Origin of the sequence: Corynebacterium sp. MSK039, from assembly GCF_030232315.1 — a bacterium.
Classification (GTDB): Bacteria; Actinomycetota; Actinomycetes; order Mycobacteriales; family Mycobacteriaceae; genus Corynebacterium.
Genome location: NZ_JASPJL010000005.1, coordinates 1 through 57,671 on the forward strand (window position 1 = coordinate 1; position 57,671 = coordinate 57,671).

Below are 57,671 nucleotides of genomic sequence, written 5' to 3' on the forward strand. Positions count from 1 at the left end.
ATCCGGAAAGGGCCCATGAGATAAAAAGGGCCCACCCGGCGACACGCCGAGCAGACACACTTTTTGCTACTTAACCCACGTCAGAAGGGCCGCCACGGTTCATCCCGTGGTGGCCCTTCTTGAATTTCCGCGCCAGCCTGGCGTCGGGGTGCGGCGCTTAGACGTCCTCGCGGAGCATGTCCTCCAGGGACTTCTCGCTCAGCAGGTATGGTGCGATCTCCAGCACGGTGAAGGCGCCGGTCTGGCCGGACTCCTTCAGGCGGTGGGCGGCGCGGCCGTATGCGACCTGCACGGCTGCGGTGAAGTCTGGGTTGCGGTCCAGCTCCAGGGTGTACTCCACGGTGTGGTGGGTGCGGGTCGCGCCCAGCTCACCGGTGGTGATCACGTGGCCGCCGTGTGGCATGCCGGTGTGGTTCTTGTCGAACTCCTCCTGGCCGATGAAGTTCACCTCGACCTCGTAGCCCACGAAGTAGTCCGGCATGGTGCGGATGTCGTTCTCGATCCGCTCCTTCAGTGCGGCGTCGTCGCTTTCTGGGACGACGAAGCACTGGCGCTTGTGGGCGTTCTTGCCGGTGATGCCTTCGGCCTCACCGCGGCGAGCCTTGTCCAGAGCCTCCTCGGCCGGGAGGGTGTACTGGACGGCGGAGGCAACGCCCTCGATGCGGCGCAGGGCGTCGGAGTGGCCCTGGGAGAGGCCCGGGCCCCAGAAGGTGTTCTGCTGCGCGCCCGGCAGCACGGCGGCTGCGTACACGCGGTTGAGGCTGAACATGCCCGGGTCCCAGCCGGTGGAGACGACGGCGACGTTGCCAGCCTTCTCGGCGATGTCCTGCATCGCGGAGTAGTGGCGGGCGATGTCGCGGTGGTTGTCGTAGGTGTCCACGGTGCAGGCGTACTTCGCGAACTCCGGTGCCTGCTCCGGGATATCGGTGGCGGAGCCGAGGCAGAGGTAGAGAACGTCGATCTTGTCTGCGTACTCAGCCACGTCTGCAACAGGGATGACCGGCGCGTCGGTGTCGAGGCTGTCGCGGCGCGAGAAGACGCCCACCAGTTCAATGTCGCTGGTCTGCTTGATGACGGCTTCGACGGACTTTCCGAGGTTGCCGTACCCCACGATGCCGGCCTTGATTGTCGCCATGCGTGTTCCTTTCGTTGGAGTGGCTTGTTGTCGGCCTTCAACGTTACGCCGATTATTCGGGCCACCACTAGGTTTAGGCACGCAAAAATTCCATTTTTTGGTGCGTGGAGCTGCGATTTGTTGCTTCTGTGGGGTGGCATGTATAGTTATGCTCTGTTGCGCCCGTAGCTCAACGGATAGAGCATCTGACTACGGATCAGAAGGTTAGGGGTTCGAATCCCTTCGGGCGCACGAGTTCAAACCCCTGGTTGGTGGCTTCGGCCCCACCAGGGGTTTCTTGCTGTGCGCGCCGGCCTGCCCGGTCCACCGCCCGCCAAGCCGGATTAGTACGCGATTTCCCAGCTACTCGTAGATCGAGATATCAACGCCTTCGGCCTCCATCTGGGAAAGCATCTGGGAGTAGCAAGTCTGCGTCCATCCGGAGGTCCCGTCAGTAAAGAAGCTTGTGCCCACCTGGTGGAGGTGGATGTCCCCGCAGTGGGACAGCGTCTTATTCATTGGCGTCGCGGGCACCTGGCCTGGTGCCTCGGTGTGACCGATGAGCGGTGCCGTGCCCTGACCTGCGGCCGGTGCTGGATTGCTCTGCGGAGTTTGCTGTGGTGCAGGCGCCGTCGAGGTCTGACGACGCGTCGGAGCGGGTTTCTTTTTGCCCTTTTCCTGGGACGTCTTCTTCTCCGTGGAGGTTGATTTGGTCGACGTCACCGGTGAGGACGTCGCCTCCGGGTCGCCGTCCGCTGCATCATTCCCGCAGGCTGCGAGCCCGAGGGCGAGGGCGGCTGCGAAGACAACGCTTCCAGCCCGCTTGGACCTGCGACTTTGCAGTGTGGTCATGTTAAAACTTCACTTTCTGGTGAACCCGGCGGGGCTAGAAAATCTCGATGCGCGCGCCGATGGACTCCGCGCTGAGTAGCTGGTCCACCCAGCCCTTCGCCCCGGGGCTCACGCGGATCACCGGGCGCGGATCCGTGGCATCCCCGTGCTTTGTCGTAGCCTCGTAGCGCTTCCGGGCGGCATAGCCGGCCTCCGTCAGCGCGCTGAGGTCCTTGTGCTCCAGCTCCTCGCGAGCCTGGTTGAGGATCTCCAGGGCCTCATCGAAGCACTCGATCAGCGCATCCCGGTTGCCCTCGCACATCGCCCGGACCAGCGACGGGGCGGTACCAGCCACCCGGGTGGTGTCCCGGAAGGACCCTGCGGCCAGGGCGAGGCTGAGCGGCCCGCCCTGGTCGCCCACCATCGCCAAGGTCTCGGCGAAAACATGCGGCAGGTGGGAAATCCGGGCCACCGCGCGGTCGTGCGCACCCGAGCGGCTCGGGATTGTGATCGCACCAGTAGTCTCTGCCATGCGCACCACCCGCTCGAAGGTGGTGAACCACGCGCGCGGTGGCTCGTTCTCAGCGACGGCCCGGTCGTAGGCGACCACCCACACGGCGCCGTCGAAGAGCCCGTTGAGGGTCGCGCGCCAGCCCGAATGCGCAGTTCCTGCCATCGGGTGCCCGCCGACGAAGCGATCAGCCATCCCGCGATCCTCGATGAGCGCCTGGACCTCGCCCTTCACGCTGGTCACATCGGTCAGGCCCACGCTCGGGGCGTGTTGGCCGACGGCGTCCAAAATCTCCGGTAGCGCAGGAGCAGGCACACCAAGAACGACGAGGGCGTCCTCCCGTTCCGCGCGCTGCAAGGTCGCGGTGAGGTCCCCGGAGACGTCGTAACCATCCTCGGTGGCCTGAGAAACCGTCTTCGCGGAACGATTCCAGCCAAACGCGGACCAACCGCCGTCCGCAAGATCGCGCAGCAGGGAGCCGCCGATTAGCCCCAGCCCGAGGACGCACACCGGGAAGCGCTCGAACGCGGTCGGGGTGCCCGGCGACGGGTGCAGAGGGTGACGGGTGGGCTGGGATTCATGCTGCGTACTCACGCTTTAATTCTCTCATAAGCCCCGGACGCGCGCCGGGGACTGCGAGAGCCCACGAGGCAGCCGGAGTGCCGGCCACAGCGGGTGCCCCAGCGGTGCAGACTCGCGCCCCGCGACCGGCTAAAATCCGAAACATGAGTAACACTGACTCCTTCGACACGATCGCTGTTGTCGCGACCAGCACCGAGCACGGCTGGGCGCTCCGCGAGCTGGCTGATGATGCGACCGATTCCCTCGAGAGCCTCGTCGAGCACCTCCGCAGCGAACGCGCCGAAGGTGCCGTTCTTGGTCTGGTCTGCATCGAGGATTCCTGGTGCGCGATCGTGCGCCCCGTCCCTGGTGGAGTGGGGATTTTGATGTCGGACGCCACCGCGGCGATCGACGATTACCTGGCGACTGACATGCTCGACGAGCTGGACGTCGACACTCCCACCGAGGAGGAGGCCGACGAGGCCGACGAGAACGATACCGCCTGGCCAGAGGGTGAATTCGACATGCTGGAGGACCTCGGCGTCTCCGAGCAGCTGCTCACGGTCGTGTTCGACGACCCGGAGTACTACCCAGCGGAGCAGCTGATCTGCGTGGCCGAAGAGCTGGGCTTCGACGAGGAGCTTTCCGACCTGCTGGACGCGAACCTGCCTGATGACGAGGACGATGACGACTGAGCCAGGCAACCCCGCCCAGCGCAGCCGTCTCATCGGGGGCGGTCTGCCCCGGCAGGGTGGGCACGTCGTTGACGAGGAGCTGATGCGGCAGGCCATCGACGTCGCTCGTGCCACGCCGCCGGGGGACGTTCCGGTCGGTGCGCTGGTCGTCGACGCCGACGGCACCGTCCTGGCCACCGCGACGAACCGCCGCGAGCAGGACGCCGACCCGCTGGCGCACGCGGAGGTCCTCGCGCTGCGGCAGGCGACAAGCCAGTTGGGGGATTCCTGGCGGCTGGAGCGCTGCACGTTGGTCGTGACCCTGGAGCCCTGCGCGATGTGCGCGGGAGCTGCGCTGGGGGCGCGGGTGGGCCGCATCGTATTCGGCGCCTACGAACCCCGCACCGGGGCGTGCGGCAGCGTGTGGGATCTGCCGCGGGAGGCGCCGCTGCATAAGGCCGAGGTGCGCGGGGGAGTGCTGCAGCCGGAGTGCGAGCAGCTCTTGCGGGATTTCTTCGAAAAGCTCCGCTAACCCTGCGGGGAGCCGGGCACTACTGCACGGGCCGCCGGGGCACTACCGGCACCGATCGTCGCTGAACTGCTGGCGTGGCTTTTGGGGCGCGGGTGCGGTTTTGCTACTCTTATCGAAGGTTTTCATGGCTTCGCGCCGTGATCCTGGTGGTGTGTCCGAGCGGCCGAAGGTACTCGCCTCGAAAGCGAGTGAGGGTAAAACCTCCGAGGGTTCAAATCCCTCCACCACCGCAACACGATCCCCGTCCCTCCCGGACGGGGATTTTTCTTTGCCACCCGGCTGCCCGTACACGCTTAGGGCACCTAGCCATCAGCCACTAGGCTGGGAGTGATACCCCTTTTCCCGGCATGGAAGGCTGCCTTAGCTCGTGGCGAAGTTCCTGTTTCACCTCGGACGCTGGTCGTTTACTCGTAAGTGGCTCGCCATCGGCATCTGGTTGGTCGCCCTCGTCGGCATCGGCGCGGCCGCTCTCACGGGCCAGAAGGGCTTCAACGACGTCTTCGAAATCGAGGACATGCCCTCCACGCACGCCACCGAGCTGCTCCAGGAGAAGTTCCCTGAGATGGGTGACCCTGGCGAGGAGTCGATCGTCAACGTCGTCTTCCAGGCCCCGGAGGGCAAGCAGCTGAAGGACCCCGAGTACATGGCGGCGATGGACCGCACCGTCGAAGCCATCAAGCAGGACGTCCAGAACCTCGGCGACACCCTCCAGCTGCACAACCCCGTGACGATGAACGACGGGCTGCAGAAGGAGCTCGTCCAACAGGAAATGGAGATGGGGCTGCCGCGCGAGACCGCGCTGCTGGACGCGCACACCCTGCGTTCTGTTTCCGACGACGGCCGCACCGGCGTGCTGAGCTTCAGCTTCGACGTCCCCGTCCCCGCGGACGTCACCGACGAAGACCGGCAGGCCGTCACCGACGCGATGAACATCTCCCGCGACGCAGGGCTCACCGTCGAGGCCGGTGGCCTGGGCTTCGCGGACCCCGTCGCCGTCGAACCGATCAGTGAGATCGCCGGTCTGGCGGTGGCGATGATCATCCTGTGGGTGACCTTCGCCAGCCTGCTCGCCGCCGGGTTGCCCCTGCTCACCGCGGTGGTCGGCATCGGCATCGGCACGCTGTTGACGGTCGGCGCGACCTTCTTCGTGCCGTTGAATTCTATGACGCCAACGCTGGGCCTCATGCTGGGCCTCGCGGTCGGCATCGACTACGCGCTGTTCATCATGGCCCGCTACCGCGACGAGCTGCGGCACGGGCGCAGCCGACTGGATGCGATTGGCCTGGCGACCGGCACCGCGGGCTCGGCGGTGGTCTTCGCGGGCCTGACGGTGATCATCGCGCTGGTTTCGCTGCGCCTGGCGAACATCACCTTCCTGACGTATATGGGCTACGCGGCCGCGGCGAATGTTTTCATTGCTGTGCTGGTGGCCCTGACCCTGCTGCCCGCGCTGCTCGGCGTGCTCGGGGATCGGGTGTTCAAGAAGGAGGCCGCCGGCCCGCACGACACGGAGGCCCGCGCCGTGCCACCGGAAAAGCAGAAGAACACTTTCAGCGTGCGCTGGGTGAAGCTCGTGCACCGCGTGCCTGGGCTGATGCTTGCCCTGGTGATGGTGGTGCTGGCTGGGCTGTCGATCCCGGTGCTGAACCTCGAGCTGGCGCTGCCCTCGGATAAGACGGCCAACGTGACCTCCACACAGCGCAAATCCGCGGAGATGCTGGAGGAGGGCTTCGGAGGCGGTAAGAATGCCCCGATGCTCGTCGTGGTGGACGGGTCTGAGGCCCGCGCGGATGCGGAGGCGCTGAAGCCTTACCGTGGCGGCACGGAACCGACGTCGGAAAACCAACCGAGCCCGGCGCAGGCGACGTTCATGTACGCGGCGGACCAGATGCGCCAGAACTCGGACGTGGTGAACGCGCAGATCGTCGGCATGAGTGAGGACGAGACCGCCGCGCAGCTGCTGGTCACGCCGAAGGAGGGCCCGACGGATGACCGGACCGTGCAGCTGATCCACACGCTGCGGGCACAGCAGGCGGAGATCGAGGCGGCGACCGGCGCGACGATCGGCATTACCGGCCTGACAGCGATCCAGCAGGACGTCACCGACAAGCTGGCCGACGCGATGCCGATTTACCTGGGCCTCGTGGTGGGGCTGGCGCTGATCCTGCTGCTGATGGTTTTCCGCTCCATCGTGGTCACGCTCATCGCGGCGCTCGGGTTCCTGCTCTCCGTGGGCGCGGCCTTCGGCGTGACTGTGCTGTTTTGGCAGGAGGGGCTGTGGGATCTGTGGCACTCGCCGGGCCCGCTGGTCAGCTTCGTGCCGATCTTCCTCATCGGCGTGACCTTCGGCCTGGCCATGGACTATCAGGTGTTCATCGTCTCCCGCATGCGCGAACGCTTCCTGCACGATTCGCAGGCCGCGGCGCGTGGTTCTCGTTACACCGCGGTGGAGGATTCCGTCATCGGTGGCTTCTCGCTGGGTGCCCAGGTAGTGACGGCGGCGGCGCTGATCATGATCGGCGTGTTCGCCTCCTTCGTTTTCCAGCCGTTGCCGTTCATTCAGATCTTCGGCTTCGCGCTCGGCGCGGGTGTGCTCTTCGACGCCTTCTTCATCCGTATGACGTTCGTCCCGGCGCTGATGTTCCTCTTCGGTAAGGGGACGTGGTGGATGCCGAAGTGGCTGGACAAGGTGCTGCCCACCGTGGATGTGGAGGGCTCGGCGCTGGAGAAGGCCTTCGCGAGCGGGGAGATCGGCGAGGCTGCCAAGCGCTAGGCGTGTGGTTGGGGGAGCTGGTCACCGTGCAGCGGTGTAGGTGGTACCGCGTCGCCCTTGACCGCCATGCATGTGGACGAGCTCCTGCTCGATCAGTGGTTTGAGCGCGTACCTTACCTGGCTTTCGCTGAGGTTGGTTGCGTCGATGATGCTTTTTAGCGTTACCGTGGCCCCTCCAACCCCCGCGGTGTGGACTGCCTTGTACACAGCCGGGGCATTTTTGCCGAGCTTTTCCAGGTCGGGGCGTGGCTGCGCTGCGGGAGATGACTGCGGGGATGGCTGTGCCTTTGAGGTGGGGGTCGGCGAGGTAGGCGTAGGCGCCGGAGAGGCCTGGGAATCGGTCGGCTCCGGGGCAGTAGTCTCGGGGGCAGCCGTCTCGCCACCCATGTCGGGGCGCAGCTGGGGTTCAGTATCGCGCCAGAAGAACGCGGTGAACTTCACACCCGTGTCGACGAATGTGGGCGGCTTGAGCCCCTGTTCGCGAAGGGATTTCAGGATGGTCTGGACGCCACCACCTTCACCCTCGATGATTCTGTGCCCAGCGTCATCCCGCAGCGACCTCGCGAGCCGGTAGAGCCGCTGATTCACTTCTTGGCGCCAGAGCTCGTCGCTTTTCAGTTGGCTGACCGACAGGGATTTCAACCCACCGGGACTCGTAATCATGAGTGCCTTGTGGGTAATGCGGACATCGATACTGCGGCCCTCTTCGAGGGTGTCGGGGCCTAAGTCGCGGTGGATGAGTGCATTGGCCACGGCCTCTCGGATGGCGTTGAGCGGTAGCTCTGGACGGTCGACCATGTGCCCGTTGGCGAGGTAGGCCTGATACGTGCTGAGGTTAGCGGTGATCCACTCCATCGTTTGGTCGAGGAGGGTGGGCAGTGGACCAGAGAAACGCTCGAGGTTCCGGGTTCTTGCGGACGACTGGCTGTGTGAAGGGGACGTGTCGGGGAGCCGGACCGCACAGGTCACGCTGAGAGCTGGGTAGACCCCTTGGGGGAAAGTACTGAGGGCGTAGTACCCGGCCACGCTGAGCTCCCCGGTGGGTAGCACGGCCGTAATTTTCCTGAGGATTTCGTGGTCATCGTCGATATCCCGGAAGGGGCGCACCGCTTGGCGCAGGTCGTTGGCGACTTGCTGGACGAGTTTTTCGTCCAGGTCTTTGGCCGACGTGTTGGGCACGGGCCGCATGTCGTAGTCCGCCGTGGGGTTTTCCGGAGACTTCGCGGCCTCGATCATCCGCAGGTCGGATGCGTGCATTTCGTAGTCGCCATCAGCCTGTCGGAGATAGGCGCGATGCTTATACCGAGCGGGTCTTTCCTGGATCGGCAAACCTTGAACTTCGGCGACAACGACGGTCGGGGCGTCTTCGGCGGTGCCCATTCTCACTGAGTACGTGTTGATGTACGGGCACGGGGAGATGGCGTTGCGCGCCTGATCGACAATCCCGGCTTCGAGCTTCGCGGGTTCTGGCACTCCCACAATGTCAAAGTTTGATCGCTCGTCGATGCCGAGGATGATCGTTCCGCCCTCGGGCATATTTGCGAAAGCGCAGGTTGTTGCCCCTAAGTTTTCTGGCAGGCCGTGGGCAGCGCGTTTCACCTCGACGGTTGTTGAGTCCCCTTGGCGGAGGCGAAACCAGGAGACCTCTTGCTGAATGCGTGCCGAATCCCACGTCATGATTGCAAGTTTAAAGGTTTAAACCTCTAAAAACAAGAGTTTCGGGCTAAGACTTGGAGTTTTTAAAAGTGTGCGTTGGTCAGCACTGACGTTAGTGCAGGTCGCATGGGTATCAGTAATACTTGTAAACTTGGAATGACACTGTGAAATATCCCCAGTCTTATTCTCAGTATGAGTTTTCCACGTGCGGCGCGGGGTATCACTGAGCCTTCGTGGACACCGCCCAGCAGTTCGCCACGGGCATGTCCGGGGCGAGCACTAGACTGTCGATTATGACTTCCGGATCCCACTCGCAGCCACCGCACGACGCGGCCGGGTTTGCCACTGATACGTCCTTCGAGCTCCTCAAGCCCCTGGGCGAGGTGACCGACCCGATCGCATCGCACTCCGGCGAAGGGGACCGCGAAACACGACTGACGCAGGGCCGGGTGGGCGTCCTTAAAACACCGCACGGGAACATCAACACCCCCGCCTTCATCCCCGTCGCAACCAAAGCGACGGTGAAGACCCTGACCCCGGAGCAGGTGCGATCCGCGGGGGCGCAGGCAATCCTTTCCAACGCGTACCACCTCTACCTGCAGCCCGGCCCGGACATCGTCGACGAGGCCGGCGGCGTGGCCACCTTCGAGAACTGGCACGGACCGACCTACACGGACTCCGGTGGATTCCAGGTCATGAGCCTCGGCGTGGGCTACAAGAAGGTCCTCGCCATGGACTCGAAAGTCTCCGAAGATAAGGTCATCGCGCAGCAGAAGAAGCGCATGGCGATCGTGGACGAGGACGGGGTGGACTTCCGCAGCGTCATCGACGGCTCCAAGCACCGCTTCACCCCCGAGGTCAGCATGCAGATCCAGCACCAGCTGGGGGCGGACATCATGTTCGCCTTCGACGAGCTGACCACGCTGGCGAATACCCGGAAGTACCAGGAAGCGTCGGTGGAGCGCACCCACCGCTGGGCGAAGCGCTGCCTGGAGGAGCACCAGCGCCAGACGGAGCTGCGTAGCCACCGGCCGCTGCAGTCCCTGTGGGGCGTGGTGCAGGGGGCGCAGTACGAGGACCTGCGCCGCCAGGCGGCCCGCGGACTGGTGCAGCTTTCTGAGGAGGCCGAGGCGGAGGGTAAGCGGGGCTTCGGTGGCTTCGGGATCGGAGGGGCCCTGGAGAAGGAGAACCTCGGAACCATCGTGGAGTGGGTCTCCCAGGAGCTGCCGGACAACAAGCCGCGGCACCTGCTGGGCATCTCCGAACCGGATGACCTCTTCACCGCCATCGCCGCAGGTGCGGACACCTTCGACTGTGTGGCGCCGACGCGGCTCGGTCGCCGCGGCGGGGTGTACACGCTCGATGGGCGGATGAACCTCTCCAACGCGCGCTTCCGGCGAGACTTCACGCCGGTGGACGCCGAGGTCGGCGGCTATGTGTCTGAGAACTACACCCGCGCCTACATCCACCACCTACTGCGCGCGAAGGAGTACCTCGCGGGCACGCTGTGCACGCTGCATAACCTGCACTTCATGATCAAGCTGGTGGACAACATCCGGGAGGCGATGCTGGAAGGCCGCTTCGAAAAGTACCGGGCGGAGTTCATGGGCCGCTACTACGGTCCGGGCTGGGAGCAGCGCCTTGGCTAAGGGTGCTGGTTCAACACAGCGGGGCGCTGGTTCAATACAGCAAGGCGCCGGGCGTTATGCGCCGAGCCCCTCCGGCGACCTGCACCTGGGCAACCTGCGCACCGCGGTCCTCGCGTGGCTTTTCGCCCGCCACAGTGGCCGGGCCTTCCGCCTGCGCGTCGACGACATCGACGCCCAGCGCTCCTCCGAGGAATCCGCCAACCGGCAGCTCGCGGACCTCGCCGCACTCGGGATCACCCACGACGGGCGGATCGTCCACGAACGCGACTGCCTCGCCCACTACGCCGAGGCCCTGCAGAAGCTGGCTGACCAGGGGCGAGTCTACGAGTGCTACTGCTCGCGTAAGGACATCCAGGAAGCCTCCCGCGCCCCGCACGCCGCCCCGGGTGCCTACCCCGGCACCTGCCGGAACCTCAGCGAGGAGGAAAGGGCCACGCGCCGGGCGGAGCTCGCCGAGGCGGGACGCAGCCCAGCATTGCGGCTGCGCGTCGGTGACCTTTCTTCCTCGGACGTCCCCCCGGCCAGCCTGGTCACCACCCACACGATCACCGAAGGCTTCGCGGCCGGGGAGGCGCTGGGCAGTGACGTCCTGAAGGAAGGGACCTATACCGGCGAGGTGGATGACATGGTGCTGCGGCGCGGCGGGAACACCGCGCAGCTGGACGGCAGCGAATATGCGTACAACCTGGCCGTCGTGGTGGACGATGCGCTCGCGGGGGTGGATCAGGTGGTTCGCGGGGATGACCTGCTGAGCTCCGCGCCTAGGCAGGCGTACCTGGCCGGGTTGCTGGGGCTGCCGGAGGTGGAATACCTGCACGTGCCACTGGTGCTTGGGCCGGAAGGCAAGCGCCTGGCGAAGCGCGACGGGGCGGTGACGATGCGCGAGCTCGGGGTGGCGGACGCCCTGGCGTGGATCGGCGAATCGCTGGGGGAGGCCGTGGGCGTGACTGCCGCGAGGGTGCGCGACGCCCTGGCGCAGGACGCATCACCGGCGGAAATCCTCGAAGGTTGGGCGGAGAGCTTCCGCCCGGAGCTGCTCTCCCGCGAGCCGGTGACGTACCTGGGCTAGCGGACCTCGCGGGGCTTGAAGCGGGCGTCCACAACCGCGCCGCGCGCCTTGGCTGCCGCCTTCTGGGCGATCTTGGTGTTCTTGGCGACCAGCAGACGGGCCTGGCGGGCGCGCTCCATGAAGAAGGTGCGGCGCGGGCCGGCGGTCCAGGTCTCGTCGATGATGCGCTTGGCGTAGGCCACCGAATCCGGGGAGCGGGTTGCCAGCTCCTCGGCGAGGGCGCGGGCGGCCGCCGCCGGATCTTCCGCGACCTCGGAGGCGAGCCCCAGCTCGACGGCGCGGGTGCCGTCGAACACCTCGCCGGTCATGGTCAGACGCTTGGCGGTATCGATGGGCAGCAGCTGCTTGAGGGAGAAGATCCCCGACATGTCCGGGATCAGGCCCCACTTGGCCTCCAGCACGGACCACTGGGCGTCCGCGGTGGTGAAGCGGTAATCCGCGGCCGCCACGAGCTGCACGCCGCCGCCGAAGCAGAAGCCCTCGACTGCCGCGATGACGGGCACGGGAAGGCGTCGGAAAGCCCAGCATGCCTCCTGGAAGGTATTGGTGCCGCGCCACGGTCGGGGCGCGAAGGCCTTGGCGATGCCCCCGGGGGTCTTCAACGCGGAGCCGAAGTCCAGGCCCGCGGTGAAGTTATGGTTCTCACCTGCGAGGATGACGGCCCGGATCGTGCGGTCGCGCCGGATTTTGTGCGCGGTGGCGACCAGGTCGTCGAGAACGGAGAGGGTGAGGGAGTTCAGCTTGCCGGGACGGCGAAGGGTGACGTAGGCGATGCCGTCCTTGACGTCCAGCTTGACCTCGCCGCGGCGGGAGGCGGGGTCGTCGGTGTGGGCGCTGTTCGGTGCTGCGGCGGTGGAGTGTTCAGTGCGGGCTGTCATGGGATCACGCTAACCCACGGGTGCCGTGCTGCGCGGGGGATTGCGGAAGCTGCGTGGCGAGCATCGGGAGGTGCTCTTCATCACGCGGTCACGAGTGCGGCCGGGGGAGCTTTTGGCGGTAAAATTGATCTATGAGTTCAATTATCAATCTCGTGCTTGGCGTATTGCTGGTGTACGTCATTTTCGGGCCACTTCCCCTTGGTCTGCAGCTGCTCGCAACCTGGCTTGTTCAGCGCCGTGAGCAGAAGAATGGGCAGGGCGTGGTGGCGAGTGGTGACTGGTGGAAGCTGCTCAGCACGGTGCGCGCCGGGGTGTGGGCGTTCTTTGCCGGGCTAGTGGTCTGGGTACTTTTCCTCAGCTGGACTCCCGATCAGCTGGGCCTGCCGATGGGTGGGCCTTATGCCGACTGGCAAGTGTTTGCCTGCGGTGTCGGTGCGGTGTTCGCGGTGGTGATGCTCTCGCTGCGGACCCGCTGGTTTTACGCTGGCGCACTGGGCGTTGTTCTGGGTTTCACCGCCGGCTTCGCGCTCGCGTGGTCCTTCTGGGCTGCCGCCAATGATTCCTCGGGGCTGTGGGGCGCGGGCTTGGTGTTCCTGTTCATTGGTTGCCTGATTGGGCTGAACATCGTGGGCCTGATTGTGGCCTCCGTGCGCGCGCAACGGGCGCGGGAGTAGTAGCGCCTCGGGTGATGGCCGGCAGGTAGCGGCGAAGTTTTTGGGCAAAATAAAAGGACCCCGCGCACCCGTGAGAGCTCGTTGACCCTTGCTGCATTCCTGCCCTGGGGGAGTTCACAAGATGCACGCCACGCGGAATCCGCCTAAAGCATAACGCATCGCCACGGCCCTGGCCAACGCTCGGTCTTTCGGGCCAATCTTTTGGGCGCTGTCTCGTGGGAACGTGGGGTTGATTTCAGTGGGGTTGGGGCTCGGTCCCACGGCGGTTCCGGTGTCGGCTGTGCGCTTAGCTTCACGGGACCGGAAATGCTGCGAGCGCTGGGGATTTTGTGCGCTTGGTGCCCCTGGGTATAGTAGTCAGCGGAGGATTCGACTAGCGGCCTATGTCACACGCCTGGAACGCGTGCGGGGCTCACGCCCCTCGAGGGTTCAAATCCCTCATCCTCCGCAGTTGGGAAACCCCAGGTAGTTCGCTACCTGGGGTTTCGTTCGTTGCGTAGGGGCACAGTGAACTGATCCGGTGGGAGCTGCTGGTGGGGGGCTCAGCTTGTGTGCACAGACCAAGCCCGTGTCTGGGGCGCTTGTTAGAATCAAAAATGGTATTTGCCACAGAATTCTTTGAGCCCCATACGCAGGAGGCGCCAGCACCGTGCAGCTCGCAAACATCGACCGTGACCAGCTTCTTTCCCTCAAGCCCGAGGTTGAGAAGAAGTACGCAGATCTCAAGGCCCAGGGCCTGAAGTTGGATCTCACCCGCGGTAAGCCGTCCACCGAACAGCTGGACTTCGCGGTGGATCTGCTCAGCCTCCCGGGCAAGAACTTCATTGCCGCCGATGGCACCGACACCCGCAACTACGGCGGGCTGACCGGCATCGCGGATATCCGCAACATCTGGTCGGAGATCATCGGCGTGGCCCCGGAGAACATCGTCTGTGGCGATGCTTCCTCCCTGAACATGGCCTTCGACCTGGTGGCCTGGGCATACACCTTCGGCACCAACGATTCCGTCGCGCCGTGGGCAGCCGAGGCGGCGGAAGCAGCGGAGAAGGGCGAGAAGCTCAAGTGGATCTGCCCGGTGCCGGGCTACGACCGTCACCACACCATCACCGAGCACTTCGGTTTCGAGATGATCACCGTGGACCTCCTCGAGGATGGCCCGGACCTGGATCAGGTCCGCGAATTGGTGAAGGACCCGCTGGTCAAGGGCATGTGGGCTGTCCCGATGTTCTCCAACCCGACGGGCACCCTGTACTCCGAGGACGTCTGCCGCGAGCTGGCGTCCCTGGAGACGGCGGCGCCGGACTTCCGCATCGTGTGGGACAACGCCTACGTCGTCCACACCCTGACGGACGAGTTCCCGCCGGTGTACGACGTCCTCGGCTTCGCCGCGGAGGCGGGCAACCCGAATCGTTTCTGGTGCATGTCCTCCACCTCCAAGATCACGCAGGCGGGTTCCGGCGTGGCCTTCTTCGCCTCCTCCGAGGAGAACCTGGACTGGTGGAAGCGCCACGCGATCGTGCGCGGCATCGGGCCGAATAAGGTCAACCAGCTGGCTCACGCCCAGTTCTTCGGCGATGCCGAGGGCGTGCGCGCGCTGATGCGGAAGCACGCGGGATCCCTGGCCCCGAAGTTCCGCGCGGTCGTCGAAATCCTGGAGGAGCGCCTCGGCGGCCTGGGTGTTGCGGAGTGGACCGACCCGGCTGGTGGCTACTTCATCAGCGTCAACGTGGTCGAGGGGACCGCCGGCCGCGTCGTTGAGCTGGCCAAGGAGGCCGGCGTTGCGCTGACCGGGGCGGGGTCGACGTTCCCGCTGAAGCAGGACCCGAAGGACCAGAACCTGCGCCTGGCACCGTCGATGCCGGAGCCGGAGCAGGTGCGCCTGGCGATGGACGGTTTTGCGACCTGCGTGCTGCTCGCCGCGATCGAGGCCGTGGAGGCCGGGGCCTAAGGCCTGGCCACGTCGGAGCTTAAGGAGGACACATGAACCAAGAGGAAACTTTCGCCTGGGTCGAGCAGCTGCTGCCCGAACCCCTTGAGGTGGACACCTACCGGGTTGGTGAGTCCTTCCCGGAGTTCGCTGCCGCATCCGTCGCCCTCGGTGGGGACGGCACGGCCGCGCCGGAGACCGTCGCGATGAGCCTGGACGCAGGGCGCATCGAGGTCGGCCTGGAGGCGGAACCGGGCACCGAGGTGCGGGTCGAGTTCGTCACGGTGGCTGCCGGACACGATGACCTTGCGCCGAACCTGGTGGCCGCCGCCGCGACGATGGTCTCCCAGGATCCAGGCGTGTGGACCCCGCAGCCGGGCACGGTGATGCGCGGGCTGGGCGACCACGTGCGCGAGGGGCTGTCCGCCCGTCACGGGCTGCTGATCGTGCCTTTCCTCTGGGAGAAGGGTGTTCCGCAGGTCCACGAGATCGCTGGTGACGGCGGGGACGGCTCCAAGAAAGCCGACCAGGTCGGTGCGGATGGTCCGGTGAGCGAGAAGGGCTTCGACTACACGCACCCCGGTCGGCTGACGGTGCCGGCCCAGCTGGTGATGATCACCGACGCCGAACTGGAAATCCTTGACCGCGCTGCCGAAGAGGGACGCAACGGCGTGGACGAGCTCCAGAACTACTTGGTCGAGCAGCAGGTTAATATCAACGACCTCATGCGCTAGGCTGCGGCAGACTACGAGCCTTGCAGCGCCGGCTCGCGAATCCCGCTGGTCGTGGACGCAGGTGGCAAAAGTAAACCGAAGGATTGAGGACAGGAGGTACGAGGAGGCGATGATGGCGAAGAACCCGTACTCTCACGGGCACTCCAACCCCCACGGGGAGGACCCGTTCATCGGCGACCCGATGGGTGGGTTCGGCGATTTCCAAAACCCGCACAATCCCATCGCCGACGAGTACCGCGACCTCTACGACGATCTGCAGGCAGACCACGCCGCGAACAAGTCCAGCTACCAGAACAAGCCTGGGTACCCGAACAAGCCCCAGTACAACCCCGGCCAGCAGTACGAGCCCAAGCACCAGGGGTTGCCCGGATTCCCCACCGGCATGGATAGCGCCGAGGGCAGCCATAGCGGCTACCACGGCCACGGCGGCCACGGCCTCGCCGCATCCTCCGCGGTCCCCGGCTATCCGAACCACGGCTCCAACGATTTTGATGCCATGCCCTCCAGCTCCCGCAACTCGATCGTCGCTGCTGTGCTGGCGGTGTTCCTGGGAACGCTGGGCGTGCACAACTTTTACCTGGGCTATCAGCGTCGGGCGAAGTGGCAGCTGGGGCTCACGATTTTCGGCTGGGCCACCTCCATCCTTCTCATCGGCATCCCGATCCTCCTCGCGGTGTACATCTGGTCGATGGTCGAGTTCATCATGATCCTCTTAGGCGCCGGCCATATTTCGAGGACGGGGACGGCTACCCGCTGCTGTGACACCGGCGGCGTCGTCGTCATGAAAAAAGGGAGGGCGGCCCCAAAGAAGTAAGCCGGACCGCAAAGGTACTGGGGGAGAAGGACCGAATTGGCGTGTCTGCCCCGCCGGGTAACCTAGGGGCGTGGCTTTATACCGGAAGTACCGCCCGGCCTCGTTTGCCGAGGTCGTGGGGCAGGAGCATGTAACCGAGCCGCTGTCCGTCGCGCTGGACAGTGGGCGCATCAACCATGCGTACTTGTTCTCGGGCCCGCGCGGTTGCGGTAAGACCTCCTCGGCACGCATCCTCGCGCGCTCGCTGAACTGCGTGGAGGGTCCGACGTCGACGCCGTGCGGGAAGTGCGATTCCTGCATCGCGCTCGCCCCTGGCGGCCCGGGCAGCTTGGACGTCACCGAGCTGGACGCCGCCTCCCACCGTGGTGTGGATGACATGCGTGAGCTGCGCGACCGGGCGTTCTACGCGCCCGCGGATTCCCGCTACCGCGTGTTCATCATCGATGAGGCGCACATGATCACCACGGAGGGCTTCAACACCCTCCTGAAGATCGTGGAGGAACCGCCGGAGCACCTCATCTTTATCTTCGCGACCACTGAGCCGGAGAAGCTGCTGGCGACGATCCGCTCGCGGACGCACAACTACCCTTTCCGGTTGCTCACCCCGCCGGACATGCGCGGCCTGTTGGAGCGCATCGTCGCCGACGAGGGCGCGGTGGTCGAGGACGCCGTGTATCCGCTGGTCGTGCGCGCAGGCGGGGGTTCGCCGCGTGACTCGCTGTCCATCATGGATCAGCTGCTCGCCGGTGCTGGCCCGGAGGGCGTGACTTACCAGCGGGCGGTGGCGCTGCTGGGCGTGACGGACTCTTCGCTGCTGGACCGTTCCGCGGAGGCGTTGGCTGCCCAGGATCAGGCGGGTTTGTTCGCGGTTGTCGACGATGTCATCAACGCCGGTTATGACCCGCGCCGCTTTGCGATGGACCTGTTGGATCGCTTTCGCGACCTGCTGATTGTCCAGGCGGTGCCGGATGCTTTCGAGCGCGGACTGGTGGATGTGCCGGCCCAGGAGCAGGACGGGCTGCGGCAGCAGGCCGAGGCGCTGGGGCCGGCGACGCTGACGCGGTGTGCTGCGGTGGTCAACGATGGTCTCGCGCAGATGCGTGGGGCGACGTCGCCGCGGTTGCTGTTGGAGATTTTGTGCGCGCGGATGGCGCTTCCGGCCGCGGGTATGACGGTGGAGGCGCTCGCGCAGCGTGTTGAGGCGCTGGAGCAGGGCACGGGGGTGCGCGCTGCCGGGCCGATGGGTGCTAGCGGTGGGCTGGCGAGCCCGGCCGTGGGCGCTGGGGCGACCCCGCAGGGGGATGCGTCGGGCCTGTCGAGCGGTAAGCGTTATGAGCGGCCGCGGCGCCGCAAGGCGTCGGCGGAGGCTGCATCGGTGGCGGCTGCGTCGGTGGAGTCGGGTGCTGTGAAGTCGCAGGACGCGGCGCCGCAGGAGGCGACGCAGCAGAACGTGGCGTCGCAGCAGCCAGAACAGCCGGGGAATGCTGCTGCTCAGGCTGGCCGGTCCACGCAGTCCGGTGAGTCTGGCCAGTCCGGTCAGCCTGGCCAGGAGGCCGAGGACCAGGCTGCTGAGCAGAGTGATGGGCAGAGCACCGCACAGGGCGCTGTTCCGGCCGGTCAGGGGGCAGCGCCCCAGCCGGAGAAGTCAGCCGTGCAGGAGGCCGCGGAGGCGGCTCGCGCCCAGCAGCCTGCGAATGACGCGCAGGAGCAGCAGGGTGCTGCAACAGCGGCGCAAGATGTGAATGATTCAGCGCAGGCTGCCGGGCAGGAGAACAGCACTGCCGGTGCTCCGGAGGAGGATCCGGCGATCGCCCAGGCCCGCGAGGCTCGGGAGATCATGGACCGCCGCCGGGCCGCCCGCGCGAACGCGGGCCAAGCGCCGCAGCAGGCGGGCGCAGGTCAGGCATCGCAGCAAGCAGGCGCAGGTCAGGCCCAGGGCGCTGGTGCCGTGGCCCAGCCACAGTCGCAGCCCAGCCCAGCGGCCAGCGGTGACGAGCCTTCTGCCCAGCAGTCCCAGTCGGGGAATGCCCAGGCCGAGAACACCGAGCAACCTTCCGGACAGCCGTCCGAGGAACCTGCTGAGGCGCCCGCCGAGGCTGCACAACCCACCGAGGCTGTTGCGAACACCGAGGCTGCGCCATCCGGCGAAGCCTCGCAGGTCGACGAGCAGGCCTGGCAACAGATCCTCGAAAAGGTGCGCGAGCACGACCTGAGCGCGTGGATCGCTGGGCGCGACGCCACCCTGGCAGCAGAGCAACCCACCGCGGATCAGATCGTGGTGGAGCACGCCACGGGCGCGCTGGCGAAGTTCGTCAACAGCGACCGCAGCGCACCGATTTATAGCAAGGCGGCCGAGGAGGTCCTCGGCACCGCGCACACGGTGGTCGCCACCGTTGGCGGGACTAACCCGGGAAAAGCCCAGGCCGGCTCAGCTGAGGAGGCCCCGGCTGAGTCGGCAACACCAACCAGCACGACCAGCGGGAACAGCACCAACGGTGCGGAGGCTAGCGAGTCAGCGTTAAGCCAGCCAACGGCAAGCCAGACAGAGCCCAGTCAGCACAGCCAGGCGGACTCCTCGCAGGCTGCGTCGCCTGCACCGACCGGTGTGAGCGATGCCGGCAGGCACGAGCCAGGCGAGGAGACCGGTGCGGGCAAGGCTGCCCCGACGCAGTCCGACCAGTCCGCGCCGGGTGGGGAAGCTGGAACAAGCCAGACTGTGCCGAAGCAGGCCAGCCAGCCAACTCAGCCGACCCAACCCGTCCAGCCCAGCGCGGGCAGCAGCGCCCTCGAGCGCGCCCGCCGCATGGCCGAGGCCAGCGCTGCCCAGGCAACGGCCCCAACCCCAGCCCCCCAGGGGCCAAGCCATCAGGAAGAGGCCAAGCCCCAGAGCGGCTGGCGTGCCCGCGCCGCGAAATACGCCGCCAGCAGGGAATACAAGCTCGCCAACGGCTTCAACGGCGTGCCCCTCCCCGACGAACCGCCGGAGGACCCCTGGGACTCCGGCCCCGGCGGCTACCCCAACGGCCCCACACCGGGTGCAGGCAACGCGGACCCCGGGCCGGTCGGCGGCGCCCCACAGGGCGGTCAGCCGGGCGGCCCACACCCCGCCGGGCAGCCCAACAACGGTAGCGCTTTCGAAGGCCAAGGGGTTGACGTCCCAAATCAAAGGACCCAACCCACCGACCCAGAGGAAGCCCTCCGCAGGCAGCAAGACGAAATCATGGACGACCTCGCTACTGGGGAGGCCGGGAAGCGCGAAACGCGGCCCGCCCTGGAGATCGCAGGTGAGCTCATCGAGAACATCCTCGGCGGCGAGCGCACACGCTAGGAAAACGCACAGAACAATACACAGTGAACTGCCACCGACAAGCTCCGACCGAATGGGTAAAGTGGCAGCCGAAGAAGAACAAAAACCCTAGAAACCGAGAAGCGAAGGAACAAGGAAAATGTCCCAGCCAAACATGAACGACATCATGGCCCAGGCCCAGCGCATGCAGAAGCAGCTGCAGGAGGCGCAGGCGGAAATCGTCGCGTCCTCCATTGTTGGGGAGGCCGGCAACGGCAAGGTCACCCTCGTACTCTCCGGCGGCGGCGAGGTTCAGGACCTGAAGATCGACCCGGAGGTCGTGGACCCGGAGGACGTCGAAACCCTCCAGGACCTCATCATCGGCGCATTCCAGGACGCCAACCAGAAGCTGCAGGACCTCGCCCAGGAGAAGATGGGCCCGCTGGCTGACCTCGGTGGCGGCGGACTGCCTTTCTAACACTTCGAACCCGCGCGGCCGGTGGGGGGGGCGGGGCGCGCGGGGCACGCATTACGGCTAAGCGCCACTGAAGAAACGGGGAAAGTTCACTTTGTTTGAAGGTCCGCTTCAGGACGTCATCGACGAGTTCGCCAGCCTCCCAGGCATTGGGCCGAAAAGCGCGCAGCGCATCGCCCTCCACCTGCTGGAAACCGCGACCGGCGAGGACATCGAACGTTTCCAAGCCGCGCTGGGGAATCTGCACTCCGGCGTGGCGTTTTGCCGTATCTGCCACAACATCTCCCAGGAGGACGTCTGCCGCATCTGCGCGGATTCCTCCAGGGACGCCAGCCTGGTGTGCGTGGTTGAGGAGCCGAAGGACATCCAGGTCATCGAGCGCACCGGTGAGTACCGGGGCAGATACCACGTGCTCGGTGGGGCGCTGGACCCGCTGAATGGCGTGGGGCCGGGGGAGCTGAACGTGACCGCGCTGGTACAGCGGATCGGTGGGGTGCTGCCGGACGTGGCGGTGAGCGCACCGCACGCGTCGGCCAGTGGGCCGGTGCAGGGGTCGCTGATGGACGGCGGTGCTGGTGCTGGTGGCGCTGGCTCTGGTGGCGGCAGTGGTGCTGGTGGCGCTGGCGTGGGCAGCGACGGCTTAGGCCCGGGCGGCAGCAGCGCGGCCCCGGGTGCGGGCGCGCCCGAAGGCGGTGGCAACGAACGCGGTGCCGACGAGGTCGAGTACCGCGAGGCCCCGGAGATCACCGAGGTCATCATCGCGACGGATCCGAATACCGAGGGCGAGGCGACGGCCTCCTACCTGGGGCGTTTGCTGAAGGAGTTCCCGGGGCTGACGGTCTCGCGCCTGGCCAGCGGGATCCCCATGGGTGGGGACTTGGAGTTCGTCGACGAGCTCACGCTCTCCCGCGCGTTCGCGGGCCGCACCCAGCTGAAGCTCTAGCCCATTTGGTTCTTAGCCAGCCCGGCCCGCTCACCCCGCTCCACTCGTCCGCTCTGCTCCACCGGCCCACCCCGCCCGCTGCGCCCTAACCCACCCCGCCCGTCCCTCTTATGTTTTGCAGAGTTTGATGCCGCTTTTGACCCAATTTCCGGCATCAAACTCTGCAAAACGCGCGGAAAAAGGGGCGGGGCTCGGGGGATCCGAACAGAGCACGTGAAAGAAGGGGCCCTCTAACCCAGCGCACGTGCGGAAAAGGCACGTGAATAAGGAGGCTTCCTAGGCCAGCTCCTCCGCGATCTCCCCAGCCACCTCGCGCGCGAAAGGCTGCACACCCATGATCGTGCCGGAACCGGGGCCCGTCGTCTCCCCGAGACCCACCAGGTAAAACCCGGATACAACGGAGCGCAACCGCCCCGAATCCGTCGTCCGCACCAGCTCGCGGAACGGCCGCACCGCCGGGCGGAAACCCGTGCACCACACGAGCTCATTGAAGCCCGCCTCCGTCAGCTCGTCCAGGGAGTCGAACATCGGTGTCGCTCGCAACGCACCCGAGTCCCGGGCCTCCAGTACCTTCGGCAGCATCACGATCTCCCCGAGATTGCGATCGCCACCGGGGTCGTCCTCACCAGCAAAAACAGCCTGCGCGCGTTCCCGATTCCGGCGGAACAGGACGCGCCCGTCGACGTCGTCGGGCATCCACCGCGGCTCGTGGCGGGTGAACCACGTGACCTCCGCGACGTCCGTGAGCTCCGCCGCGATCTGCGCCCCCGAGTTCGCCGCGCCGACCACCGCGACCTTCTTGCCGCGGAACTCTTCCGGCCCCGGGTACGTCGCGGAATGCCGCTGCCGCCCGCGGAAGGTGCCGGGCAGGAAGGGGACGAACGGTGCCGACCACGTGCCCGTCGCCGCGACGACGGTGCGCGCCCGGAACTCGCCCTCGCTGGTGTCGAGGACGAAGCCGCCCGCGGTGTCTGCGTTTACTTTCAGGACGTCAACAGGGCGCCGAATGTCGAAGCCATAACGTTGCTCGTACGCGGTGAAATAGTCGATGACGTGCTGGGCGTCCGGGTAGTCCCCGGGCCCGCGGTACTTCGGCATCAGCATGCCCGACATGTTGGAGAAACCCGGGGTGGAGAACAGAGTCATGGAGGGCCAGACGTGTCGCCACGCGGCGCCGGGGCCGGGCTGGTTGTCCAGGATGACTGGGGTGATTCCGCGTCTTTGCAGGTAGAACGCGGTGGAGAGCCCGGCCTGGCCGGCGCCGACAATGATGCAATCGTGGATGTGGGCGACCATGAGCACCGAATATACCGAGGGGAGCGGGCGCTCACCCGCTGGCCGCCGGGGATGGGCTCTGGGCGGGCGCACGCCCGCTGGCTGCGAGCCTGATGCGTTGTGCTCCCCCCCATGTGCGTTTTGCAGAGTTTGATGCCGGAAATTGCTCAAAAAGCGACATCAAACTCTGCAAAACGTGCAAAGGGTGCGCGCGAGGGGCGCGCGGGGGCGCGAGAGGCACGCGTTAAGGGGCTGCGCGAGCTAGGGGCGGGGCCCGATGTGTTTTGCTCTCCCCTTCCCCTCCCTCGTGCGTTTTGCAGAGTTTGATGCCGGAAATTGGTCAAAAAGCGACCTGAAACTCTGCAAAACGTGCATAGAGGCGGGGTAGGGGCGCGCGAAGGGGGTAGCCCAGGCGCTCGCGGGTGAACTAGCCCAGGCGCTCGCGGCGCAGCTGCTCCACCTCAGCGGTGAGTTGTGCCGCGAATTCACGGCCGTCCGGGCTCCCGGCACCAGCATCAGCACCTGCACCAGCGCCCGCCCGGCCAGCGCTCGCAGCGCGGCCCGCGCCGTGGCCAGCGTCCCCGGCCGGCACGCCCTCGAACTCCGCGATGCTGCCCGCACCCAGCGCCGGCAGCTCAGCCACGGTCGTCCCGAGCGCACGCGCGAGCAGCACGTCCGCGAGCTGCGGATTCCGCGCCAGCGCCGGCCCATGCATGTACGTCGCGATCACGGAACCCTGCACCGCACCCTCGTAGCTTTGCTGTTTCTCGCTGTTATTTACTACGACGTCAGCAGCCTCAACACCGTGCGCGTCCGTGTTTCCGACCATCCCGCCGCGGGCGCGCAGGATGCCCAGCGGGCGGGCATCGGGACCCAGAATCGTCGCACCCATGTGGTTGGCGAAGCCGGTGAGCGGCTCGGTCAGTTCGTTCAGGTCAGCGGCCAGCGACTGGGCACCCGCCCCGTCGCCAGCATTCGCGCCGCCCGCACCAGCACCAGCACCGCCGCCGTTACCACCCGGCCGGTAAGGCTCCGAGTGCAGCTCGCCGATCATGCGCTCGCCCAGCTGGGACGTCGTCGCATCCAGCAGACCAAGCCCCTCCGCGAGCTTCCCACCAGCGTGGAAGGACTCGCCGAGCACCTGCAGGCCCGCACAAATCGCGAGCACCGGCCGCCCCGACTCAGCCGCGCGCACCAGACCACCGTCGGCCCGCAGGTGCTCCGCGGCCAGCAGCTGGGCGACGTCCTCGCCGCCACCCAGGGTGTAGACGTCCAGCGTCTCCGGGACGGCCTCCCCGTAGCGGATGGTGTGGATCTCCGCGGTGATGCCGCGCAGGCGGGCGCGTTGCCGCAGCACGAGCGCGTTGCCGTCGTCGCCGTAGGTGCCGAGCACGTCGGGCAGTACCAGGCCAATGTTGAGTTCTGCCATTATCGTGCGTCCTCCTCGGTCGCGGTGGTTGTCGCCTCGCCGGTGGTGCTGATGGCATCCGTGCCGTTAGCCTCATCAGCCTCGACGGTTGTCGCGCCGCGCCGCTCCAGCTCGCGCTTCAGGTCGCGGAAGGCGGTGTAGTTCGCGAGCACCTCCACGCGGCCGGGCGGGCACGCCAGCACGGCGTCCACCGTGTCCTTGATCAGCGTGTGCCGCACCCCGGCGTAGCCCAGCCGCACGGCCAGGTCGGTGCCGCGCTCACCTGCGGCGAGCACCTGCTGGCCCTCGAAGTCTTCGAAGCGGACGTCCCAAATCCAGGAGAGATCCTGCCCGTCCGCGACCTGCCCGTTCACGGCAATGACGACGGAGTCCACGCCCCGGTCAATCATCGACAGCGCTTCCTGCCAGCCCGCGGGGTTCTTCGCGAGCATGAGGCGCAGCGTGCGGCCCTCGAACTCGACGAGGGAGTAGCGTCCGGCGACGTCCGTGACCTCCTCCGCGGCGCGCAGCGCATCCTTGACCGGCACGTCCATGACGACGGCTGCCGCGATCGCCTGGGCCGCATTGCCGCGGTTGGCGCGGCCGGGGAGCTGCAGGTTCATGGGCAGGGTCTGGCCACCCGCGCCAGCGCTAACCACGTCAGCGCCGCTCGCACCAGCGCCGCTCGCACCAGCACCACCGGCACGAGCGCCTTCCCCGGCATGGCCGAGGCCGTCTTTATCGACCCACCAGGTCGGCTCGGGCCGGCGGAACTCGCGCCCATCCGGGAGCTTCTTCACGGCGTACCAGTCGTCCTCGGTGCGAACGATGTGCCCGCCGGTGCGCGGGCAGCTGGTGGAGTCCCCCACGAAGCCGGCACCCGCGGAGACCCACACGACGTTCGGCGCGTCCCACGCCACGGAGGTGACCTGGACGTCGTCGCAGTTCGCGATCACCGTCATGTCCGGCCGCGCTTCCACGCAGGCTCGCAGCGCGCGTTCGATCTTGTTGATCTCGCCCACACGGTCCAGCTGGTCGCGGGTGAGGTTGAGCAGGACGAGCACGTCCGCGTCCAGCTTCTCCGCGATATTCGGGACGTGGAGCTCGTCGACCTCGAGCGCGACGACGTCCTTGCCCCTTCCCGCGAGCAGCGCGGAGATGACGCCGGCGTCCATGTTGTCGCCGCCCTCGTTGGTGGCGACGCTGTAGCGGGACTCCAGTGCGTGCGCGAGCATCCGGGTGGTCGTGGACTTGCCGTTCGTGCCGGTGACCAGCACCGTCGGGCGGCCCTGGCCGAGCTGCGCGAGGAGGTTCGGGTCGATGGCGTTGGCGATGAGCCCGCCGATCATTCCGCCCGCGCCGCGGCCGGTCTTTTGGGACGCCCACGTCGCGAGGTCTGCGGCCTGGCAGGCGATGCGGCTGCGCAGGCTCATGCGGCGAGTGCCGCCGTTGCCGTTCGGATTCTTAGTTTTCACGTTTGCCTACGTTAGTCTTGCTGCCTTGTCCGTTCGACCCGCGTCCGCCGCGGCCACGGCGACGTCCACCGCGCTTGCGTTTGCGTTTCGGCTGCTCGGAGTTATTTTTCCCGGTGTTCTTCGGGTTCTTGCCGTCGGTGTTCTGGCCGCCGGAGTTGTTCTTCCCGGCCTGGCTGCTGCCGCTGCCGGAACCGTTTTGAGCGCCGTCGTTGTTACGGCCGCCGCCCTGCGAGCCGCCGCCACGGCGGCGTCCCCCGCGCGAGCGCTTGCGCCGGTTACCGGAACCCGACCCCGAACCACCGGAACCAGACCGGCCGCCGCCGTGACCGCCGGAGCGCTGGCCACCACCACGGCCACTACCGCCACGGCCGCCACCGCTCCCACTGCGCTGGCCATTCCCTCGTTGACCACCCCGCTGGCCACCGCCGCGGCCCGCGTCGGTGTTCCGCGTCCCCTCGGCGACATCCTCGAGCGCGCCCAGGAACTCCTCGTCACTGAGCAGCGGAATGTCCTTCCGATCGGCGTGCATGGCCTTGCCGCGCAGCTCGAAGTTTTGATTGCAGACCACCAGGCTGGAGGTGCGGTTCAGCTTCTCGGAGTACACCAGTCCGGCCGCCACGCCCTGCTCGATGAGCTCGTCCGGATCGCGGGCGACGTCCGGGCTGACCACGAATTCCATGCCCGCGACGAGCTGCCAGCTACCGTCCTCGCTCTCCGGGGTGCCGGGGTTCTCGAGCGGGCGCGGGGCGTTGATGGCGTCCACGCGGATGGCGCTGCGCTGCAAACCGAACTGGTCCGCGGTCAGGTCCTCGGGGTCGAGGCGGACGACGTCGCCGCCGTCACGGTCTGCCTGTTCCTGCTGCGCTGCGTGCAGCGCCCCGAGCAGGCGGGCATCGGCGACCAGAAGCTCCTCGGCTGGCATGGCGGCCCGCTGGTCGGAGGCCGCCGCGCCGAGCTCCGGGAGAGCATCGGCCGGGGCGTTATGCGGGTAGAGCTGCGCGACCGCCCTGGCGCGGGGGTCCACGGCGGGCATCTCCTGGCGGCGAGTGGTGGCCAGGGTGTCGATCAGTACCGCCGGTTCCGGGGTGGGGATGGCCTTGCTGCGGCCACGCCCACGTCCCCTGCCGGAGCGGCCACGCCCACGGCCGCGGTTGGCGGCCCGCTGGGCCCGGCGGAACTCGTGGGTGATGAAACCCCAGGCGAGGGGGGCGTCGTGGAGGATCACCTCGCGGCCATCGAGGGCTGCCTTGATCTCCGCGGCGGCGGTGGCGAAGCCAATCTGCTGGGCGAGCTCGCCGGCGTCGAAGCCGTGCATGTGCCACGGGCCGGGGTCCTCGCTGGGGTTGAGGGCCTGGACGAAGTGGCCGGCCTCGGCGCCGTCGGCGTCGTAGTAGACCGCGGCCAGGGCGATGAGCCGGGCCGTGGTCGGGTGGATCCCGCTGGTGGTGACGGCCACCGCGACGGTGGGGGCGTCCTCAACGCTGGGCGGGGTGGGGATGGTGTGGGCCGGGCTGGGGTGCTCGGAGGGTTCGGCGGCGTTGCCGGTGGTCGCGGCGCCCGTGCCTGCGGAGTTCGCGTCTGCGCTGCCGGTGTCCGAGTGGCCCGAGCTCGAGTGACCCGGGCCGGGCTGGGCGGAGCCGTCCCGGCTGGTCTTGGGGTAGCTGGTGCCGTCTGCGTCCGAGCGTCGGCTGCTCGGACGGAGCGCTTCGGCGGCCTCGACGGCGGATGCGGAGGCGACGGCTGCCGCCGACGGGGAGCCGGCGCGGCGGCTGACCCTACGGCGGGCGCGGCGACGGGGTGCGGGGCGGTCGCCCGAATCCGAAAACTGCTGGTTATTCATTGGGAACCATGTTAGTCCACGCACCCCGCACCCACCCCGCGGGCGCGCAGCTTCGCCGCCCGTGCACACGGCGGTGCACCCGCGTCCACAGCTCACCCCGCGGGCGCGTGGCCCCGTGTTCCCTTCACCCCACGCTCAGTCCACGCACGATGGAGGGCGGGGCGGAGGATCGCGATCCCCACGCACGACGAAGGGCGGGGCCGGAACGCCACCTACGCGCCCGTGCCCCGCCCCGTCCCCCGGGAGCCTCCCTGCTAGCTATTCAGCGCGCGGTTGACCGCGGAGGTCACCGCCTTCAGGGAGGCGTAGGTAATTGAGCCCGCAATACCGGCACCCCAGACGCGCTGCCCGTTGACCTCGGCCAGCACGTAGGCGGCGGCTTCGGCGTCGTCACCGCTGGTGCGGGCGTGCTGGCTGTACTCCTGAACCTCCACGTCCACGCCCAGGCACTCCAGGGCGTTGCAGTAGGCGGCGATCGGGCCGTTACCGCGGCCCTTGAGGGTCTTCGGCTCGCCGTTGAACTCGATCTGGGAGGTCACGGCGGACTCCTCGCCCTCGTTCTGGCCGCCGTCGACGGTCGTGGAGATCACGTCCACCGGCGCGGTGCGGTCCAGGTACTCGGTGGCGAAGATGTCCCACATGGCCTTCGGGTTCACTTCGCCGCCCTCGGCGTCGGTGACTGCCTGGACGATGCCGGAGAACTCCACCTGCATCGGGCGCGGCAGGTCCAGGTTGTGGTCGGTCTTCATGATGTAGGCGACCCCGCCCTTACCGGACTGGGAGTTCACGCGGATCACGGCCTCGTAGGAGCGCCCGATGTCCTTCGGGTCGATCGGCAGATACGGCACCTCCCAGGTGACGTTGCGGACGGCCTCGGTCAGGGTCTCGGAGTCCGCGCTTGCCGGGTCCTCCGGGGTGTCCTCGGCGGCGTCGCGCTCCGCCATGGCTGCCAGGCCCTTGTTGATGGCGTCCTGGTGGGAGCCGGAGAACGCGGTGAATACCAGCTCACCGCCGTACGGGTGGCGTTCCGGGACGCGCAGCTGGTTGCAGTACTCCACGGTGCGGCGGATCTGGTCGATGTCGGAGAAGTCGATCTGCGGGTCCACGCCCTGGGTCAGCATGTTCAGGCCCAGGGTGACCAGGCAGACGTTGCCGGTGCGCTCACCGTTGCCGAACAGGCAGCCCTCGATGCGGTCGGCGCCGGCCAGGTAGCCCAGCTCGGCGGCGGCCACGCCCTCGCCGCGGTCGTTGTGCGGGTGCAGGGACAGGATGATGGAGTCGCGGCGGTTCAGGTTGCGGTGCATCCACTCGATGGAGTCCGCGTAGACGTTCGGGGTGATCATCTCCACCGTGGAGGGCAGGTTGATGATGATCGGGTTCTCCGGGGTCGGGTCGATGACCTCGACGACCGCGTCGCAGACTTCCTTGGCGTACTCGATCTCGGTGCCGGTGAAGGACTCCGGGGAGTACTCCCAGCGCCAGTTGGTGTCCGGGTAGTCCTGGGCGATTTCCTTGATCAGGTGGGCTGCGTCGGTGGCCAGCTTCTTGATGCCTTCCTTGTCCTTGCGGAAGACCACACGGCGCTGCAGCTCGGAGGTGGAGTTGTAGAAGTGGACGATGACGTTCTTCGCGCCGGCGCAGGCCTCGAAGGTGCGGCGGATCAGGTGCTCACGGGCCTGGACCAGGACCTGGATGGTGACGTCATCCGGGATCTTGTTCTCTTCGATGATCTCGCGGACGAAGTCGTAGTCCGTCTGGGACGCGGACGGGAAGCCGACCTCGATCTCCTTGTATCCCATCTCCACCAGCATGTCGAACATGCGGCGCTTGCGCTCTGGGCTCATGGGGTCGATCAGGGCCTGGTTGCCGTCGCGCAGGTCGACCGCACACCACTGCGGGGCGCGGTCGATGACCTTATCTGGCCAGGTGCGGTCCGGCAGGGTGATGTGGTCGACTTCCTCGAAGAATGGCAGGTAGCGGCGGTTGGGCATCTGCGAGTTGCGCTGCTTGTTCCAGGCTGGCTGTCCTGCTGGGATTTCCCCGTTGGGGGTCTGGATTTGGGCTGGTGCGGAGATGAAGGAGTCGGTGTTGCTCATGGTTTCTTCCCTAAGTTTTGTCGGTGTCGTGCTGTGGCAATGAAAAAACCGACCGGCATGCAAAAACCCCGCGACGGGGAGCCGGTCGGTTGTTGGTGTGTCTACCTACTAGGCCCCGCCGCGGCTAATAAGGAGAATGGCGCCGCCGTTGCGCGGGTGAGGGGAAATCATGTGCCCCAGTTTAGCGTGAAACAGAACACATGTCAGTTCCATTGCCCGGACGGGGGTGTTCACCTAGTGGGAATTGCTGTTGCGGGCGGGGGTGTGTTGGCACCGGTGGTTGGCTAGAGAGCGAGGTGGCGAGTTGTTCTGCCCGCTAGCTCGCCGTGGTGTCGCTGGCGTTGGGTGCGGCGGCCTCGCCGCCCTTCTGGCTGCGGAAGTTCTTCCACCACCAGCGGATCAGCAGCAGCACAATGATCGCGGCGGCTGCGAGGATGGCCCACATCCACCACTGCCACGTGGTGCCCTGCCCATCGAAGACCGATTCCTCCTGCGGGTCCATCGGCACGCGCTCGGCGGTGATGATCAGCCGGTGGGTATTGATGCCATAGGGGGTGCACGTGATGAGCGTGACCAGGTCCTTATTCGGCGTGCGGCGCAACAGGCTGGTCTTATCCGGGGTGACGACCTCGATATCCCGGACCTCGTACTTCAGCTTCTCGCCCGCCGCGGCGATGTAGACCGGGTCGCCCTTCTCGATCTGGTCGAGGTTGTCCCACAGGGTGGCGTTCTGCAGGCCGGTGTGGGCAGAAAGTGCGGAGAGTCGGCCCTCTGGTGGAGCGGGCGGGATGGAGCCATCCTCGCCGGGCTCCCCTGGTGCGCCGACGGGCAGGTCCGTGCCGTAGAGATGGCCCACCCCGCGGGCCAGCACGCGGTCCGAAGTGCCGTGGAAGATGGGCAGGTCGGACTTGATGGAGGGCAGCACGATGCGGCCCATGGCCTCGGTGTCGTTCAGGACGGAGAGGTACTTCAGGTAACGCTGATAGGCGGGGGAGCTCTCGTCGTCGGAGCTGGTCCAGGCATCGCCGGGGTCGATGTCTCCCAGGTTGGCGTTGTATTGCTGCGCCTCCTCCCAGGCCTTGTTGAGGATCTCTGGCGGGACGCCCTTTTCCAGCTGCGAATAGGCCTCGGCGGCGCGGGACTGCTGGTAGTTATTCCACTGGGTGGCGAGCACCGGGTATAGCAGCACGCCCAGGCCGGCGAGGATGAGGACGACGGCGATGATCGCGTTGGCGTTCAGTTTCTTGCCTCGGCGGGCCGGGGGCGCACCCGGCGTGTCCGGTGCGGGGGGTTGGTCTGTCATAGGTCCTAACCTCTGTTGAAGGGCTGGGGTTCGCCCCGGTGGAGCGTGGGGAACTGAAGTCTATTCTTCGCTGTGTGATTCGGGAAGGCTCAATTTTTCCTGTGAGACGCTTATCGCTCGCTACCCCAATAAGGGGGGGAGCGCATTGCTTGTGCATTTATAAAGAAAAAGTGTTCAATAGTCCAGGTGGGGCGGGTTTTGGGTCGTGCCCGTCAGGTTGGTTTTCAAGGGGAAGTAACGCATGTCTCAGCCGCTTTACCTGTGGGGATGTTGGACGAGCGCCGTTCGTTATAGGTTGAAGGTGTGCGATTCACTAGGTGGGGATCGCGGGACTGAAGTCCAGAAAAATGTTGAAGTCATAACAAAAGTGATCTGTCAACAAAGGGGTTTCGGTTCGCGTGACCACCAGCGAACTTTAAGGCGGATCGGCTTAACGGGCTTCCGAAGCTTAAAGGCAGCTAACCGGAGTGAATCGCTGAACGTCGAGGGGGCGCTACGCGCCCCAGTCACTACTGATGTAAAGGAATTCACTCCAGTGAAGAAGAACTCTCTGACCGTTCGTTCGGTCACTTTTGCCGCCATTGCTGGCCTCTCCCTGGGCATCGCTGCACCGGGCTCGATCGCTGTCGCTCAGGAGAGCACCATCAACCAGGCTGCCGGCAACTCCCCTCTGGTAAATAAGGACGCCAAGGGCTCGCTCACCATTCATAAGTTCGGTAACCCGACCAGCGAAGGTCAGCCGTCTGGTACCGAAGCTGACGTCCAGGACGTTATTGCCAATGGTGGCGAGAAGCTCGCAGGTGTCGGCTTCACCGTTTACAAGATCAACAAGACTGCAGATGGCGCTACCCCCATCGATGTCACCACCAACGAGGGTCTGCTGGCTGCTTCGAAGCTGAAGGCTGGCGAGTTCGCTACTGGTACCCAGGCGACTCAGGCTCTGATTGACAACGGTACCCTGACGCAGGTCGCAACCGGCACGACCGACCAGGACGGCAAGTGGAACGTTGGCCAGGATCTGGCTCTTGGCGCTTACCTGGTTGTTGAGACCGGTCCGAAGGAAGGCTATGACCCGGCTGTTCCGTTCATCGCTTTCGTTCCGATGACCAGCAATGGCAAGGTAGGCGACGAGACTCAGGGCACCACCTGGAACTACGACGTTCACGCATTCCCGAAGAACTACAAGGATGAAGAGCCGACCAAGACCGTTAAGGACAAGGACCAGAACGCCGGCGACAAAGCGCTGGTCTACACCGTCACGGGTACCGCTCGCCAGCTGAAGCCGAACACGGAGCGTACCCAGTTCCAGATCACTGACCAGATTGACCCGAAGCTGGAAGTCACCAAGGTTGATGTCAAGGTTGTCAAGGCAGATGGTACGGAGCGGGCTCTGTCCGAAACCGACGACCGCGACGGTAAGTTCTTCGAGGGCAACAATGTCGATGTCAACCTGAAGCCAGACGTTGCAAAGACTCTTGGTACTGGTGACAAGGTCGTCGTTACCATCACCACCACGCTGAAGCCGCAGTTCAAGGAAGCTACCGACATCGCGCCGAACACCGGTTTGGTCTTCCAGAACAACCCGGACGGTTCCGAGAACAGCACTCCGAAGGAGACTCCGAAGGTCAAGACCTACTGGGGTGGCGTGCAGTTCAAGAAGGTTGATGGCGACCGCAACGCTCTGGAAGGTGCCGAGTTCCAGATTGTCCGCCAGGCTGCTGGCCAGAAGTGCTCCGACATTGACACCACCAAGAAGGACTCCTGGACTCCGGTTAACGGCCAGCAGGGTGACGAGGTGAAGACCACCTTCGTCTCTGGCCAGGACGGTATCGTCAAGATTACCGGTCTTCACGTCAACGACTTCGAAGACAACGCTGAGGTTGTCGAAGGCGAACAGTCCCACTACTGCCTGATTGAGACCAAGGCTCCGAAGGGTAAGGAGCTGCTGCCGGAGGCACTCGAGTTCAAGCTGGTTGCTAAGCAGACTGCCCCGGAGCGTGTTTACGAGCTGGCATCCGTCCAGGTCGGCGCTAACCCGGGTGAGGTTGTTAACTCCGACGACACCACCCCGAACCTGCCGATGACCGGTGGCATGGGTGTCGGCATCCTGGCCGCAATCGGTGCCGCCATCGTGGCAGCCGGTGCATGGTTCGCACGCCGCGGCGCTAAGAACTAATAGCCCGCTGAATAGGTAAAACCTGGCCCGAAAAGGCAATCGCCCGGGCCAGGTTTCACCCACATCAAGCCAAGCAGAACCAGCCTCAGGAGTACCCCGTGGATCACACCCTCAGCACCAGCGTGGAACCGAAGAAGGAACCGCGCCGTGCCAACAGCACCAAGACCAGCCCCGTGCTGGCCGCGGTGCTCGTGATCCTCGGGGTGCTCGTGATGCTGTACCCGGTGACGTCCACCCTGTGGAACAACTACGTCGCTACGAAGGTCGCGCAAGACTACGCGAAACTCGAAAAGAACACCCCACAAGAGGTGAAGAACACCCAGAGGGAGCGTGCCCACGAGTACAACGAGCACCGAACAACCGGCCCCATCCTCGACCCCTGGCTCGCCCGCTTCGATCAGAACAACCCGGACTACCAGGAATACCTGGACCAACTCGACGCGAACGACGCGATGGCGCGCCTCATCTTCCCGAAGATCAAGGCAGACCTGCCGATCTTCCACGGGACAGATAATGACACTTTGCAAAAGGGATTGGGGCACCTCTTCGGCTCCGACCTGCCGGTCGGCGGCAAGGGCACGCACTCGGTGATCACAGGCCACACGGGCCTGGCGAACTCCACCATGTTCGACCACCTCAACAAGGCGGAGAAGGGTGACGCCTTCTACGTCCAGGTTTCCGGCGAGAAGCTGAAGTACGTGGTCGACCAGATCAAGGTCGTGCTGCCCACCGAAACCGAGGATCTCCGCCCGGAGCAGGGCAAGGACTACATCACCCTGATCACCTGCACCCCCTACGGGATCAACACGCACCGCCTGCTGGTGCGTGGCCACCAGGTCCCGCTGGACGAATCGGACCACGAAATCTTCGACAAGAACCACGGTGCTGGGTGGCAGTGGTGGATGTACGTCCTCGTCGCGGCAGCAGCTGTCGTGTTGCTACTGCTGCTGCGGTGGCTGCTAAAGCAAAAGCAGGAACGCGAATCTCAGGAAACGACAGAAACGATGAATGACGAAGGGGCTGGCGCAGATGACTAGCCACGCACGCGCGGCGCGGACCAGCCGCAGCCTCATGGCGGCCATCGCCCTCAGCGCTGGCCTGCTCGGCGGCGCACACGGTGCCGTCGGTATCGCCGAGGCAGCCAAGGTTGCCGGGCTCAGTGATCAGCCCGGGGTGTCCCGCGACTACGGGACCGACACGCTGAGCATCACGCTCTCCCCGGGCAATGGGGACCCACTCAGCCCCGCCACGGGCAAGGTCGCGGGCGTGACCATCAAGCTGGAGCAGCTGCAGGGCATCGACCCGGAGAACGCTGCGGACATGGCGAAGATCCGCAACACCGGCGCGAACAAGATCGCTGACTGGCCGACCGACCGCACGATCACGGCCGTGACCAACGACGCCGGCCAGGTCCGCTTCCAAGGCCTCGAGAAGGGCATCTACCTGGTCACCTCCCAGGCGCCGACTGGTGCTGCGGCGGGGGAGTACCGGGAAATCGAGCCCTTCCTCGTGGCGGTGCCTTTCCACACCGTCGCTGATAACCCTCGCCCGGTGGAGGGCGTGATCGTGGCGAAGACGAGCAGCACGGTTCCGCCGACCACCCCACCGACCGAACCTCCGGAGACGCCGCCGTCGACCCCACTGGGGACGCCACCGACGGCGCCACCTACCACCCCGCCCCCAGGGGATACCCCACCGGGCGAGACCCCACCACCAGGGGAGACCCCCGGGCCGGGCGATGAGCAAGAACGCGGACAGGGCGACCTGGCGATGACTGGTGTGCAGATCATCGGGCTCGTCCTCGCCGCAGTGGCGCTGATGGGCGCCGGGCTGTTGATGCTGTTGATCACGAAGAAGCGAAAGCAAGAAGGGTAGCGACGATGAAAATAAAGTTCATGGGTGTAGCGGCCGCGCTATCCGCAGCGCTTGCGCTGGTTTTCGGCGTCGCTATCCCGGGCGCGCTACCGAGCCTGCCGGCCCCTGTTGCGCAGGCGCAGACCACGGCGATCCCGGTGAGCCCGCAGAAGCGAGACTTCAAAGACCTGGATACCAGAAAGTACAACCCGCCGTTCGAGTTCACGGTTGAGGAAGACGCCACGATCACGAGCCTTGATTTTCAAATTGGTGGTTCTGGCTGGCTGAAGGCATACGAGCTGAAAGTCGGGAACACTACACTTTCCCCGAAAATTTCACCATCGGGCAGTGCACAGCAAGCTCCGTTGACGGTTACCCATGATGGTCTGAATATTGCAGTGAAAAAGGGCGAAATCATTAGAATTTCGCCGTACTTTACTGCGCCTAAAGTATCGGGAACGGTGTCCGTTAGCCCGAAGGGCACTTTGAGCGGCAGTACCCCTCCGCCAACCGAGCCGAACCCGGAGCCGCAGCCTGACCCAGAGCCAACTCCGGAACCGAACCCGGGGGCGTCCGTGACTCCTGCGGCGCCAACCGCAGTTGATCCAGCCACCGCGCCATCGTGTGTTGAGAAGGGCTACATCAACATTCCAGACACGAAGGGTGTCGACTACTTCATTGGTGGCGAGCGCAAGCAAGCCGGTCAGCATTTCTACGAGGGCAAAAAGGCCACCGTTAAGGTCACGGCGAAGCCGCAGAACGGATACCAGTTCGCTGCCGGTGCAAAGACCGAGTGGTCCTTCGACTTCAGCGGCGAGGTGAAAGACTGTTCAGATTCTTCTGAAGACCCCAAGCCACCGGCGGTCGAAGGGCGTCACTTTGATGCCATCGGCCACGAATTTGCAGTTAAAGCTGACCCAGTAGATCCGAAGAAGCCCAATGCTTTTACGGCTAAGGTGACTGAGGAATCTCACATGAAGTACGCAACCGTGCGTATCGAGACTGACGCGACCTTCTTGGACCCGCAGAAGTACAATCTCACCCTGGATCAGATCGAGCCAGGTGTCACCTTGCAGAAGCGCAACGTCAATATTGGCAATGGCTTCATCACTATGGACGTTGTTCCGGTAAAGGATGGCAAGCCGGTTGACTCTGCCGTCGTGCCGAAGGATGCGGTATTCACCTTCACTAATAATCTCTCGGAGAACAAGAATCTGAAGGTCACTCTTGATGTGTATGGCGAGAAAAAGAGTGAGCCAAAACCACCGGAGATTATCTCGCCACCAGATGGAGCTAAGTGGGTTCACGGGCGAGTTCCTAATCCGCCGATGCCGCAGCGTTGTGGCCTGCGCATTGCTGTGGTGGCCGACCTTTCGACATCGCTCCGCTACGCAGATACTAATGGTTTCGAGGCATCCAAGAATGCCGCGAATGCATTCATCGATTCCCTGCAGGGCACCCCAGCTGAGCTCGGAATCTATAACTTCGCAAGTAGCGGTCCGGCTAACCAGGCTGGGACGACACACGGTCAGAACCCACCCTATATTTCAATGCAGTCGGAGCAGGGCGTCCAGCGAGCCAAGGACGTAGTTAAGAACTGGAGCTATAACGCAAATAACAGTGCTACGAACTGGGAAGCGGGCCTGAAGCAGGTCAAGGATAACGACTACGACGTGGTGTACTTCATCACTGATGGTATGCCCACGACCTCCTCGACAATCAAGAGCAAGGGCATTGGTGGTGAATTCGTTCAGGCTAGTGCTCTCAACGACGCGATCAAGGCAGCCAACGAACTCAAAGCTGCCGGTACCCGTGTTGTGCCGATCATGGTTGACCTGACGCTTGGCGGAAATACGGGTAAAGATTGGGTTGTTGAGCAAGACTATGTCCTCAAGGACATCAAACGCATAGGTCTGTGGGACGAAGTGCCGCAACAACCTGGTGTCTACTACAGAATTGACTCCGGGATTCAAGGCGCGCGAGAAGCAAACTACAACGACAAGGAACGTAAAGGAACTAAGGAGAGCGGCGAGCTCATTATGGCGAACCTAGAGAGAGCCGCGAAGCTGGCGCCGAATCGGGCACTGCAGGTGTTTGAACGTGCTAATGGGAGGTCAAACACAGTTACTTCGGACATGTCGAAGTGGACCTACGGTCCGCGAGGTGTCAAAATCATGGGCGAGGATATCTCGGGCACTGGTCACACGGTGAGGGTGTCTAACTACAGCAATCTTGCCGACCAGATGAAGAAAATCGCCCAAGACGTAACCACACGATGCAATGGTGAGGTGACCGTCAAGAAGCGGATCGTTGACGAAAACGGCAAGGTTCTTGAAGACGGTGCCCCAGGCTGGGAGTTCACCCTCTCTGCCGGTGGTCAGGACATCATCGACCCAGGTAACGGCGAGCTCGTTCGGAGGTCGCTGAAGGCAACGTCCTCGGCCGACAAGGACCGTGGCACTGCCTCCTGGAACATCCAGAGCGAACAAGAGCAGGAACTGACTCTGGTAGAGACGCAGCAGCCGGGTTTCAACCTCTATAAGAGGGATGACAAGAATGCTGTGTGTACCGAAACCCGTGACGGGGTAACCAAACCTATTGAGGTCGAAAATGACGGCGAGTTTGGTTTCAAGGTCAAGATGAGCGAGCAAGATAAGAAGCTGTCTTCGGTGTCCTGCGTGGTTGATAACTACAAGCAGCCGGACACTCCGCCGGGCAAGTTGACCTTCAAGAAGGCTCAGTACGACGGCGATAAGATCGTGGAGATGCCTGGGCTGGGTGGCGCGACCTTCGAGATTTACCCCTCGAAGGACGGCAAGCCCGATTTCAGCGCTGGCAAGCCGCTCTACACCATCAAGCCCGGGCAGGAATCCATCAAGGTGGAAAAGACTGGCACTTTCTTCCTTGTCGAGACTAAGGCTCCCGAGGGGCTCAACCTGCTGGCCCAGCCGGTTGAGTTCCAGATCTCCATTGATGAACAGACCAAGAAGTATAAGATCTCTGCCGTCAGTACCAGCAGTGGACAAATCCAAGTGAGCGGCCAAGGCGATGCGATGATCCTGCAGGTCGCGGATACCGCGTCCGGCAAGCTGCCGAAGACCGGCGGGTACGGCGTGGGCCTCGTGGTTCTCGTCGGCGCCGCACTCGCAGGCGCGGGCCTCCTGCTCGGCCGCCGCAAGACCGCCTAAGCGCTAAGCCTAGGAAGGGTAGTGGCGCGTGAATCGCGCCACCCGGCCTTGGGGCGTAAACACACAAAAAAGGGGCGGGCACAGCACATAACGCTGAGCCCGCCCCTTTCGCATTGGGCTGCAGGCCGTCCGTCACTATCTCGGCGCCCACAACCGCTACCTCCGGTGCACACGAACCGCTGCGCACGCCAGATTCAGAGGCAAGTGATAAGACGGGATGGGACCGGCTTAGGCAGGCAAAGAAAAACCCAGGGTGCGTCGGTCCGCACCCTGGGTTCACACTAGGCGCTTTAGCGCTGGTGAAGGACGTGCATCACCGCAGCGATCACCGCACTGATCACGCCGATCGCACCGAGCGCAATCAGCAGCTTGCGCAGGATCGAACCGTCGGTCGAGCCCATGTCGGAGCCATCCGAACCACCCTGGTTCTGATCATCGCCGTTGTTACCGCCATTGCCGTCACCGGCGCCGGGGGTGTCCTCAACCTCGATCTCGTGGGCCTTGACCTCCACGGTGAGCTCCTCGGAGGCGGAAGGCTTCAAAACAGCCGTGACCACGCCCTCGTCATTAACGACCTCCTGGCCGCCGAAGACCGCGCGCACCTGGTGCTCACCGCGGGTCGGGAAGCGGTACTCGAAGCGAGCCTCCCCGGTAGTCGGGTTGACCGGCGCGGTGCCCAGGAACTCCTCACCGTCGAAGAAGGAGACCGTGGCGCCCTCAGTGATCTTCTCGTCGCCCTCGACGGTCACCTTCGCGGTGAACGCCACGGCGTCGCCGGTCAGCGGGGTGGCATCCAGGTCGACCGAGACATCCTCGCGGGTCAGCGTGGTTCCGGTCTCCACCTCCTTGGCGGTCAGAATCTCAAAGGTGACGGGCTCTGCCACAGCCTTGCTGAAGACCCGGCCGTCCACCTCGCGCTCCCGGACCTCCGCGGTGATCTTCTGCAGGCCAGCCTGCTCGAAGCCGTGCTCCACGCTCGCGTTGCCCTCCGCGTCGGTCTGCGCGGTGCCAACGCGAATCCCATTGGCACGGAAAATCACCTCGGCGCCCTCTGGGGAGCCTGCGGAAACCTCGTAGCGAGCGCTCAGCGTCCGCTTCTCGCCGACCAGGGCCGGTTCGACCTTGTCCAGCCGCAGGGTGGTCTTCGCCACCGGAGCGACCTTCAGCTCAAGCGTGTCCTCGGCACCGGAGACCTCCTGGGTCTCGTTCTCGAAGTCCGCGACGACGGCGCGCAGCTGCAGCGTGGCCGGCTCATCCGGCACGGTGGTCTGCAGTTCCGCCACCCCGTTGGCGGTCTTCGCGCGGCCGATTTCCTGGTCACCGTTGAAGAAGACGACTTCCACGCCGTCCTCGAGGGTGGTGTCAGCGTCCGGGTCCGCTGCCGGATCAGCCAGCTCAGCGCCGACGGCCGCGCGCAGGTTCAGCGGCAGCTTGCCGTCAGCTGGGGCAGTGGCGTCGACCTCGCCTGTGAGGTCAACGGTGGCCTTCAGCGGGGTGCGCGGCTTCGGGTTGACCGTCACCGTCGTGGTTGCCTCCGAAGCACCCGTGCGCCCCTCGACGCCCAGGTAGCGGGCCACAACCTTGTGCTTGACTGACTCGCGGTCCGCCAGCTCGGCGTAGGTGTAGCGCAGCTCCGCGACACCATCGCGAACGTCCACGGTGCGGCGCTGACCGTCGCCCAGGTCGAATTCGACCTTGCCCTCGGTGATGGGCTGACCATCCGTGCCCTTGACGAGGGCCTTCAGGGTGACCTCCCCTTCGCCGCTGGTGACCTCAAGGTCGGTGGAGGTCTCGTCGAACTCGGTCTGGGTATCGCGCAGGGCCACCGTGGTGCTGGTGAGGGTCTTACCGGCGGCATCCGCGGTGCAGTAGACCGCATCGGCAACGTTTGCCTTGGCGAGCATGGAGAGGGTGTTGTCCCGGTTCTCCTTGCCGGCGGGGCCCGCGCTGGTGCCTGCTGCTCGCAGGCCGGTCACGATCTTTGAGCCGACCGTGGTGGGGGCGGTGACGTCGAAGGCGATACGTGGCAGGCGGAAGGACTTGTTCCTGTCCACCGCCAGGCCCGCGCGAGGAACACTCACGAAGAGGAGGTTGTACCATTGGTCGTTCTCGTTCCCGCCATTGTTCACCGAGTTCGCGCCGTCCCAGATGCGTGCGAAAGCGCCATTGGCATTCGGCTTGCCCGAGGCGTCAACCCGCTGCACCACGGCCGCCGGGTTCGCGTTGAGCCCGGAGGCGCCCCCATCGAGGCGCAGGTTGCTGATCTTCACCCCCTGGGGCAGCGCGATATCGTACTTCATCCGCCCCGTGTCCTTTCCACCGGTGCGCATCCCGCCCGGCTGGACCTTGACGGTGAAGGTCTGGCCGGGGAGCACGGTCTCCGGGTACTCGACGGCGACATTATCCGGTGAAAGCGTCAGCAGGGATCCATTGGACCCAATCCCCTTGTCCTCAACGCACTGGTGGTTGACCCGCACCGATTTCTTGACAGGCGCGGCAGCACTCATGGGGGCAGCGGAAAGCAGCGTGAAACTCAGGGATAGGGAGGTGATGGCGCCCAGGGCGAGGCGGCCCGAGCGACGAGAAGGCAACAGAGTCATAGAAAAGTCCTTGCAGGAGTAGGAGTGGGGGAGGGCTTAGTCACGGGAGGCGCTAGAGCTGCCGGAGGAGGAACCCCCACCGGAGAACAGCGAGGTCAGCCACTCCCACAGCATGCGGAAGAAGTCGATCAGCGGGGCGAAGGGGGTGGTCGCCGAGGAGCTGGAGCCGCCCGGTGTCACCTGGTTGTCATTGCCATCGTCGGGGTTCTGGTTATTCCCGTCGTCCGGTGTGCCGGTATCGCCTGCCACGGTCACAGTCGTCGCCGTGCGGGAGACCTCCTCGCCGGAGGCATTGTGGAAGACCGCAGTGAGCTCTTGCGCGCCGGCGCGGTTCCACAGCACGTCGAACTCCGCGATTCCCTCGACAACCGGGATGCGGGCAGTCTCGCCGTCCTTGGTGACCGGCTTGCCGTCGATGAGGATCTCCAGGAAACCCGTCACGCTGCGCTGGCTACCGACCTCTGGGGTGAGGGTCGCGGTGTAGCTCGTGCTCTGGCCCTTCTCCGCGGCATCCGGCCCGTCGAGGGCGATCGCGACGTCGCTCGCTGCCGGGGCAGCCACGGTGATCGTCGTGGTGGTCGTCGCCCGCTTCGCGTCTGCCGGGTTAGCCGGGACGAAGGTGATAGGAACCTCGAATTCCCCTTCGCGTGGGAACACCAGCGGCAGGGTGGCGGTGCCAGTGCCCTCCTGGACCTCCGCGGAGATGCGGCGTCCGTCGATCACGGCGGTGACGGTGCCAGCAGCCGCCGGGGTCACGGTCACGGTGGTCGGGGTCTCGACCAGAGGCTCGACGCTCTGCGGGGCGGCGACCTCAAGCTGAGTCTCAGTAGCGCCCTTCACCTGCACAGTCAGCACATCCTCGGCGGGGGTTTGGGTGTCATCCGCCGGGATGAACTTGGCCTCCACCGGGAAGTCGCCTTCACGGTCTGGGGTGAACTCCACGCTCGCGGCGTGGTCCTCCAGCGTGCGGGTGATCCGCTCGCCGTCGATGAGGAACTCCACGGTGCCCTCTGCCCGCTCAGTGTTCTCCGCAGGGGTGACGGTCGCGCTAATGCTGACCGGCTGACCGGGGCGAACTGGGCCGGTCTGATCCGCGCGCAGCTCGATCGTCGTGCCGGTGACCGCATCGATCGTGATCGGAGCGCTGGCCGTGCCCGCCGCGAATGCGCTGCGTGGCGCGGGGGTGAACTCCGCAGTGATCTCCTGCTGCCCTGGGTTCGGGCCGGTGGGCAGCTCAGCGGTGGCGACACCATCGTTGACCCTCGCCGTCACCGTCGAATCACCAAGGCGGAAGCGGACGGTGCCCTCAGCGCCCTGAGCCACGGTGGCCTTGACCTCCACGCGCGAACGCGCCGGGGCATTCTCGGGAACCTCGACGTTCAGGGCAGCATCCTGGCCTGCGACCGTCACCGTGGTAGTGGCGGTGGCTGGCTTGAACTCGCCGGAATTCTTCGGCTGGAAGCTGGCCGTGACCTCGTGCTCGCCCGTGATGGGGAACGTCAGATCGGCGGTGGCCACACCATCAACCACTGGGGCGCTGGCCTTCAGGGAACCGGAGGTGAACTCCACGGTGCCTTCGGCCGCAGGCTCGAGGCGAGCGCTCAGGGTTGCGGGCTGACCGGCGACCGGAGTGCCGGTCGCCTCGAGGTTTAGGGCCACCTCGGAAGCGTCCTCAACGGTGACACTCGCCAGCTTGGCGGCCCGGGTGTCCAGTGGTGCGCTAGCGCTGGTGCGGGGCGAGCACTGCACCGGGGCCCAGATAGTGCCAACAAAGGGGGCTGACACCTTGCCCAGCATCGTGAGGAAGTTCTCGTCTCGAGCGAAGGTGCCTGCCTCCCCCTGGGTGCGCACGCCCAGCGCCTTCTCTCCGGGCGTCTTCGCCTTGAGGCGCAGCGTGATCTCCGGGAAGCGCAGGTCAATCTTGGAGCCGTTCAGCGTGTACTTGATCCCGCCCTCGCGGTTGCGGGAAGAGTTCGGGCCATTGCCGATGGTGGCGTTATCGGAGCTGGTCACGCGGAGGAACTCGCCCGTGGGGCTAGGATCACCGGCCGCATCCACCTGGAGGATCTTCATGCCCTTCAGGTTGGACTTCGACTCGTCGATCTCTGCACCCAGGAATTCCACGCCTGCCGGCAGCGCCATGTCCAGCTTCAGGCGGCTAGCGCTCTGCATTTTCGCCCCAAATGGCAACGACGGCAGTTCGACCTCCACGGGGTCAATGGAGAACCCAGCGCGGAACTCCTCGCCGATGCGAACGCTCTTCGGCGCGTCGATATTGACGGTGACGTTATCCGTGCTGAATTCCTGTGGCCCTGCCGCGGCGGAGGGAACCGCCTGGCAGCTCAGAGACATTGACGCGGACGTAGTCTCCGCGAGGGAAGCCTGGGGAATGAACAACATACCGCCGCCCAGCAGTGCCAGCGTCGCGGTGGTGGAGATGACCTTCTTCATCCCACTCCTTTTTAAGTTAGTGAAAGTGAGTAGACCTCCGGCGGGCGCCGAAAGATTAGAAGGTAGTTAAGCAGGGCTAAGTAAGTTCTGTCAATTGCATGTCAAGCCCAAAGACGGAGGTCCGGCCTCATCCCCTAGGCCGGCCGCGTCCGAACTAGCGGCGCTCCAGCTCCTCCAGAATCGCGCGCATCTCCGTGCGGCGCACCTTGCCCATCTGGTCGGCCGGCAGCGTTGCCACGTGGAAGAACTCCCGCGGCACCTTGTACCCCGTCAGCACCTTCTTGCAGTGCTGGCGCAGCGAGTCGTGCAGCTTCTCGCCCACGCGGCGCGGCTCGTGCTCCTCGCCCTCCGTTGCCTCCGCCAGCGTCACCGCGGCGACCACGCGCTCGGAGCCGTCCTCCTTCGCTAGCCCCACCACGGCGGCCTCCTTGACCTCCGGGTGCTCCAGCAGCGCTTCCTCCACCTCGGCGGGGTACACATTGAAGCCGCCGGTCACGATCATCTCCTTCAGGCGGGAGACGATCTTCACGAAGCCATCGGCCTCCATCACGGCCATGTCACCCGTGCGGAACCAGCCATCGGCGAAGATCTTTTCGTTAAGCTGCTCCTGGTGCAGGTAGCCGCCGAAGACCTGCGGGCCGCGCACCACCAGCTCGCCCTCCTCGCCGTAGTCCAGCACCTTCGTGGGGTCGTCCTGATCCACCACGCGGGCCTCCGTATCCGGGAACGGGACACCGACGTAGCCCGGGCGACGGTCCGCGCTCATCGGGTTACCCAGCACGATCGGGGAGGTCTCGGTCAGCCCATAGCCCTCCACCAGGCGGCCGTGGGTGACCTTCTCCCAGTTCTCCACCGTCGCCACCGGCAGGGCGGAAGCGCCGGAGAAGGAGTTCCGCATCGTGGAAAGGTCGAGGTTCTTCTCCTCCGCCAGCTTCACGATCGCCTGGTACAGGGCGGGCACACCCGGCACCCAGGTCGGCTTCTTCTTCTTAATCACCTGCTGCAAAAGGCTCGGCTCCGGGGCCGGGAGCAGCAGCAACTCCCCGCCGATCAGTGGTGCCAGCGCACCGTTCATCGTCATGCCATAAGCGTGGAACATTGGCAGCGCGGCCAGCATCCGCTCCGGATCAGCCTGCTCGCCCAGGCCCGGCACCCACGCCTTACCCTGGATCAGGTTCGCGCAAATATTGCGGTGGCTCAGCACCGCGCCCTTCGGCGAACCAGTCGTGCCCGAGGTGTACAGAATCAACGCCGGGGACTCCGGTCGCACCATCGGCAGCGCATCCTGAATCGCGCGGCGGCCCAACCCCGGTGCCATCGCATCCACGGCAGCGTCCCAGTCCTCAAACTGGGTCGGGCCACCCGTCAGCTTCGCCTTCGCCTTCCGCAGCGCCGGCACCGGCAGGGAGAGTGCGACCCGCTGCAGCAACGGCATCGACTTCGTGACGTTCACCGTGAACACCTTCTCCAGCGGGGTGGTGTCCACCAGGTGCTGCGCAATATCGGCCGCGTTATCCCAGAACACCGCAACCTTCGCGCCGTGATCCGCGAACGGCCCCTCCAGCTCGTGCGCGGTGTACAGCGGGTTGTGGTACACCGCCGTGGCCCCCAGGGAGACGATCGCGTAGAACGCCACCAGGTTCGCCGGGCAGTTCGGGAGGACGACGGCCACCCGGTCGCCCCGCTTCACGCCGTTTTCCTTCAGGACGGCCGCGGCCTTATCCACCAGCTCCCCGAACTCGCTGTAGGTGATCTGCGTGCCCAGGAACCACATCGCATCCCGCTTGCCGTACTTCCGCACCGCGTCGCGGAAGATGCTGACCAGGGTGGTCTCCCCGTAATCCAGGTTCGGGGCGGTCCCTTCCGTATAGAACTTCAGCCACGGCTTAGCCTGGTCAGAAGAGCTGTTCTGGGACGGTGCAGTGCTCACGGTGGGGTTCCTCCGGACAATTGAGGGCAGTAGTTGGGGGTTTGAATCAAGCCCGACTCACGATGATATGCCAGCCACCCCCGCCCGCGTGGCTAGTTCCGCCTAGTCGGTGATCGTCTTCCGGGAGAGCACCACCGTGGAGACGATCATGATCACCAACGCGGCGGCCATGTAGATCCACTGGTAGCCGGAGACGTCGAACTTCTCGCCCAGGATCGTATATCCCAGGGCGAAAGCGAAGATCGGCTCCACCACCGTCATCGCCGGCAGGGAGTTCTTCAACGGGCCCGCGTTGAAGGAGGCCTGCTGCACGGCCGTGCCGATCACAGCCAGGCCGATCAGCCCCCACAGCTCCCAACTGATCAGCAGATCCACCACTCCGGAGTGGGAGAAAATATTCGTCACAGCCTTGGACAGCACCGCCACATAGCCCATGATCCCGCCGGTGATCGAGCCCAAGATCAGCGCCCGATTCGAGCTCCGCGACCGCAGCGAAATCAGGTACATCACCGCGAAGATCACCACGCCGATGCCCAGCGCCGTCAACCACCGCGGCAGGGAAGGCTGCGCCACCCCGGCCTGCGGGCGACCCAAGACCACGATCACCGCCACCGCGACCGTGAGCAACGCCGCCCACGCCGTCTCCGACTTCGAAATCCGGCGACCAGAAAGCTTCGCCGAGAGCGGCAAGGTGAACATCAAGGAGAGCACCAGAATCGGCTGGACGACCAACAAGGTGCCGAAGCCCAACGCCACGATCTGGAAGGCATAGCCCAAAAAGGACAGCCCGAGCCCGGCCCACCACCGCACACGGGTGATCGCCGCGACCACAGAAGAGGTATCCGTCCCACCGGAATCCTCGGCGACCCGGTGCCGAACCACCGTGCCCCACGCGATCGTGAGCGCGGAGGCGAGGCCGAAGAGGATCGCCAGTGCGTTGCTATGCATCATCGGCCTCCACCCTAAACCAACAAGCGGTTGCCCCCGGCCAACGCCCTCCTATAGGGGCGCGCCTGCCCCTCCTGTAATCTGTGTAACACGGAAAACGCCCCACAACGGCAATAAGAAAACCCACCCCAATCAACTCCGAGCATCCGGGAAGGCGGGCCAAAACTACATGGCACTCATCGTGCAAAAATACGGCGGCTCCTCGCTGGAATCAGCAGAGCGCATCCGCAGCGTGGCGGAACGGATCGTGGACACTAAAAAGCAGGGCAACGACGTGGTCGTCGTCTGCTCCGCCATGGGTGACACCACCGATGAACTCCTGGACCTCGCCGAGCAGGTCAACCCCGTGCCACCGGCCCGCGAGATGGACATGCTCCTCACCGCCGGTGAGCGTGTCTCCAACGCCCTCGTGGCCATGGCAATCGCATCCCTCGGGGCCGACGCGCAGAGCTTCACCGGTTCCCAGGCCGGCGTGATCACCACCGAGCGCCACGGCAACGCACGCATCGTCGAGGTCACCCCAGGCCGCGTCCGCGAGGCGCTCGACGAGGGCAAGATCTGCATCGTCGCAGGCTTCCAGGGAGTGAACCGCGAGACGAAGGACATCACCACCCTCGGCCGCGGTGGTTCGGACGCCACCGCCGTCGCCCTCGCCGCGGCTCTGGACGCAGACGTCTGCGAGATCTACTCCGACGTCGACGGTGTCTACACCGCCGACCCACGCATCGTCAGCGATGCAAAGAAGCTGGATAACATCAGCTTCGAAGAGATGCTGGAGATGGCAGCCGTCGGCGCCAAGGTCCTCATGCTCCGCTCCGTGGAGTACGCCCGGGCCTTCGACGTCCCCCTGCGCGTGCGCTCCTCATACAGCAACGACAATGGCACCCTAGTTTCCGGATCGATGGAGGATATTCCAGTGGAAGAAGCAGTACTCACGGGCGTTGCCCACGACCGCTCCGAGGCGAAGATCACCGTCGTCGGAATCCCAGACGCGCCGGGCGAGGCCGCCCGCATCTTCCGCGCCGTCGCGGACGCCGAGATCAACATCGACATGGTCCTGCAGAACGTCTCCAAGCTGGACGACAACCGCACCGACATCACCTTCACCTGCCCGCGCGAGGACGGCGCCCGCGCCGTGAAGCTGCTCAAGGGCATGCAGGAGTCCGGTGACTGGCAGAACGTCCTCTACGACGACCAGGTTGGCAAGGTCTCCCTCGTCGGTGCCGGCATGAAGTCCCACCCGGGTGTCACCGCCGACTTCACCGAGGCGCTGCGCGACGCGAACGTCAACATCGAGCTCATCTCCACCTCCGAGATCCGCATCTCCGTGCTGATCCGCGAGCACGACGTCGATAAGGCCGTCACCGCCCTGCACGACCGCTTCCAGCTGGGCGGCGACGAAGAGGCCACCGTCTACGCCGGAACCGGCCGCTAAACACTACGCCCACAAGAACTTCTCTAAACAATCTTTTAAGGACTGATTCCCCGTGACCACGCTTGCTGTCGTCGGCGCCACCGGCCAGGTCGGCCAGGTGATGCGCGACCTGCTCCAGGAGCGCAACTTCCCTGCCGATCAGGTGCGCTTCTTCGCCTCCTCCCGCTCCGCAGGCAAGGAGCTGGAGTTCGGTGGCAAGAAGATTGTTGTTGAGGACGTCGCCGCCACGCCGACCGAGGAGCTCAAGGGCATCGATATCGCTCTGTTCTCCGCGGGTGGCGCGACCTCCCGGGAGCACGCCCCGCGCTTCGCGGAGGCCGGTGCGACCGTGGTGGATAACTCCTCCGCCTGGCGCAAGGACACCGAGGTTCCGCTCATCGTCTCCGAGGTCAACCCCGGCGATAAGACCGGTGCCGGCAAGGGCATCATCGCGAACCCGAACTGCACCACCATGGCCTGCATGCCGGCACTGGGCGCGCTGCACAAGGAAGCCGGCCTGACCCACCTGCACGTCTCCTCCTACCAGGCGGTTTCCGGCTCCGGGCTGGCTGGCGTGCAGACCCTGATGAACCAGCTGCGCGAGAACCTGGACAAGATGGAGCAGCTCGTTGAGGACGGCTCCGTCTTCAGCGCGGAGGATCTCGGCCCCTATGTGGCACCGATTGCCTTCAACTCCCTGCCGATGGCCGGCAACCTCGTGGACGATGGCACTGGGGAGACCGACGAGGAGCAGAAGCTGCGCAACGAGTCCCGCCGCATCCTGGGCATCCCGGAGCTGAAGGTCTCCGGCACCTGCGTGCGCGTGCCGGTGTTCACCGGCCACATGATGACCGTGCAGGCCGAGTTCGCCAACGAGCTCACCGCCGAGCGCGCCCGCGAGGTCCTGGAGGCCACCCCGGGCGTGAAGGTCGTGGACGTCCCGACCCCGCTGCAGGCAACCGGCATCGACGACACCCTCGTCGGCCGTATCCGCCAGGACCAGGCGGTCGACGGCAACCGCGGCCTGGTGTTCGTCGTGGCTGGCGATAACCTGCGCAAGGGTGCGGCGCTCAACACCATCCAGATCGCGGAGCTGCTGCTCGATAAGTAGCCCGCTGCCGGGGGCAGGCGAGCGCCCGGCCCTGCGCCATATCTGGCGTGTGCTCCGAAAGCATGCTCCAGTGGACGGCGCATAGCGAAAGGGAGCGACCTAGCATCACGCTAGGCCGCTCCCTTTGTCTTGCCCGAGAGCTATTCGCAGAGGCTAGGTGCGGTCCGTGGGAGTGCCCTCGGCAGAGTTGAAGCCTTCGCCTGAATCCGCTTGCTGGGCACCGTGCACCCCAGCGTCGTGGTTCGCAGCCCCGTACCCGGCCAATGCCCCATTCTCGGCGGCCGCGTGATTCTCGGCGCCCGGGGCGGCCTCGCCGGCCTCCGCGCCAACGGGCTCGCCAGCGTTCTCGCCGAAAACCTGCTGAGCCTCATTGGCCTCCTGCTCATCGCGCAGCTGACCGACCGCGATCAGCGCGATGCCCAGTACCGACCAGGCCAGCAGCACCAGCAGCGGCTGCCACAGCGCGGCATCCGGGAAGTGCACCAGCAGCTTGTTCAGCCGCGTCGCCGCACCTGGGGCCAGCGCCTCGCCGAGGTTGCCCAGCGCGCCCAGGAACTCGCGCGGCTCGTTCGCCCCAGAGAGCGGGTAAGCCAGCACCGGGATCGCCACGCCGATCCACGCCCCGTAGCTGCCCAGCAGGGCGCCGAGGCCCGCCACCGGAGCGGCGATAGCCAGGATCCCCAGCGTGAAGGAGAGCCACAGGGAGACCAGGTTGCCATCCACATAACCCACCGTCAGCACCGTCACGACAGCCGCGATCAGGCCACCGAGCACCGATCCCGCCAGCAGGGTCAGCACGCGCTGCTGAGCGCCACGCAGCAGCCCCACCGAGGCGAGCCCCAGCAGCAGACCGGCGAAGACCAGCGGAAGAGTCATCTTCCCCAGCGTCTTGCCCTGCTGCTCCTGCTCGGACAGCGGCACCAGGTCCTGGATATCCGGGCCAGCCATCGCGGCCTGCATGACCTCCGGGGAAGGCTGCTTGCCCTCGAGCTGCGCTCGCTGCGCCGGCAGCTGGTTGACCTCCTGGGCGAACTCCGCGATCGCCCGGGAGGGCTCCAGGCCATTCGCGGACGCCAGCAGCGCACGCACCTGACCCGGCTCATCCGAGATCACCAGCGCGCCCTGAACCTCGTTGTTCTTCACCGCGGTGCGCGCGGCGGCGGCGTCCTCGTAGCGCTCCATCGTGAAGGGGATGACGAGCTGGTTCTGCTCCGCGACCTCCTTCATCTGGCTGTCGAGCTCATTGAAGGTCTTCTCCGACGCGGCGATGCCCACCGGGATGTTCTGCGGTTCGGCATTCTGGGCGGGCCACAGGAAGGTCAGGAAGATCACCGCGATGGCTGCGATCGACATGATCGCCGTGCCGATGGACAGCGCCATCGGGCCCGCCGGCTTATTCTGCCCTTGTCCTTCGCCAGGGACGGTGCCATCCGCGGTGCCGTCCGCAGGAACCACACCGTTCGCCGGGGTTGCGCCATCCGCGACGGTGCCGTCAGTAGCGGTGCCCTGCGCGACGACGTCGTCGCCGGTGGTACTCTGCGCGGCGACGTCACCGGTCGGGACGTCCCCGTGAGCCACAGCGTCGCTGTTGATCGCTGCGCTGCCCTCGGCTGCGGCGGCGCCGTCAGTTGTCGCGGCGCGATCAGCGTCCGCGGGCCCGGTTGCGTCCGGACCCTCAGCCGGGTCGGTGGGGTCTTGGTTATAGGGATTCGCCATCTCGTGCGTCACGACCCTTTCATGACGGTTGGGGAAGGTTGACCTTCCCGATGCTAGCGTCTCCCGCCACCCGGCGAACAGGGAGTAGGCGAACTGTGCTTGCTGCGAGGTCTCCGCGGCCTCGGCGCCACGCGGCGCGGTCGGCCTAGCGCTGGGCCCCGCAGCAACCCGGTGTGCACGGCGCACCGTCGCAGGTGCCGCCGAAGTTCGGCACCGTCCCCAGCTTCTTCACCAGCTCCGCAGCGGCACGCTGCGACTCGGTGAACTCCGCGACCGGCAGCTCGTCGTCAGCGACCTCCGCGACCAGGTCCACGATCATGCTGGCGAAGCTCTTATCCAGGCCCGGCGTGGCCGCCCTCACGAAGGGCACCCCGTGCTCCTCCGCGACCTCCCGGACCTCCGTGTCCAGGTCCCACAGGACCTCCACGTGGTCGGTGATGAAGCCCACCGGGCACAGCACGATCGGGCGCTTATTACCCGCCGCCACGCGCGCCTCGAGGTGATCGCACACATCCGGCTCCAGCCACGGCACGTGCGGCGAGCCGGAGCGGGACTGCCACACCAGCTCCACGTCATAGGGAGTGCCCACGCCCAGATCCACGCCCGCGGTCTCGCCCGTGTGGGCTGGGCCGTCGCCGCGGCCGCCCACCGGCTTGCCCGCCGCCAGCTGGCCCGTCCACCCCAGGGACGCACCCGAACCCGGCCGGCCAGCGAAGCTCGAAGCCTCCTGGATCAGGCGGGATGCATTGAGCACCTGCTCCGAGTACAGGTTGCCCCCGAAGCTGTGTGGGCCGCCGGTATCGTCCGCCTTATTGGGCACAGAGTGCGCGGTAAACACCAGGTCGGCGTCGTCCTGAACGGAAGCGGGAAGCTCCGCGCGCGCCGCGTCCACCGCAGCGGCGAAGGCGGCGACGAACGCCGGGTGATCGTGGAAGTGCGGCAGGCGCTGCACCTTAGGTGCCTGAAGCCCAGCCTCGCGCACCGCATCCAGGGCGCGGCGGATGTCCTCGTTGTACTGGCCACAGCCCGAGTAGCCGCCCCAGGCGCTGGTGACGAACACGTACACCGTGGCGAAGCCCTCGCGGGCCAGCTGCACCATCGTGTCCTCTACATAAGGCTCCCAGTTGCGGTTGCCGAAGTACACGGGCAGGTCCACGCCACGGCTGGCCAGCTCGGCCTCGACATTCGCGATGATCTGTTTGTTCTGATCATTGATGGGGGAGCGCCCACCCAGGGCGTAATAGTGTTCCCCAACCTTCTCCAGCCGCTCCCGGGGGATACCCCGGCCGCGGGTCACGTTCTCCAGGAACGGGATCACGTCCTCCGACTTCTCGGGCCCGCCGAAGGAGAGGAACAGCAGAGCCGACCGGCCAGCCGGTGCGGCAGCGAAAGCAGAATCCGTAGCGCTCATAACCTATGACTGTAGTGGGCGCGCTGGGTTCTTCCCCAACTCGTGCCGCAGCGCGTCGGCTAGCTCCGGGGTCCGGAACTCGTGACCCAGATCGGCCAGCACGGCGGGGCGCACGTTCTGGTCCGCCAGCGCCAGCTCAGCGGCACCATCCTCACCCAGCAGCAGCCGGGGTCCGGCCGCCGGAACCGGCACCTGCATCTTAGACCGCAGGCCCCGCGGGAGCAGCGGGTTTCCGCCCACCTCCGCCAGCGTTGCCATGAACTCCCGGTTGCGCACGATCCCCGGCGCCACCGCGTTCACCGGCCCGTGCAGCATCGGGTCGGTCAGCGCCCGGTGGTAGATGTCCACCAGGTCATTCATCGCGATCCACGGGAAGAACTGCCGCCCGTCGCCGAGCGCCCCGCCGCCCAGCTTTGCCTGCGCGGTCAGCAGATCCAGCAGTGCGGTGCCTGCGGCCATCACCAGGCCGGTGCGCACCTGCACGACGCGCAGCCCGGCGGCCACCGCGGGCTCCGTCGCGGTCTCCCAGTCCCGGACGATCCGGCCCAGCGTCGAGGACTCATCCGCCGGAGCGGACTCATCCACTGGCTCTGAGGCATCCGCCCCGTAGAAGCCCACCGCCGAGGCGGACACGAAGGTGTGCACCCGATCCGTGCGCGCCGCCAGCTCCGCGAGCTTGCGGGTCGGCTCGATCCGCGAGCCCGCGACCTTCGCCAGGTGCTCATCCGTAAACCTGCCCGCAATCGAGCTGCCAGCCAGGTGCACCACCGCATCCACATCGGCCAGCAGATCCTCGGCAGGGTGCTGCGGGTCCCACTGCCGGTACTGCACCGCCGCCCCGCCCGGGCGCGCATTCGCCTCATCGATCAGCGGCTGCGGGTTCCGGCTCAGCCGGATCACCCGATGCCCCGCCAGCTGCAGCAGCGCGCACAGCTGCGTGCCCACCGCACCGGTTGCTCCGGTCACCGCGATCGTCATCTCGCCGGTGGACTCCCCGGCCCAGCCCCGGGCCTGCTGCAGGTGCTTCAGGTCCCCAGCCAGCTGCGCCTGCCGGTAACCGAAAACCCCCTTGAGCAGCTGATCTGCCAGAAAACTCGGCGCGTTCGTGGTGATCCGATCACGCAAGATCGTTCCGCCGCCGGCGTGGACGTCCTGAAAAGAATGGACATGCCGCCAACCGAACGCCGAACCGATCCCGGGAGTCGCACAGACGTCCGAGAACTGTGCCGGGGAGTCCACGTGCGCCGGCTGGCCACCGCTGGCCGCGACGAGCGGGCGGTAGAACCCCGGGTCGTGCTTGCCCTCCCACACCACGCCACCGGGGAAACGCATGCGAGTCAGCCCGCTCTTCAGATTCCCGGCCTCCTGCAGCAGCCGGACGCGCGTGAAGCCGGGCGTCAGCCGGGTGACGATCCCTGGCGTGGCATGCACGCCCCACACCTGGTCAATGGGGTGATCTAGGGTCTGTTCGAAGACTGTCTCGCTCATGACCCCCAGGGTACGCGCGCAAAATTTTTAGGACGTCAGGCTCGGGCGCTACGCCTGCCACAGGCGCCGCCCCTGGCGGGTGGGCCCGGTGGCCGCGGCCTGCTGGCGTTCCTGGCGGGCCTGCTGTGCCTGCTGCATATCGACCAGGTCGGCGCGGGCGCGAGCAACACGGGAGCGGATGGTGCCGGTGCGTACGTTCGCGATCTTCGCGGCCTCGGCGTAGGTGTAGCCCAGCATCTGGGTGAGGATCAGCGCCTCCCGGCGGTCCGTTTCGAGGGAGTTCAGCATGTCCTGGGTGTCCAGCCACTCCGCCCAGCTGGAGCCGCCCGTGGTCTCTGCCGCGGGGGTGTCGCCGGCGGCGTCCTCCCACTCGGCGGCGGACTTGCGTGGGCGGGCCATATCGTGGCGGATGCTATCCACCCACACGCGCCGGGCCAGGGAAAGGATCCAGGTGCGGGCTGTGGAGCGGGCGGCGAAGCGGGGCAGGGCGGAGAGTACGCGCAGGTAAGTCTCCTGGGTGAGGTCATCCGCCTGGTCCGGGTTCGCCAGGTGGGCGAGCAGCCGCCAGACGTCGTCGTGGGTGGCGGCGATGAACTCGTTGAGCGCTGCCTTGTCTCCCCGGGCAGCACGCAGCGCGAGGTCGGTGACGTGCGCGTCGACCTCGGCGGTGTGGCCGTGGCGGCCAGCGGGGGAGGGGGAGAAGTTGCTCATGTTAAAAGCCAGTCTAGCAGTGGCCTGCGGTTTTGAAGCTTTTCTCCGCGCCGGGATGCGGGCGGGACGGCGGTCAAGGCTTTGATAGGCGGGGGCGATGGTTGCGCGCCGATTCAATAGGGTTTAGCCTATTGAATAGACCTTGATTGATAGGTAAACGCTGTGGCGGCATAGTCGCCACTGTGGCAACCTGAGTGATGGAAGCCACATTCCCTAAGGAGGACCACCGTGACTGACCACAAGAACACTGGCAACCTGACCGCCAAGGACATCGCATCCCGAGGCATGTGCCCCGTCACCGGTCACGCCACCCGAAACAACGGTGCCCCCATCACCACCCAGGAGCACTCCGCCACCGTCGGAGACCAGGGGCCGATCGCGCTGCACGACGTCTCGTTGGTGGAGAAGCACCAGTCCTTCAACCGCGAGCGCATCCCGGAGCGCAACGTCCACGCCAAGGGATCCGGTGCGTTCGGCGAGCTGACCATCACCGAGGACGTCTCCCAGTACACGAAGGCAGACCTCTTCCAGAAGGGGCGCGTCACCCCGATGTTGGCCCGCTTCTCCACGGTCGCCGGTGAGCTCGGCTTCCCGGACACCGTGCGCGACGTGCGTGGCTTCAGCCTGAAGTTCTACACCCAGGAGGGCAACTACGACATCGTGGGCAACAACACCCCGGTGTTCTTCCTCCGCGACGGCGTGAAATTCCCGGACTTCATCCGCTCCCAGAAGCGCCTGAACAATGGCCTGCGCTCTGCGGACATGCAGTGGGACTTCTGGACCCGCTCCCCAGAATCCGCCCACCAGGTCACCTACCTCATGGGTGACCGCGGCATCCCGGCCACCTTCCGCCACATGGACGGCTTCGGCTCCCACACTTACCAGTGGATCAACGCCTCCGGTGAGCGCTTCTGGGTGAAGTACCACTTCAAGACCCGCCAGGGCTGGAAGACTCTCACCGACGAAGAGGCCAACAAGATCGTCGGTTCCGGCGACTTCGACCACAACCGCCAGGACCTCTTCGACGCCATCGAGCGCGGCGACTACCCGACCTGGGACGTCAAGGTGCAGATCATGCCCTTCGAGGAGGCCAAGGACTACCGCTGGAACCCCTTCGACCTGACCAAGACCTGGTCTCAGAAGGACTACCCGCTGATCGACGTCGGCCACTTCACGCTGAACCAGAACCCGGAGAACCACTTCGCACAGATCGAGCAGGCCGCTTTCGCGCCGTCGAACATCGTGCCGGGCGTGGGCTTCTCCCCGGACAAGATGCTGCTCGCCCGCGTCTTCGCCTACCAGGACGTCCAGCGCTACCGCCTCGGCGCGAATAACTCCCAGCTGCCGGTCAACCGCCCGATCCGCAAGGACCTGAACCGGTACAACACCAAGGACGGCGCGATGGCCTATGAGTTCCCGCCACGCGACACCCCGGTGTACTCCCCGAACCGCTTCGAGCGCGGCGAGGGCACCCAGGACACCTCCGACGGTTCCGGCGTGGTCCAGAAGGGCGTGGCTGCCGGCGAGTCCCAGTACGGCTTCGGCCGCGGCGCGGAGTCCGGCACCGGCCTGGCTGATGAGCTGGGACTGTTCGACGAGAACTACGGCGGCGACCTGACCTTCGGCGCATACCACCGCCACCCGGAGGACGACGACTTCGTGCAGGCCGGTCAGCTCGTCCGCGAGGTCATGGATGACGAGCAGCGCGAGCGCCTGGCCAAGAACATCGCAGGTGCGATGGCCGGTGTCTCCGAGCAGGTGGAACAGCAGTGCTACACCTACTGGGGCCACGTGGACGAGAACCTCGCCGCTCGCGTGAAGGAAGTCTTCACCGCCAGCAAGTAAGTACACTCGGGCAGCAGAGCAAGGTTAAGCAACCAGCGAAGGAGTTTTCGATGAGCAAGGCGCTGTACAACGCGAAGGCACTGTCCACCGGCGGCGGCCGCGACGGCCACGTCGCTACCTCGGACCGCCAGATCGACCTGGACGTCCGCCCGCCGAAGGAGCTCGGCGGCTCTGGCGAGGGCACCAACCCGGAGCAGCTCGTCGCTGCCGGCTGGGCGGCCTGCTTCAACGGTGCACTGCAGAAGCAGATGAAGGACAACGATGTGGACCTCTCCAAGGCCCCTGAGGTCCTGGTGGAGTGCACCCTGAACTCCGTCGACGAGGGCTTCCGCATCACCTCCCGCATCGAGGCCACCCTCTTCGGCGTGGATCAGGCGCAGGCCGACGAGCTCGTGCAGGCGGCCCACGCCTTCTGCCCGTACTCCAAAGCGATGCGCGGCGACACCGATGTGGAGGTCGTCGCCAAGGTCGCCTAAGCCGCTGACTAACTAGCACACAGCGAAAGGCCGCCCGGAGGACATCCTCTGGGCGGCCTTCGCGCTATCTGGGGGAGGGGAGCAGCGGCGCTACTTCGCGTCCGGCTGGCGGGTACCACCGGAGAGTGGCACCGTGTGATCCCAGTGGGTGGCGTGCAGCGCGCGCCCCATAAAGAAGGAACCCACCGAGCTGATCACCAGGAAGGCCGTGATCGCGACGCAGGCGCGGATCAGATAGCCCAGCACGAATCCCTCGGTGGCGAAGTGGAAGACCAGGTTCGCGCAGATCAGCAGCGGAATACCCACGCCCATTGCGGGGCCGGTCATGTTCAGCTGGCTCAGCGCATCTGGGGCCAGGTACATCGCGCGGGCGGACACCAGCACGAACACGGAGCCGGTGATCGCCAGGATGCCGATCAGCACGACCGCGAACCAGCTCGGCTCCTGGTACTCAACCTGCTCGGATGCAGCCAACAGCAGCTCGTTCGTAGACGCAGCGGTAGCAGCGGTAGAAACAGCCATGGTTTAGCGCCTCCCTCGGGTGATAATGCGGGCCGCGGCACCAGTCGACAGGGCGGAAAACAGCCCGGCGAACATCGCGACCTCGTAGGTAATCGCCGTGTGGTTAAAGATGCTCAAGCACAGGAACAGCGCGATCATGCAGGCGAAAAGCATGTCGGACAGCACCGCGCGGCGCCCGTCGTTCTTGGTGGTCACCGCACGGTACAGCACCGTCAGCAAACCAAGGACGATGATCGCCGCGGCGATGCCGACCAGGATGTAGAGCAGCGTTGTGGGTTCCATCTACTTCCCCTTTTTCTTCTTCTGGTCGCGGTACTTGTTCGGGTACAGGGGGTCGCGGAAGCCGTAGTCCTCGTGCTTCGGGGCGTCCTCCTTCGCACCGTCCTCGGAGTCCTCGCTCAGGACGGCGGCGACGTAGGCCGCGGCGTGCGGGGTGGAGTCCACCTTCTCCACGTCGAAGACCGTCTCGTCGGAGGCACGGCCACCGCGGGAACCACGGAAACCGCGAGGTCCCGGACGACCCCGCTCCACGAGGGAGTCGACGTCGAAGTTCTGCTTGATGCCCTTCACCGACGGCACCAGCGTCTCCTCCATCTCGGCGAAGCCCTCCATCAGCTCCAGCGGATCCTGGCCGTACATGGCGTGGATCGCGAGGTAGCGCTGCGCGGTATCGCGGTGCTGCACCTCGTACTCGCTGGACTTGACCTCGAAAGCGTCGTTGAGGGAGCGCTCGCCGCGCTCCGCGTCGTAGTCGACCTCCTTCGGACCCGTGATACCCAGGGCCAGCGTGCCCGGGGTGATGGTGATGGAGGCCGCGAGGGCGGCGATATTGCGTTCCTTACGGACCCGCAGCGGGTAGTAGATCACCACCGGGGCGATGCGGCGGCCGGTGCCGAAGGTGTCGATCATCATCACGATCGACTCCTTGATCACCTGGCCGATCAGCCAGCCCGCGTAGAACAGGCAGTGGAAGGGGACTTTCCAGGGCTTCATTAGCGTGCTCCTTCCTGACCACCGGCATTATCGGCGGTGGCGTTATCGGCAGTGTCCGCATCGCCGTGGGCAACCTCGGACACGCCCTGCGGCTCATCCGCACCCGGCACGTGCGCCAGTCCGGACGGCCCCGGGGCCAGCACCTGCCCGATCGGGCCAGGCCCGCCCACCAGCTCGTCGGACTGGTTGGCGCCGAAAACGGTGCTGACGTACTCGGTGGTGTCGATGAGGTCCTCCGCTGCCCGGTTGGTGATGGAGAAGATTGGGCCCGCGGCGAAGAAGATCACCACGGAGACCACGGCCATCGCGGCAGACGGGAGCACGTACTTCGGCTTGATG

43 protein-coding genes, 3 tRNA genes and 1 other RNA gene (1 of these 47 running past the window's edge) are annotated in these 57,671 nt (G+C 65.7%); 23 read left to right on the plus strand and 24 right to left on the minus strand.

Translation table 11 applies throughout. The annotated features are described in order from the left end of the window. Nucleotides 1-157: 157 nt before the first annotated feature. On the minus strand, nucleotides 158-1,135 hold the full coding sequence (locus QP997_RS05100) for a diaminopimelate dehydrogenase (RefSeq protein ID WP_284846432.1): 978 nt from the start codon (nucleotides 1,133-1,135) through the stop codon (nucleotides 158-160). A 158-nt stretch (nucleotides 1,136-1,293) separates the two neighbouring features. Between QP997_RS05100 and QP997_RS05105 the strand changes: the two genes are divergently transcribed. Next, a tRNA-Arg gene (locus QP997_RS05105) sits at nucleotides 1,294-1,366 on the plus strand. A 111-nt stretch (nucleotides 1,367-1,477) separates the two neighbouring features. Here QP997_RS05105 and QP997_RS05110 read toward each other — a convergent pair. Together QP997_RS05110 and QP997_RS05115 are read right to left on the minus strand one after the other, a co-directional pair. Next, nucleotides 1,478-1,966, minus strand: a complete 489-nt coding sequence (locus QP997_RS05110) for a hypothetical protein (RefSeq protein WP_284846433.1) — start codon at nucleotides 1,964-1,966, stop codon at nucleotides 1,478-1,480. 34 nt (nucleotides 1,967-2,000) lie between these two features. Then, nucleotides 2,001-3,011 (minus strand): prephenate dehydrogenase, encoded by a 1,011-nt coding sequence (locus tag QP997_RS05115; RefSeq protein WP_284846507.1) that lies wholly within the window; start codon nucleotides 3,009-3,011, stop codon nucleotides 2,001-2,003. 170 nt (nucleotides 3,012-3,181) lie between these two features. Between QP997_RS05115 and QP997_RS05120 the strand changes: the two genes are divergently transcribed. From QP997_RS05120 to QP997_RS05135, 4 genes are all read left to right on the plus strand, one after another. Further along, nucleotides 3,182-3,712: a tRNA adenosine deaminase-associated protein gene (locus tag QP997_RS05120; RefSeq protein ID WP_246821211.1), complete on the plus strand. Its 531-nt coding sequence runs from the start codon at nucleotides 3,182-3,184 to the stop codon at nucleotides 3,710-3,712. Continuing rightward, the gene (locus QP997_RS05125; protein WP_371260065.1) at nucleotides 3,690-4,223 is read left to right on the plus strand and encodes a nucleoside deaminase; all 534 of its coding nucleotides are present in this window, start codon (nucleotides 3,690-3,692) and stop codon (nucleotides 4,221-4,223) included. The genes QP997_RS05120 and QP997_RS05125 overlap by 23 nt, the downstream gene beginning before the upstream one ends. A gap of 145 nt (nucleotides 4,224-4,368) precedes the next feature. Beyond that, nucleotides 4,369-4,453, plus strand: a tRNA-Ser gene (locus QP997_RS05130). 137 nt (nucleotides 4,454-4,590) lie between these two features. Beyond that, a complete protein-coding gene (locus tag QP997_RS05135; RefSeq protein WP_284846434.1) occupies nucleotides 4,591-6,996 on the plus strand; it encodes an MMPL family transporter in 2,406 nt (801 codons plus the stop codon). Nucleotides 6,997-7,017: 21 nt separating this feature from the next. On the opposite strand, the gene QP997_RS05140 is transcribed toward QP997_RS05135, so the two are convergent. Beyond that, on the minus strand, nucleotides 7,018-8,673 hold the full coding sequence (locus tag QP997_RS05140) for an ATP-binding protein (RefSeq protein WP_284846435.1): 1,656 nt from the start codon (nucleotides 8,671-8,673) through the stop codon (nucleotides 7,018-7,020). A 272-nt stretch (nucleotides 8,674-8,945) separates the two neighbouring features. On the opposite strand from QP997_RS05140, the gene tgt reads away from it, so the two are divergent. Then, nucleotides 8,946-10,301, plus strand: coding sequence for a tRNA guanosine(34) transglycosylase Tgt (gene tgt, locus QP997_RS05145; protein WP_284846436.1), 1,356 nt, complete (start codon nucleotides 8,946-8,948; stop codon nucleotides 10,299-10,301). Continuing rightward, a complete protein-coding gene (gene gluQRS / locus QP997_RS05150; protein ID WP_284846437.1) occupies nucleotides 10,294-11,370 on the plus strand; it encodes a tRNA glutamyl-Q(34) synthetase GluQRS in 1,077 nt (358 codons plus the stop codon). Before tgt ends, gluQRS begins: the two co-directional genes overlap by 8 nt. On the opposite strand, the gene QP997_RS05155 is transcribed toward gluQRS, so the two are convergent. Further along, entirely contained in the window at nucleotides 11,367-12,248 is an 882-nt protein-coding gene (locus tag QP997_RS05155; protein ID WP_284846438.1) for a crotonase/enoyl-CoA hydratase family protein, read from the minus strand. The two genes, gluQRS and QP997_RS05155, sit on opposite strands and share 4 nt — an antisense overlap. Nucleotides 12,249-12,379: 131 nt before the next feature. Between QP997_RS05155 and QP997_RS05160 the strand changes: the two genes are divergently transcribed. After that, nucleotides 12,380-12,922: a hypothetical protein gene (locus tag QP997_RS05160; protein ID WP_198493330.1), complete on the plus strand. Its 543-nt coding sequence runs from the start codon at nucleotides 12,380-12,382 to the stop codon at nucleotides 12,920-12,922. Nucleotides 12,923-12,971: 49 nt separating this feature from the next. Here QP997_RS05160 and ffs read toward each other — a convergent pair. After that, nucleotides 12,972-13,066: signal recognition particle sRNA small type (ffs, locus tag QP997_RS05165), an RNA gene on the minus strand. 218 nt (nucleotides 13,067-13,284) lie between these two features. Between ffs and QP997_RS05170 the strand changes: the two genes are divergently transcribed. The 7 genes from QP997_RS05170 (at nucleotide 13,285) to QP997_RS05200 (ending at nucleotide 21,101) form a co-directional block, all read left to right on the plus strand. Continuing rightward, a tRNA-Ser gene (locus tag QP997_RS05170) sits at nucleotides 13,285-13,370 on the plus strand. Between the two features lie 201 nt (nucleotides 13,371-13,571). Continuing rightward, the gene (locus QP997_RS05175; protein WP_284846439.1) at nucleotides 13,572-14,870 is read left to right on the plus strand and encodes an aspartate aminotransferase type Ic; all 1,299 of its coding nucleotides are present in this window, start codon (nucleotides 13,572-13,574) and stop codon (nucleotides 14,868-14,870) included. 32 nt (nucleotides 14,871-14,902) lie between these two features. Further along, the gene (locus QP997_RS05180) at nucleotides 14,903-15,583 is read left to right on the plus strand and encodes a hypothetical protein (protein WP_284846440.1); all 681 of its coding nucleotides are present in this window, start codon (nucleotides 14,903-14,905) and stop codon (nucleotides 15,581-15,583) included. Between the two features lie 112 nt (nucleotides 15,584-15,695). Then, nucleotides 15,696-16,397, plus strand: coding sequence for a TM2 domain-containing protein (locus tag QP997_RS05185; protein WP_284846441.1), 702 nt, complete (start codon nucleotides 15,696-15,698; stop codon nucleotides 16,395-16,397). Between the two features lie 70 nt (nucleotides 16,398-16,467). Continuing rightward, a complete protein-coding gene (locus tag QP997_RS05190; RefSeq protein WP_284846442.1) occupies nucleotides 16,468-19,725 on the plus strand; it encodes a DNA polymerase III subunit gamma and tau in 3,258 nt (1,085 codons plus the stop codon). Between the two features lie 118 nt (nucleotides 19,726-19,843). After that, on the plus strand, nucleotides 19,844-20,161 hold the full coding sequence (locus QP997_RS05195) for a YbaB/EbfC family nucleoid-associated protein (protein WP_015382056.1): 318 nt from the start codon (nucleotides 19,844-19,846) through the stop codon (nucleotides 20,159-20,161). Between the two features lie 91 nt (nucleotides 20,162-20,252). Further along, entirely contained in the window at nucleotides 20,253-21,101 is an 849-nt protein-coding gene (locus QP997_RS05200; RefSeq protein WP_284846443.1) for a recombination mediator RecR, read from the plus strand. A gap of 276 nt (nucleotides 21,102-21,377) precedes the next feature. On the opposite strand, the gene QP997_RS05205 is transcribed toward QP997_RS05200, so the two are convergent. The 6 genes from QP997_RS05205 to QP997_RS05230 all read right to left on the minus strand — a co-directional run bounded on the left by QP997_RS05205 (nucleotide 21,378) and on the right by QP997_RS05230 (nucleotide 30,498). Beyond that, nucleotides 21,378-22,397: an FAD-dependent oxidoreductase gene (locus QP997_RS05205; protein ID WP_284846444.1), complete on the minus strand. Its 1,020-nt coding sequence runs from the start codon at nucleotides 22,395-22,397 to the stop codon at nucleotides 21,378-21,380. A gap of 406 nt (nucleotides 22,398-22,803) precedes the next feature. Then, complete coding sequence (locus QP997_RS05210) at nucleotides 22,804-23,805, minus strand: type 1 glutamine amidotransferase (protein WP_284846445.1); 1,002 nt, start codon at nucleotides 23,803-23,805, stop codon at nucleotides 22,804-22,806. Beyond that, nucleotides 23,805-25,217, minus strand: a complete 1,413-nt coding sequence (locus QP997_RS05215; RefSeq protein ID WP_284846508.1) for a Mur ligase family protein — start codon at nucleotides 25,215-25,217, stop codon at nucleotides 23,805-23,807. The genes QP997_RS05210 and QP997_RS05215 overlap by 1 nt, the downstream gene beginning before the upstream one ends. A gap of 31 nt (nucleotides 25,218-25,248) precedes the next feature. Then, entirely contained in the window at nucleotides 25,249-27,099 is a 1,851-nt protein-coding gene (locus QP997_RS05220) for a DNA polymerase III subunit epsilon (RefSeq protein ID WP_284846446.1), read from the minus strand. Nucleotides 27,100-27,353: 254 nt separating this feature from the next. Next, nucleotides 27,354-29,195, minus strand: a complete 1,842-nt coding sequence (gene leuA, locus QP997_RS05225) for a 2-isopropylmalate synthase (protein ID WP_284846447.1) — start codon at nucleotides 29,193-29,195, stop codon at nucleotides 27,354-27,356. 316 nt (nucleotides 29,196-29,511) lie between these two features. Continuing rightward, on the minus strand, nucleotides 29,512-30,498 hold the full coding sequence (locus QP997_RS05230; protein ID WP_284846448.1) for a class C sortase: 987 nt from the start codon (nucleotides 30,496-30,498) through the stop codon (nucleotides 29,512-29,514). A 535-nt stretch (nucleotides 30,499-31,033) separates the two neighbouring features. Here QP997_RS05230 and QP997_RS05235 point away from each other — a divergent pair. The 4 genes from QP997_RS05235 to QP997_RS05250 all read left to right on the plus strand — a co-directional run bounded on the left by QP997_RS05235 (nucleotide 31,034) and on the right by QP997_RS05250 (nucleotide 37,716). Beyond that, nucleotides 31,034-32,674: a SpaH/EbpB family LPXTG-anchored major pilin gene (locus tag QP997_RS05235; RefSeq protein ID WP_284846449.1), complete on the plus strand. Its 1,641-nt coding sequence runs from the start codon at nucleotides 31,034-31,036 to the stop codon at nucleotides 32,672-32,674. Between the two features lie 98 nt (nucleotides 32,675-32,772). Further along, nucleotides 32,773-33,711 carry a class C sortase gene (locus QP997_RS05240; protein WP_284846450.1) on the plus strand — a complete coding sequence of 313 codons (939 nt, stop codon included), beginning with the start codon at nucleotides 32,773-32,775 and terminating at the stop codon, nucleotides 33,709-33,711. Beyond that, nucleotides 33,704-34,549, plus strand: a complete 846-nt coding sequence (locus QP997_RS05245) for an isopeptide-forming domain-containing protein (protein WP_284846451.1) — start codon at nucleotides 33,704-33,706, stop codon at nucleotides 34,547-34,549. The genes QP997_RS05240 and QP997_RS05245 overlap by 8 nt, the downstream gene beginning before the upstream one ends. Nucleotides 34,550-34,554: 5 nt before the next feature. After that, nucleotides 34,555-37,716, plus strand: coding sequence for a SpaA isopeptide-forming pilin-related protein (locus QP997_RS05250; protein WP_284846452.1), 3,162 nt, complete (start codon nucleotides 34,555-34,557; stop codon nucleotides 37,714-37,716). Between the two features lie 290 nt (nucleotides 37,717-38,006). On the opposite strand, the gene QP997_RS05255 is transcribed toward QP997_RS05250, so the two are convergent. The 4 genes from QP997_RS05255 to QP997_RS05270 form a co-directional block, all read right to left on the minus strand. Further along, nucleotides 38,007-40,316 (minus strand): Ig-like domain-containing protein, encoded by a 2,310-nt coding sequence (locus QP997_RS05255; protein WP_284846453.1) that lies wholly within the window; start codon nucleotides 40,314-40,316, stop codon nucleotides 38,007-38,009. A 36-nt stretch (nucleotides 40,317-40,352) separates the two neighbouring features. After that, nucleotides 40,353-42,767, minus strand: coding sequence for an Ig-like domain-containing protein (locus QP997_RS05260; RefSeq protein ID WP_284846454.1), 2,415 nt, complete (start codon nucleotides 42,765-42,767; stop codon nucleotides 40,353-40,355). A gap of 154 nt (nucleotides 42,768-42,921) precedes the next feature. Next, nucleotides 42,922-44,697 carry a long-chain-fatty-acid--CoA ligase gene (locus QP997_RS05265; RefSeq protein ID WP_284846455.1) on the minus strand — a complete coding sequence of 592 codons (1,776 nt, stop codon included), beginning with the start codon at nucleotides 44,695-44,697 and terminating at the stop codon, nucleotides 42,922-42,924. Between the two features lie 102 nt (nucleotides 44,698-44,799). Then, nucleotides 44,800-45,645 carry a DMT family transporter gene (locus QP997_RS05270; RefSeq protein WP_284846509.1) on the minus strand — a complete coding sequence of 282 codons (846 nt, stop codon included), beginning with the start codon at nucleotides 45,643-45,645 and terminating at the stop codon, nucleotides 44,800-44,802. A gap of 169 nt (nucleotides 45,646-45,814) precedes the next feature. Here QP997_RS05270 and QP997_RS05275 point away from each other — a divergent pair, with 169 nt between their 5' ends. Next, on the plus strand, nucleotides 45,815-47,080 hold the full coding sequence (locus QP997_RS05275; RefSeq protein ID WP_012361123.1) for an aspartate kinase: 1,266 nt from the start codon (nucleotides 45,815-45,817) through the stop codon (nucleotides 47,078-47,080). 52 nt (nucleotides 47,081-47,132) lie between these two features. After that, on the plus strand, nucleotides 47,133-48,170 hold the full coding sequence (locus QP997_RS05280; RefSeq protein WP_284846456.1) for an aspartate-semialdehyde dehydrogenase: 1,038 nt from the start codon (nucleotides 47,133-47,135) through the stop codon (nucleotides 48,168-48,170). A gap of 153 nt (nucleotides 48,171-48,323) precedes the next feature. Here QP997_RS05280 and QP997_RS05285 read toward each other — a convergent pair whose 3' ends face one another. From QP997_RS05285 to QP997_RS05300, 4 genes are all read right to left on the minus strand, one after another. Next, nucleotides 48,324-49,898 carry an ABC transporter permease gene (locus QP997_RS05285; protein ID WP_284846457.1) on the minus strand — a complete coding sequence of 525 codons (1,575 nt, stop codon included), beginning with the start codon at nucleotides 49,896-49,898 and terminating at the stop codon, nucleotides 48,324-48,326. Nucleotides 49,899-50,031: 133 nt separating this feature from the next. After that, nucleotides 50,032-51,297 carry a ferrochelatase gene (locus QP997_RS05290; protein WP_284846458.1) on the minus strand — a complete coding sequence of 422 codons (1,266 nt, stop codon included), beginning with the start codon at nucleotides 51,295-51,297 and terminating at the stop codon, nucleotides 50,032-50,034. A gap of 3 nt (nucleotides 51,298-51,300) precedes the next feature. Next, entirely contained in the window at nucleotides 51,301-52,785 is a 1,485-nt protein-coding gene (locus tag QP997_RS05295) for a TIGR01777 family oxidoreductase (protein WP_284846459.1), read from the minus strand. A 48-nt stretch (nucleotides 52,786-52,833) separates the two neighbouring features. Continuing rightward, the gene (locus tag QP997_RS05300) at nucleotides 52,834-53,496 is read right to left on the minus strand and encodes an RNA polymerase sigma factor (protein ID WP_284846460.1); all 663 of its coding nucleotides are present in this window, start codon (nucleotides 53,494-53,496) and stop codon (nucleotides 52,834-52,836) included. 285 nt (nucleotides 53,497-53,781) lie between these two features. On the opposite strand from QP997_RS05300, the gene QP997_RS05305 reads away from it, so the two are divergent. Both QP997_RS05305 and QP997_RS05310 read left to right on the plus strand, forming a co-directional pair. Continuing rightward, the gene (locus tag QP997_RS05305) at nucleotides 53,782-55,341 is read left to right on the plus strand and encodes a catalase (protein ID WP_284846510.1); all 1,560 of its coding nucleotides are present in this window, start codon (nucleotides 53,782-53,784) and stop codon (nucleotides 55,339-55,341) included. 50 nt (nucleotides 55,342-55,391) lie between these two features. Then, nucleotides 55,392-55,817: an organic hydroperoxide resistance protein gene (locus QP997_RS05310; RefSeq protein ID WP_015382035.1), complete on the plus strand. Its 426-nt coding sequence runs from the start codon at nucleotides 55,392-55,394 to the stop codon at nucleotides 55,815-55,817. Between the two features lie 90 nt (nucleotides 55,818-55,907). Here the strand turns inward: QP997_RS05310 and QP997_RS05315 are convergent, their stop codons facing one another. The 4 genes in view from QP997_RS05315 to QP997_RS05330 are tightly spaced (at most 3 nt apart) and all read right to left on the minus strand, a layout consistent with a single transcriptional unit that may run on beyond the window. Next, the gene (locus tag QP997_RS05315; protein WP_070759225.1) at nucleotides 55,908-56,339 is read right to left on the minus strand and encodes a Na+/H+ antiporter subunit G; all 432 of its coding nucleotides are present in this window, start codon (nucleotides 56,337-56,339) and stop codon (nucleotides 55,908-55,910) included. 3 nt (nucleotides 56,340-56,342) lie between these two features. Beyond that, a complete protein-coding gene (locus tag QP997_RS05320; protein ID WP_070759227.1) occupies nucleotides 56,343-56,621 on the minus strand; it encodes a cation:proton antiporter in 279 nt (92 codons plus the stop codon). Continuing rightward, nucleotides 56,622-57,332: a Na+/H+ antiporter subunit E gene (locus QP997_RS05325; RefSeq protein WP_148811343.1), complete on the minus strand. Its 711-nt coding sequence runs from the start codon at nucleotides 57,330-57,332 to the stop codon at nucleotides 56,622-56,624. Continuing rightward, a protein-coding gene (locus QP997_RS05330; RefSeq protein ID WP_284846461.1) for a monovalent cation/H+ antiporter subunit D family protein crosses the window boundary here: on the minus strand, nucleotides 57,332-57,671 show its final stretch. Its footprint extends 1,427 nt past the window's final position; the window shows 340 of its 1,767 coding nt (coding positions 1,428-1,767); its start codon lies beyond the right edge, outside the window — the gene reads right to left on this strand; its stop codon occupies nucleotides 57,332-57,334. Before QP997_RS05330 ends, QP997_RS05325 begins: the two co-directional genes overlap by 1 nt.

Excerpts from the sequence above, each read along its gene's own strand:
- QP997_RS05110 (WP_284846433.1), bottom strand. The coding sequence starts at position 1,966 with ATGACCACACTGCAAAGTCGCAGGTCCAAGCGGGCTGGAAGCGTTGTC.
- QP997_RS05230 (WP_284846448.1), bottom strand. The coding sequence starts at position 30,498 with ATGACAGACCAACCCCCCGCACCGGACACGCCGGGTGCGCCCCCGGCC.
- QP997_RS05260 (WP_284846454.1), bottom strand. The coding sequence starts at position 42,767 with ATGAAGAAGGTCATCTCCACCACCGCGACGCTGGCACTGCTGGGCGGC.
- tgt (WP_284846436.1), top strand. The coding sequence starts at position 8,946 with ATGACTTCCGGATCCCACTCGCAGCCACCGCACGACGCGGCCGGGTTT.
- QP997_RS05160 (WP_198493330.1), top strand. The coding sequence starts at position 12,380 with ATGAGTTCAATTATCAATCTCGTGCTTGGCGTATTGCTGGTGTACGTC.
- QP997_RS05195 (WP_015382056.1), top strand. The coding sequence starts at position 19,844 with ATGTCCCAGCCAAACATGAACGACATCATGGCCCAGGCCCAGCGCATG.
- QP997_RS05125 (WP_371260065.1), top strand. The coding sequence starts at position 3,690 with ATGACGAGGACGATGACGACTGAGCCAGGCAACCCCGCCCAGCGCAGC.
- leuA (WP_284846447.1), bottom strand. The coding sequence starts at position 29,195 with ATGAGCAACACCGACTCCTTCATCTCCGCACCAGCCCAAATCCAGACC.
- QP997_RS05250 (WP_284846452.1), top strand. The coding sequence starts at position 34,555 with ATGAAAATAAAGTTCATGGGTGTAGCGGCCGCGCTATCCGCAGCGCTT.
- QP997_RS05270 (WP_284846509.1), bottom strand. The coding sequence starts at position 45,645 with ATGCATAGCAACGCACTGGCGATCCTCTTCGGCCTCGCCTCCGCGCTC.
- QP997_RS05300 (WP_284846460.1), bottom strand. The coding sequence starts at position 53,496 with ATGAGCAACTTCTCCCCCTCCCCCGCTGGCCGCCACGGCCACACCGCC.
- QP997_RS05140 (WP_284846435.1), bottom strand. The coding sequence starts at position 8,673 with ATGACGTGGGATTCGGCACGCATTCAGCAAGAGGTCTCCTGGTTTCGC.
- QP997_RS05310 (WP_015382035.1), top strand. The coding sequence starts at position 55,392 with ATGAGCAAGGCGCTGTACAACGCGAAGGCACTGTCCACCGGCGGCGGC.
- QP997_RS05180 (WP_284846440.1), top strand. The coding sequence starts at position 14,903 with ATGAACCAAGAGGAAACTTTCGCCTGGGTCGAGCAGCTGCTGCCCGAA.
- QP997_RS05245 (WP_284846451.1), top strand. The coding sequence starts at position 33,704 with ATGACTAGCCACGCACGCGCGGCGCGGACCAGCCGCAGCCTCATGGCG.
- QP997_RS05120 (WP_246821211.1), top strand. The coding sequence starts at position 3,182 with ATGAGTAACACTGACTCCTTCGACACGATCGCTGTTGTCGCGACCAGC.
- QP997_RS05275 (WP_012361123.1), top strand. The coding sequence starts at position 45,815 with ATGGCACTCATCGTGCAAAAATACGGCGGCTCCTCGCTGGAATCAGCA.
- QP997_RS05305 (WP_284846510.1), top strand. The coding sequence starts at position 53,782 with ATGTGCCCCGTCACCGGTCACGCCACCCGAAACAACGGTGCCCCCATC.
- QP997_RS05290 (WP_284846458.1), bottom strand. The coding sequence starts at position 51,297 with ATGAGCGCTACGGATTCTGCTTTCGCTGCCGCACCGGCTGGCCGGTCG.
- QP997_RS05155 (WP_284846438.1), bottom strand. The coding sequence starts at position 12,248 with ATGACAGCCCGCACTGAACACTCCACCGCCGCAGCACCGAACAGCGCC.
- QP997_RS05220 (WP_284846446.1), bottom strand. The coding sequence starts at position 27,099 with ATGAATAACCAGCAGTTTTCGGATTCGGGCGACCGCCCCGCACCCCGT.
- QP997_RS05215 (WP_284846508.1), bottom strand. The coding sequence starts at position 25,217 with ATGAGCCTGCGCAGCCGCATCGCCTGCCAGGCCGCAGACCTCGCGACG.
- QP997_RS05255 (WP_284846453.1), bottom strand. The coding sequence starts at position 40,316 with ATGACTCTGTTGCCTTCTCGTCGCTCGGGCCGCCTCGCCCTGGGCGCC.
- QP997_RS05315 (WP_070759225.1), bottom strand. The coding sequence starts at position 56,339 with ATGGCTGTTTCTACCGCTGCTACCGCTGCGTCTACGAACGAGCTGCTG.
- QP997_RS05205 (WP_284846444.1), bottom strand. The coding sequence starts at position 22,397 with ATGGTCGCCCACATCCACGATTGCATCATTGTCGGCGCCGGCCAGGCC.
- QP997_RS05325 (WP_148811343.1), bottom strand. The coding sequence starts at position 57,332 with ATGAAGCCCTGGAAAGTCCCCTTCCACTGCCTGTTCTACGCGGGCTGG.
- QP997_RS05185 (WP_284846441.1), top strand. The coding sequence starts at position 15,696 with ATGGCGAAGAACCCGTACTCTCACGGGCACTCCAACCCCCACGGGGAG.
- QP997_RS05320 (WP_070759227.1), bottom strand. The coding sequence starts at position 56,621 with ATGGAACCCACAACGCTGCTCTACATCCTGGTCGGCATCGCCGCGGCG.
- QP997_RS05210 (WP_284846445.1), bottom strand. The coding sequence starts at position 23,805 with ATGGCAGAACTCAACATTGGCCTGGTACTGCCCGACGTGCTCGGCACC.
- QP997_RS05100 (WP_284846432.1), bottom strand. The coding sequence starts at position 1,135 with ATGGCGACAATCAAGGCCGGCATCGTGGGGTACGGCAACCTCGGAAAG.
- QP997_RS05295 (WP_284846459.1), bottom strand. The coding sequence starts at position 52,785 with ATGAGCGAGACAGTCTTCGAACAGACCCTAGATCACCCCATTGACCAG.